Annotated in this window: 53 protein-coding genes (2 of these 53 only partly in view); 21 read left to right on the top strand and 32 right to left on the bottom strand. The window is 68.0% G+C overall.

What is annotated here, in order from left to right:
• The 6 genes from ggt to M8R19_RS13835 all read right to left on the bottom strand — a co-directional run.
• Positions 1-1,427, bottom strand: the 5' portion of a protein-coding gene (gene ggt, locus M8R19_RS13860) for a gamma-glutamyltransferase (protein ID WP_249918071.1). The gene continues 277 nt to the left of window position 1, outside the view; only the first 1,427 of its 1,704 coding nucleotides appear in the window; its start codon is at positions 1,425-1,427; its stop codon lies off the left edge, out of view.
• A gap of 144 nt (positions 1,428-1,571) precedes the next feature.
• Complete coding sequence (locus M8R19_RS13855; protein WP_009615176.1) at positions 1,572-1,823, bottom strand: YfhL family 4Fe-4S dicluster ferredoxin; 252 nt, start codon at positions 1,821-1,823, stop codon at positions 1,572-1,574.
• A gap of 123 nt (positions 1,824-1,946) precedes the next feature.
• Positions 1,947-2,426 (bottom strand): pantetheine-phosphate adenylyltransferase, encoded by a 480-nt coding sequence (coaD, locus tag M8R19_RS13850; protein ID WP_009615178.1) that lies wholly within the window; start codon positions 2,424-2,426, stop codon positions 1,947-1,949.
• A 185-nt stretch (positions 2,427-2,611) separates the two neighbouring features.
• Positions 2,612-4,207, bottom strand: a complete 1,596-nt coding sequence (locus M8R19_RS13845; RefSeq protein WP_249918070.1) for a GMC family oxidoreductase — start codon at positions 4,205-4,207, stop codon at positions 2,612-2,614.
• A 42-nt stretch (positions 4,208-4,249) separates the two neighbouring features.
• Positions 4,250-4,795, bottom strand: a complete 546-nt coding sequence (locus M8R19_RS13840) for a twin-arginine translocation pathway signal protein (RefSeq protein ID WP_249918069.1) — start codon at positions 4,793-4,795, stop codon at positions 4,250-4,252.
• Positions 4,796-4,828: 33 nt separating this feature from the next.
• Positions 4,829-6,259 (bottom strand): coniferyl aldehyde dehydrogenase, encoded by a 1,431-nt coding sequence (locus M8R19_RS13835; RefSeq protein ID WP_249918068.1) that lies wholly within the window; start codon positions 6,257-6,259, stop codon positions 4,829-4,831.
• Positions 6,260-6,501: 242 nt separating this feature from the next.
• On the opposite strand from M8R19_RS13835, the gene M8R19_RS13830 reads away from it, so the two are divergent.
• Entirely contained in the window at positions 6,502-7,164 is a 663-nt protein-coding gene (locus M8R19_RS13830; protein ID WP_249918067.1) for a TetR/AcrR family transcriptional regulator, read from the top strand.
• 382 nt (positions 7,165-7,546) lie between these two features.
• Here M8R19_RS13830 and M8R19_RS13825 read toward each other — a convergent pair whose 3' ends face one another.
• The 6 genes from M8R19_RS13825 to M8R19_RS13800 form a co-directional block, all read right to left on the bottom strand.
• The gene (locus M8R19_RS13825; protein ID WP_249918066.1) at positions 7,547-7,957 is read right to left on the bottom strand and encodes a GNAT family N-acetyltransferase; all 411 of its coding nucleotides are present in this window, start codon (positions 7,955-7,957) and stop codon (positions 7,547-7,549) included.
• A 79-nt stretch (positions 7,958-8,036) separates the two neighbouring features.
• Positions 8,037-9,032 (bottom strand): hydrolase, encoded by a 996-nt coding sequence (locus tag M8R19_RS13820; RefSeq protein ID WP_249918065.1) that lies wholly within the window; start codon positions 9,030-9,032, stop codon positions 8,037-8,039.
• Between the two features lie 11 nt (positions 9,033-9,043).
• Positions 9,044-10,048 (bottom strand): virulence RhuM family protein/type II toxin-antitoxin system death-on-curing family toxin, encoded by a 1,005-nt coding sequence (locus M8R19_RS13815; protein WP_249918064.1) that lies wholly within the window; start codon positions 10,046-10,048, stop codon positions 9,044-9,046.
• A gap of 40 nt (positions 10,049-10,088) precedes the next feature.
• On the bottom strand, positions 10,089-10,703 hold the full coding sequence (gene rsmD / locus M8R19_RS13810) for a 16S rRNA (guanine(966)-N(2))-methyltransferase RsmD (RefSeq protein WP_249918063.1): 615 nt from the start codon (positions 10,701-10,703) through the stop codon (positions 10,089-10,091).
• On the bottom strand, positions 10,703-12,196 hold the full coding sequence (locus M8R19_RS13805; RefSeq protein ID WP_074977885.1) for a M16 family metallopeptidase: 1,494 nt from the start codon (positions 12,194-12,196) through the stop codon (positions 10,703-10,705). Before M8R19_RS13805 ends, rsmD begins: the two co-directional genes overlap by 1 nt.
• Positions 12,193-13,602 (bottom strand): M16 family metallopeptidase, encoded by a 1,410-nt coding sequence (locus M8R19_RS13800; RefSeq protein WP_249918062.1) that lies wholly within the window; start codon positions 13,600-13,602, stop codon positions 12,193-12,195. The genes M8R19_RS13805 and M8R19_RS13800 overlap by 4 nt, the downstream gene beginning before the upstream one ends.
• Positions 13,603-13,709: 107 nt before the next feature.
• Here M8R19_RS13800 and ftsY point away from each other — a divergent pair, with 107 nt between their 5' ends.
• The 5 genes from ftsY (at position 13,710) to M8R19_RS13775 (ending at position 18,513) form a co-directional block, all read left to right on the top strand.
• Complete coding sequence (gene ftsY / locus M8R19_RS13795; RefSeq protein WP_249918061.1) at positions 13,710-15,188, top strand: signal recognition particle-docking protein FtsY; 1,479 nt, start codon at positions 13,710-13,712, stop codon at positions 15,186-15,188.
• On the top strand, positions 15,185-15,856 hold the full coding sequence (gene ftsE, locus M8R19_RS13790) for a cell division ATP-binding protein FtsE (protein WP_009615202.1): 672 nt from the start codon (positions 15,185-15,187) through the stop codon (positions 15,854-15,856). The genes ftsY and ftsE overlap by 4 nt, the downstream gene beginning before the upstream one ends.
• A complete protein-coding gene (gene ftsX, locus M8R19_RS13785) occupies positions 15,856-16,863 on the top strand; it encodes a permease-like cell division protein FtsX (RefSeq protein ID WP_009615204.1) in 1,008 nt (335 codons plus the stop codon). Before ftsE ends, ftsX begins: the two co-directional genes overlap by 1 nt.
• A 113-nt stretch (positions 16,864-16,976) precedes the next feature.
• Positions 16,977-17,831: an RNA polymerase sigma factor RpoH gene (gene rpoH / locus M8R19_RS13780; protein ID WP_074977877.1), complete on the top strand. Its 855-nt coding sequence runs from the start codon at positions 16,977-16,979 to the stop codon at positions 17,829-17,831.
• Positions 17,832-17,910: 79 nt separating this feature from the next.
• Complete coding sequence (locus tag M8R19_RS13775) at positions 17,911-18,513, top strand: hypothetical protein (protein WP_043313979.1); 603 nt, start codon at positions 17,911-17,913, stop codon at positions 18,511-18,513.
• A 7-nt stretch (positions 18,514-18,520) separates the two neighbouring features.
• Here M8R19_RS13775 and mtgA read toward each other — a convergent pair whose 3' ends face one another.
• On the bottom strand, positions 18,521-19,246 hold the full coding sequence (gene mtgA, locus M8R19_RS13770) for a monofunctional biosynthetic peptidoglycan transglycosylase (protein WP_061560511.1): 726 nt from the start codon (positions 19,244-19,246) through the stop codon (positions 18,521-18,523).
• A 32-nt stretch (positions 19,247-19,278) separates the two neighbouring features.
• Here mtgA and M8R19_RS13765 point away from each other — a divergent pair, with 32 nt between their 5' ends.
• The 4 genes from M8R19_RS13765 to trmB all read left to right on the top strand — a co-directional run bounded on the left by M8R19_RS13765 (position 19,279) and on the right by trmB (position 21,629).
• Positions 19,279-19,653: a DUF423 domain-containing protein gene (locus tag M8R19_RS13765; protein WP_009615211.1), complete on the top strand. Its 375-nt coding sequence runs from the start codon at positions 19,279-19,281 to the stop codon at positions 19,651-19,653.
• 101 nt (positions 19,654-19,754) lie between these two features.
• Positions 19,755-19,955 (top strand): sulfur carrier protein ThiS, encoded by a 201-nt coding sequence (gene thiS / locus M8R19_RS13760; protein ID WP_249918060.1) that lies wholly within the window; start codon positions 19,755-19,757, stop codon positions 19,953-19,955.
• Positions 19,956-20,012: 57 nt separating this feature from the next.
• Positions 20,013-20,819 (top strand): thiazole synthase, encoded by an 807-nt coding sequence (locus tag M8R19_RS13755; protein ID WP_009615215.1) that lies wholly within the window; start codon positions 20,013-20,015, stop codon positions 20,817-20,819.
• A 138-nt stretch (positions 20,820-20,957) separates the two neighbouring features.
• A complete protein-coding gene (gene trmB / locus M8R19_RS13750; RefSeq protein ID WP_218585327.1) occupies positions 20,958-21,629 on the top strand; it encodes a tRNA (guanosine(46)-N7)-methyltransferase TrmB in 672 nt (223 codons plus the stop codon).
• A 424-nt stretch (positions 21,630-22,053) separates the two neighbouring features.
• Here trmB and M8R19_RS13745 read toward each other — a convergent pair whose 3' ends face one another.
• The 12 genes from M8R19_RS13745 to M8R19_RS13690 form a co-directional block, all read right to left on the bottom strand.
• Complete coding sequence (locus M8R19_RS13745; RefSeq protein WP_074977863.1) at positions 22,054-22,308, bottom strand: hypothetical protein; 255 nt, start codon at positions 22,306-22,308, stop codon at positions 22,054-22,056.
• Positions 22,309-22,358: 50 nt separating this feature from the next.
• Complete coding sequence (locus M8R19_RS13740; RefSeq protein ID WP_009615221.1) at positions 22,359-22,682, bottom strand: DUF3392 domain-containing protein; 324 nt, start codon at positions 22,680-22,682, stop codon at positions 22,359-22,361.
• A gap of 60 nt (positions 22,683-22,742) precedes the next feature.
• Positions 22,743-23,939: a radical SAM family heme chaperone HemW gene (hemW, locus tag M8R19_RS13735; protein WP_249918059.1), complete on the bottom strand. Its 1,197-nt coding sequence runs from the start codon at positions 23,937-23,939 to the stop codon at positions 22,743-22,745.
• On the bottom strand, positions 23,936-24,529 hold the full coding sequence (gene rdgB / locus M8R19_RS13730) for an RdgB/HAM1 family non-canonical purine NTP pyrophosphatase (protein WP_249918058.1): 594 nt from the start codon (positions 24,527-24,529) through the stop codon (positions 23,936-23,938). The genes hemW and rdgB overlap by 4 nt, the downstream gene beginning before the upstream one ends.
• Positions 24,526-24,948, bottom strand: coding sequence for a DUF4426 domain-containing protein (locus M8R19_RS13725; protein WP_074977854.1), 423 nt, complete (start codon positions 24,946-24,948; stop codon positions 24,526-24,528). The genes rdgB and M8R19_RS13725 overlap by 4 nt, the downstream gene beginning before the upstream one ends.
• A gap of 35 nt (positions 24,949-24,983) precedes the next feature.
• Positions 24,984-25,604 carry a methionine biosynthesis protein MetW gene (gene metW / locus M8R19_RS13720; RefSeq protein WP_009615228.1) on the bottom strand — a complete coding sequence of 207 codons (621 nt, stop codon included), beginning with the start codon at positions 25,602-25,604 and terminating at the stop codon, positions 24,984-24,986.
• Between the two features lie 9 nt (positions 25,605-25,613).
• Entirely contained in the window at positions 25,614-26,753 is a 1,140-nt protein-coding gene (gene metX, locus M8R19_RS13715; protein WP_116424750.1) for a homoserine O-succinyltransferase MetX, read from the bottom strand.
• 81 nt (positions 26,754-26,834) lie between these two features.
• Positions 26,835-28,802 carry a dynamin family protein gene (locus M8R19_RS13710; RefSeq protein WP_249918057.1) on the bottom strand — a complete coding sequence of 656 codons (1,968 nt, stop codon included), beginning with the start codon at positions 28,800-28,802 and terminating at the stop codon, positions 26,835-26,837.
• Between the two features lie 111 nt (positions 28,803-28,913).
• Positions 28,914-29,210, bottom strand: coding sequence for a DUF167 domain-containing protein (locus M8R19_RS13705; RefSeq protein ID WP_249918056.1), 297 nt, complete (start codon positions 29,208-29,210; stop codon positions 28,914-28,916).
• 139 nt (positions 29,211-29,349) lie between these two features.
• Positions 29,350-29,943 (bottom strand): YggT family protein, encoded by a 594-nt coding sequence (locus M8R19_RS13700; RefSeq protein WP_009615234.1) that lies wholly within the window; start codon positions 29,941-29,943, stop codon positions 29,350-29,352.
• A 10-nt stretch (positions 29,944-29,953) separates the two neighbouring features.
• Complete coding sequence (gene proC, locus M8R19_RS13695) at positions 29,954-30,772, bottom strand: pyrroline-5-carboxylate reductase (protein WP_074977844.1); 819 nt, start codon at positions 30,770-30,772, stop codon at positions 29,954-29,956.
• A gap of 16 nt (positions 30,773-30,788) precedes the next feature.
• The gene (locus tag M8R19_RS13690) at positions 30,789-31,478 is read right to left on the bottom strand and encodes a YggS family pyridoxal phosphate-dependent enzyme (RefSeq protein ID WP_249918055.1); all 690 of its coding nucleotides are present in this window, start codon (positions 31,476-31,478) and stop codon (positions 30,789-30,791) included.
• Between the two features lie 73 nt (positions 31,479-31,551).
• Between M8R19_RS13690 and pilT the strand changes: the two genes are divergently transcribed.
• From pilT to M8R19_RS13665, 5 genes are all read left to right on the top strand, one after another.
• The gene (gene pilT, locus M8R19_RS13685; RefSeq protein WP_009615237.1) at positions 31,552-32,586 is read left to right on the top strand and encodes a type IV pilus twitching motility protein PilT; all 1,035 of its coding nucleotides are present in this window, start codon (positions 31,552-31,554) and stop codon (positions 32,584-32,586) included.
• Between the two features lie 104 nt (positions 32,587-32,690).
• On the top strand, positions 32,691-33,836 hold the full coding sequence (pilU, locus tag M8R19_RS13680; RefSeq protein WP_074977840.1) for a type IV pilus ATPase PilU: 1,146 nt from the start codon (positions 32,691-32,693) through the stop codon (positions 33,834-33,836).
• 769 nt (positions 33,837-34,605) lie between these two features.
• Positions 34,606-35,010, top strand: coding sequence for an NINE protein (locus tag M8R19_RS13675; RefSeq protein ID WP_074986418.1), 405 nt, complete (start codon positions 34,606-34,608; stop codon positions 35,008-35,010).
• 143 nt (positions 35,011-35,153) lie between these two features.
• Positions 35,154-36,527 (top strand): pyridoxal-phosphate dependent enzyme, encoded by a 1,374-nt coding sequence (locus M8R19_RS13670; protein ID WP_074986420.1) that lies wholly within the window; start codon positions 35,154-35,156, stop codon positions 36,525-36,527.
• A complete protein-coding gene (locus tag M8R19_RS13665) occupies positions 36,524-37,696 on the top strand; it encodes a cystathionine gamma-synthase (RefSeq protein ID WP_249918054.1) in 1,173 nt (390 codons plus the stop codon). The genes M8R19_RS13670 and M8R19_RS13665 overlap by 4 nt, the downstream gene beginning before the upstream one ends.
• A gap of 367 nt (positions 37,697-38,063) precedes the next feature.
• On the opposite strand, the gene M8R19_RS13660 is transcribed toward M8R19_RS13665, so the two are convergent.
• The 7 genes from M8R19_RS13660 to gshB form a co-directional block, all read right to left on the bottom strand.
• Positions 38,064-39,335, bottom strand: a complete 1,272-nt coding sequence (locus M8R19_RS13660; protein WP_074986424.1) for a dihydroorotase — start codon at positions 39,333-39,335, stop codon at positions 38,064-38,066.
• On the bottom strand, positions 39,332-40,336 hold the full coding sequence (locus M8R19_RS13655; protein WP_249918053.1) for an aspartate carbamoyltransferase catalytic subunit: 1,005 nt from the start codon (positions 40,334-40,336) through the stop codon (positions 39,332-39,334). Before M8R19_RS13655 ends, M8R19_RS13660 begins: the two co-directional genes overlap by 4 nt.
• Positions 40,337-40,374: 38 nt before the next feature.
• On the bottom strand, positions 40,375-40,884 hold the full coding sequence (gene pyrR, locus M8R19_RS13650) for a bifunctional pyr operon transcriptional regulator/uracil phosphoribosyltransferase PyrR (protein ID WP_009615244.1): 510 nt from the start codon (positions 40,882-40,884) through the stop codon (positions 40,375-40,377).
• Between the two features lie 120 nt (positions 40,885-41,004).
• Positions 41,005-41,433, bottom strand: coding sequence for a Holliday junction resolvase RuvX (gene ruvX, locus M8R19_RS13645; protein WP_074986425.1), 429 nt, complete (start codon positions 41,431-41,433; stop codon positions 41,005-41,007).
• Complete coding sequence (locus tag M8R19_RS13640; RefSeq protein ID WP_074986427.1) at positions 41,433-41,999, bottom strand: YqgE/AlgH family protein; 567 nt, start codon at positions 41,997-41,999, stop codon at positions 41,433-41,435. Before M8R19_RS13640 ends, ruvX begins: the two co-directional genes overlap by 1 nt.
• A 50-nt stretch (positions 42,000-42,049) precedes the next feature.
• Positions 42,050-42,943 carry an energy transducer TonB gene (locus tag M8R19_RS13635; protein WP_009615247.1) on the bottom strand — a complete coding sequence of 298 codons (894 nt, stop codon included), beginning with the start codon at positions 42,941-42,943 and terminating at the stop codon, positions 42,050-42,052.
• A gap of 84 nt (positions 42,944-43,027) precedes the next feature.
• Positions 43,028-43,999, bottom strand: coding sequence for a glutathione synthase (gshB, locus tag M8R19_RS13630; protein ID WP_043317848.1), 972 nt, complete (start codon positions 43,997-43,999; stop codon positions 43,028-43,030).
• Between the two features lie 247 nt (positions 44,000-44,246).
• Between gshB and pilG the strand changes: the two genes are divergently transcribed.
• From pilG to M8R19_RS13600, 6 genes are all read left to right on the top strand, one after another.
• On the top strand, positions 44,247-44,654 hold the full coding sequence (pilG, locus tag M8R19_RS13625; protein WP_009615249.1) for a twitching motility response regulator PilG: 408 nt from the start codon (positions 44,247-44,249) through the stop codon (positions 44,652-44,654).
• Between the two features lie 44 nt (positions 44,655-44,698).
• Positions 44,699-45,064, top strand: a complete 366-nt coding sequence (pilH, locus tag M8R19_RS13620; RefSeq protein WP_009615257.1) for a twitching motility response regulator PilH — start codon at positions 44,699-44,701, stop codon at positions 45,062-45,064.
• Positions 45,065-45,109: 45 nt separating this feature from the next.
• Complete coding sequence (locus tag M8R19_RS13615) at positions 45,110-45,646, top strand: chemotaxis protein CheW (protein ID WP_009615258.1); 537 nt, start codon at positions 45,110-45,112, stop codon at positions 45,644-45,646.
• A gap of 83 nt (positions 45,647-45,729) precedes the next feature.
• Positions 45,730-47,778 (top strand): methyl-accepting chemotaxis protein, encoded by a 2,049-nt coding sequence (locus M8R19_RS13610; RefSeq protein WP_249918052.1) that lies wholly within the window; start codon positions 45,730-45,732, stop codon positions 47,776-47,778.
• 59 nt (positions 47,779-47,837) lie between these two features.
• On the top strand, positions 47,838-48,695 hold the full coding sequence (locus M8R19_RS13605; RefSeq protein WP_074986431.1) for a protein-glutamate O-methyltransferase: 858 nt from the start codon (positions 47,838-47,840) through the stop codon (positions 48,693-48,695).
• 24 nt (positions 48,696-48,719) lie between these two features.
• Positions 48,720-55,617, top strand: partial view of an Hpt domain-containing protein gene (locus tag M8R19_RS13600; RefSeq protein WP_249918051.1) — the 5' portion only. The gene runs 992 nt beyond the window's last position; the window shows 6,898 of its 7,890 coding nt (coding positions 1-6,898); its start codon is at positions 48,720-48,722; its stop codon lies beyond the right edge, outside the window.

Here is a 55,617-nt window from a genome sequence, read left to right as displayed (position 1 = left end):
GCGAGCAGCACCATGCTGGGGATGCGGCTGCCGCCCGGGGTGCCGAAGGCCGCCAGCTCGTCGGGGCTTTCGATGAAGCTCGGGCTCATGCTCGACAGCGGACGCTTGCCGGGGGCGATGGCGTTGGCTGCGCTGCCGGCCAGGCCGTAGGCGTTGCTGCCCTGGATGTCGGCGGCGAAGTCGTCCATTTCGTCGTTGAGCAGCACGCCGGTGCCGGGCGGGGTGAAGGTGGAGCCGAACGGCAGGTTCACCGAGAGGGTGGCGGCCACCGCGTTGCCCTGTTCGTCGATCACCACGAAGTGCGTGGTGTGGTCGCCTTCGCGCCAGCTCGGCGCCGGCGGCAGGGACGCGCTGGGCGTGGCGCGGCGCGGGTCGATGCCGGCGGCCAGGCGCTTGAGGTAGTCGGGGGCGAGCAGTTGCTGCACCGGGTTGGCGATGCGGTCCGGGTCGCCGAGCATGCTGCGGTCGTGGTAGGCGCGGCGCAGGACCTCGGCCACGTAGTGCACGCTCTGGATGGGCTCGGCTTTCTGCCAGGGCAGCTGGGCCAGCATGCCCAGGCTCTGGGCGATGGCCACGCCGCCGGCCGAGGGCGGCGGGGCGCTGACCAGCTCGCGGCCGTCGCCCAGCGGGTAGCGCAGCGGCTGGCGTTCCACCACCTGGTAGCTGCGCAGGTCTTCCAGGCTCCAGACGCCGCCGGCGGCGCGCACGCCCTGCACCAGTTGCTCCGCCGTTTCGCCTTCATAGAAGCCGCTGCGACCGTAGCGCGCCAGGCGCGACAGGGTGTTGGCCAGGTCCGGCTGGCGCAGCAGGTCCCATTCCTCGGGCAGGTTGCCCTGCTGCAGGAAGATGCGCGAGGTCTCGCGGTCCTTGCGCATGGCGTCCAGGCGGCCGGCGGCGCGGGTGATGTAGATGCGGTCGACGGAGACGCCGTCGGTGGCCAGGCGGATCGCCGGCACCAGGTTGTCGGCCAGCGGCTTGCGGCCGAAGCGGCTGGTGAGTTCCACCAGGGCCGCGGGCAGGCCGGGGATGGCGGCGGCCAGCGGGCCGTTCAGCGACAGTTCCGGCTGCACCTTGCCGTTGCGCACGTACATCTGCGCGCTGGCGGCCAGAGGCGCGCGCTCGCGGGCGTCGATGAAACGGTAGCTGGGCGTCGGCCCGGCCTGGCGCAGCAGGAAGAAGCCGCCACCGCCCAGGCCCGAGCTGTAGGGTTCGGCCACCGCCAGGGCGGCGGCGATGGCCACCGCGGCGTCGAAGGCGTTGCCGCCGCCGGCGAGGGTTTCCAGGCCGGCCACGGTGGCCGCCGGGTGGGCGCTGGCCACGGTGGCCTGGGCGACCGGCTGGCTGGCGGCATGGACGCTGGCGGCGCCGAGCAGCAACAGGCCGCAGGCGAGGGCGAGGGAACGGAAACTGTGGTTCAGCAGGGACATGGCATCTCACGAATCGTCGGGTGGCCCCGGACTGGCATCCGGGAAAAACCACGGGAGCGAATTGGGAGGATAGACAATCCCGCCGCGTCGCGGTTGCCGAATGCCCCGCGGGATTTCGGCGATCCGCCTGTCAAGCCCGCGAGGTCAGGCCTTGCCGGTGATCTTGAGGTACTTCTGCATCAGCTCGTCCTTGCTCTCGACATGGGCATCGTCGAGGGGGATGCAGTCCACCGGGCAGACCTGCTGGCACTGCGGCTCGTCGTAGTGGCCGACGCACTCGGTGCACAGGTTCGGATCGATCACGTAGATCTCCTCGCCCTGGGAGATGGCGCCGTTCGGGCACTCGGGTTCGCAGACGTCGCAGTTGATGCAATCGTCGGTGATTTTCAGGGACATCGAAAAACTCCGGCCTTGGCCCATGGCCAGGCTGTCAGCAACAGGAATGCTGCAATTTTGCCGCATTGGCGTGCGCGTTGCACGCCGGCCGGATCAATTGCCGCCTTCCCTGGCGGCGCCTGGTCAGCGCTTGAAGCGCTCGGCCAGGGCGCTGGACACCGCGGGATGGACGAACTTGGTGATGTCGCCACCCAGGGCGGCGATCTCGCGCACTAGGGTCGAGGAGATGTACGAGTACTTCTCCGACGGGGTGAGGAACATGCTCTCCACGTCCGGGGCGAGCTGGCGGTTCATGTTGGCCAGCTGGAACTCGTACTCGAAGTCCGACACCGCGCGCAGGCCGCGCAGCAGGATATTGGCGTTCTGTTCCTTGACGAAGTGCGCGAGCAGGGTGGAGAAGCCGACGACTTCGACGTTGGGCAGGTGCGAGGTGACCTGGCGCGCCAGCTCGACCCGTTGCTCCAGGGGGAACAGGGGGTTCTTCTTGGGGCTGGCGGCGACGGCGATGATCACCTGGTCGAACAGCCGCGAGGCCCGCTCGACCAGGTCGGCATGGCCTTTGGTGATGGGGTCGAAGGTACCCGGGTACAGCACTCGGTTCATCGCAGCGTCCTGGTGGTTCAAGGGGCAGGCGTGGGCATTGGCGGGGCTGGATGGTAACGCAGCAGCCCGGATGGGCCAAGCGACCTTGGTAGTGCCCGCCGGCGCGGACTACCGGATTTTCCCCGGAGGAAACCGCCGGCCGGCGCGCAAGGCCCGTGGCAGAGCCTTCGCGCCGGGATCGGGGCTCAGGCCTTGCCCAGGCGCTCGGCGAGGCCGCTGGCCAGTTGCGCGGTCAGGCCGTAGACCGACAGCTGCGGGTTGGCGCCGATGCTGGTGGGGAACAGCGAGCCGTCGTGGATCGACAGGTTCTCCAGCTGGTGGTGGCGGCCGAGGCTGTCGCACACCGATTGCTGCGGGTCCTCGCCCATGGCGCAGCCGCCCATCACGTGGGCGCTGCCCAGGCGGGTGCGGTACAGCTCAAGGCTCAGACCGTCGATCAGCGCGCGGGCTTCGGCGGGCGTCTTCACGTAGCCGGCGTCGGCGTGCAGCGGCAGCACTGTCTTGGCGCCGGCGGCGAACTGCACCTCGGCCATGGTGTGGAAGGCGCGGCGGATGCCGTCCCAGGTGTAGTCGGTCATGCGGTAGTCGAGCACCGGGGTGTCGTCGCCGCGCAGGCTCACACTGCCCACTGCGCTATCCGGGTGGAAGCCGTCGCGCATCAGGGCGAGGATCATGTTGGTGTGCGGCAGCTGTTCCATGCGCAGGGCGTTGTCGATGCCGAAGCGGCCGAGCAGGGTGGCCGCCAGGGCCGGCTGCAGCGGCGGCACTTCCAGCTTGTAGGACATGTGCCCGGCGGTGCCGTCGTCCCACTGGAAGTGGTCGGAGTAGATCGACTGCGGCGCGCCGTAGAAGGGGTTGACCACCTCGTCGAACTGCGCGGCGCTGAAGTTCACCACGTGCAGGAAGGTGCGCTGGCCGACGCGGCCGTTGGGGTCCGGCGCCTTGGAGCGCAGCAGCACCGCCGGGCTGTTGATGCCGCCGCCGGCGAGCACGTAGTGGCGCGCCTTGACGGTGATCTTGCGGCCGGTGGGCGCCACGCAGCGCGCGTCCATGGCCAGGCATTCCAGGCCGCTGACCTTGCCGCCGTCGTGCAGCAGGCGGTTGGCGCGGGCCAGGAACAGCAGCTCGCCGCCCTTGTCCAGGCTGGCCGGGATGGTGGTGACCAGCATCGACTGCTTGGCGTTGGTCGGGCAGCCCATGCCGCAGTAGCCGAGGTTCCAGCAGCCGCGCACGTTGCGCGGGATGACCTTCCAGTGGTAGCCGAGCTTCTCGCAGCCGCGGCGGATCACGTCGTTGTTGAAGTTCGGCGGCATGATCCAGGGCGCCACGCCCAGGCGCTCTTCCATCTTCGCGAACCAGGGGGCCATTTCCGCGGAGCTGTGGCCCTTCACGCCGTGTTCCCTGGCCCAGTGCTCCAGGGTGGCGTCGGGGGTGCGGAAGCTGGAGGTCCAGTTGACCAGGGTGGTGCCGCCCACGGCGCGGCCCTGGAGGATGGTGATGGCGCCGTCCTTGCTCATCCGCCCGATGCCTTCCTGGTACAGGCTGGAGTAGGCCTCCGGCTCCTGCATCTTGAAGTCGGAGCTGGTCTTGAGCGGGCCTTCCTCCACCAGCAGCACCTTGTAGCCGGCGCCGCTGAGGATTTCCGCGGTGGTGCCGCCACCGGCGCCGGAGCCGATGACGACCACGTCGGCTTCCAGGGTCAGGTCGTTGTCCAGGCGCGAGCCATCGTGGACTTTCCAGCCGCGGGCCAGGCCCTCGGCGAACAGATCGGGTACGGGCATCAGGGGTACTCTCGGGAATTCTTGTTATGGGAGTGGCGGGGCTCAGACCTTCGGCGGCCCGGGGTAGCCGCAGTGCGCCCAGGATTCCGGGCGCCCGTACCAGGCCATCATCACCAGCTGCAGCAGCGAGCTGTGGCCCATCTTCAGCAGGCCGATGGAGCTGTTCTGCCAGCGTTCCAGGAAATGCTTCACGTCGTCCGCGCTGGCCTTCTCCCAGCGGCCCCAGATGCCGGTGAGCGGGCCGCGGGTGACCGGCAGGGCCAGCACGTCGAACAACTGCACGGTGAGCTTGAGCATTTCCGGCGAGAGGTGGTCGAGGGTGTGGTCGAGGCCGGCGAGGCTGGCCTGCACCGCCTCGGCCATGCGCTCGGCCGGCACGGCGCCGGCCAGCATCACCGGGATCAGGGCGCGAAGGAAGGGCAGGTCGGACTCGCGGATGACCTTCATGCCGCTGGCCGGGGTGCTGGCCGAGCAGCCGCTGAGGGTGGCGGTGACGCCGGCGGTGGCCAGGAAGGCGCCGCCGAGCAGGCCGATCTTGAGCACGCCGCGCCGGGAAAGTCCCGGCGCGCTCAGGGAGGTGTCTGTCATTGTTGTTGTTTCACCTGGGTGGAATACGCGATTTCAGCGGACGAACAGCTTATAGACCAGTTTCTGCAGCGCCTTGCCGTAGGGCGGGTAGATCACCCGGGCGGCGTTGAAGCGCGGCTTGCTGAACACCGCCTTGGCCTTGCTGAAGGTGAGGAAGCCTTCGTGGCCGTGGTAGTGGCCCATGCCGGAGGGGCCGACGCCGCCGAAGGGCATGTCGTCCTGGGCGACGTGCAGCAGGGTGTCGTTCAGGCACACGCCGCCGGAGTGGGTCTGCGCCAGCACGTGCTCCTGCTCGCGCTTGTCGTAGCCGAAGTAGTACAGGGCCAGCGGCCGCGGCCGGTCGTTGATGTAGGCCAGGGCCTCGTCCAGGCGCTGGTAGGGGATGACCGGCAGCAGCGGGCCGAAGATCTCGTCCTGCATCACCTTCATGTCGTCGTCGACGTTCAGCAGCAGCGCCTGGGGCAGGCGCCGCCCGCTGGCTTCCGGCAGCAGGCGGATGACCTGCGCGCCCTTGGCCTCGGCATCGCTCAGGTAACCGTTGAGGCGGGCCAGCTGGCGTTCGTTGACGATGGCGGTGTAGTCGGGGTTGTTCTCCACCGTCGGGAAGAAGCCCTGCACCACGTCGCGGTAGGCGCTGACGAACTCCTCGACGCGCTGCTGCGGCACCAGCACGTAGTCCGGCGCCACGCAGGTCTGCCCGGCGTTGAGCGACTTGCCGAAGGCGATGCGCTCGGCGGCGTCCTTCATCGGCACGTTCTCGGAGATCAGCGCCGGCGACTTGCCACCCAGTTCCAGGGTGACCGGGGTGAGGTTCTCCGCCGCGGCGCGCATCACGTGCTTGCCGACGCTGGTGGCGCCAGTGAACAGCAGGTGGTCGAAGGGCAGCTTGGAGAAGGCCACGCCGACGTCCACCTCGCCCTGGACCACGGCCACCAGGTCTTCGGGGAAGACCTTGGCCAGCAGTTCCTTGAGCACCTGGGCGGTGGCCGGGGTGGATTCGCTCATCTTGATCATCACCCGGTTGCCGGCGGCCAGCGCGGCGGTCAGCGGGCCGATGGCAAGGAACAGCGGGTAGTTCCACGGCACTATCACCCCGGCCACGCCCAGCGGCTGGTACACCACCTTCGCCGAGGCCGGCATGAACTGCATGCTGATGCTGCGCCGCGAGGGCTTCATCCAGCGCGCCACGCGTTTGCGCGCGTAGTGCACGCCGTGCAGGCTGGGCATGATCTCGGCGAGCAGGGTCTCGTCGGCGGAACGGTTGCTGAAGTCGCGGGAAATGGCCTCGATGATCGGCTGCTGCTCGCGCACCAGCAGGTCGGCCAGGCTCTTGAGCCATTGCTGGCGCTGGCCGGCGCTGGGCTGCGGGTTGGCGCGGTAGGCCTGGCGCTGGCGCTCGAACAGGCTCTGAAGCTGGTTGATGTCCTGCTGCGTCTGCTGCAGGTAGGCGATGTCGGCGACCATGGCGGGCTCCTCGGCGGACCGGCTGGGGGGAAGCGCTCCGGGTGGGGGCGCTTCGCGTTGTGCTTGTCGCTGGATTTTTAGAGCAATTACTCTAAAGTGTCAAATAGCATGCCGCGTCAGCGCCGCGCGGCCCACCCAACGAAAAGCTGGGCGGCCGCCCGGAGTGTTACGCCGGCTGCATCGTACGTAGCAATCCGTGTACCTTTGCCCCTTGCCGTAGAAGAGTGATTCCGAGTCCGCGCATGGCCCCACGCATCAAGACCCGCGACCGCATCGTCCAGGAGAGCCTGGCGCTGTTCAACGCCCAGGGCGAGCGCAGCGTCACCACCAACCACATCGCCGCGCACCTGGGCATGTCCCCGGGCAACCTGTACTACCACTTCCGCAACAAGCAGGCGATCATCGCCGAGCTGTTCGCCGAGTACGAGGCGCGCGTCGATGACTTCCTGCGCCTGCCCGAAGGCCGCGGGCTGACCATCGAGGACAAGACCTTCTACCTGGAGGCGCTGCTGGCGGCCATGTGGCGGTACCGCTTCCTGCACCGCGACCTGGAGCACCTGCTGGAAAGCGACGCGGAGCTGGCCGCGGCCTACCGCGCCTTCGCCCGCCGCGCGCTGGTGAACGCCAAGGCCATCTACCGCGGCTTCGTCGAGGCAGGGATATTGCGGATGGACGAAATCCAGCTGGAGGCCCTGACCCTCAACGCCTGGATCATCCTCACCTCCTGGGTGCGCTTCCTCTGCACCACCCACGAAGTCACCGGCGACCTCAGCGAGGAACTGCTGCGGCGCGGCATCTACCAGGTGCTGGCGCTGGAGAGCGGGCACATCGCCGAGGATTCGCAGGCGGCGGTGGAGCGGATCGCCGAAAGGCTGTATGTGCCGTTGACGGAAAGTCCTTCGTAGGGCGTGTGAGTTATCCACAGGGGTGATCATGGATGGCGTCCTACGTTCGGCTTTTCGTAGGAGCGAGCTTGCTCGCGAACGGGCGTCTGCCGGTTGCTTCGGTGCGAAGTTGAATTCCTTTCCCTCTCCCCAGCCCTCGGCTGCGCGCCCCGCCCTGAAGGGAGAGGGGGCTTGTCCGTGCCGAGAGGAGGAAGGTTTCAGCCAGCAATCTCTGTGCTAGCCGGCTGACACTAGAATGTCCGACCCTGCCCAACGGTCCCCTCTCCCTTCAGGGAGAGGGTTAGGGAGAGGGTGCTCTTGGGCGAACACCAAGCACTCACCGGCAAACACCGTTCGCGAGCAAGCTCGCTCCTACGAAAAGCCGAATCGGCCCCCGCCGATATCACCCTTTGCGCGGCCCAGGCACCAGCGGCTGGCGCAGTTCCAGGCCATGCCGGAGGAAGAACCCTTCCACCCCATCGGTGGCATCGGTGTACAGGCGCGCGCCGGGATGGTCGGCGATGAAGCGCTGCATCAGCGAAGTGCCTATACCTCGCCTTTGGTGGCCAGGCAGCACGGCCAACTCCGCCAGCCAGGTGGTCTGGGCGTTCTCCGGCTCGGCGCGGAGCAGGCCGACCACCTGCTCGCCCTCGCTGGCCAGCAGCACGTAGCCGGAAGATTCGCAGAGATCGCGCAATTCGTCCGCGTCGTTCGGGTGGCCCCAGCCGACGGTGCGGTAGAGCGCCGCTATGCCAACGCACTGGGCGTCGTTCAGTGAGGTGACACGGTGGATCCGGATGGTCGCTTCGCTCATGGCTTCCCCTCCTTGCCCTTTGGCGCTTCCAGCCTGGACCATCGCTGGCCGGCCGATGCTGATCCCGGTCAAGCCGGCTTCAGCCGGCGCTGCCGTGCAGGGCCAGCAGCCAGTCGGGTATGCGTCTCTCCAGATAGTAGTCCGGCCGCCCCGGCGTGCCGCCGATGAAGCCCACATGGCCGCCGTGCTCGTGCAGCTCCAGCTCGGTGCTGGCCGAGAGCTCGTCCGCCGGCGGGATGCTGCCGGCGTCGATGAAGGGATCGTCGCTGGAATGGATGATCAGCGTCGGGGTGCGGATGCCGCCCAGGTAGAAGCGGCTGGAGGCGCGCTTGTAGTAGTCGTGGGCGTCGGCGAAGCCGTGCAGCGGCGCAGTGACGCGGCCGTCGAAGTCCCAGAAGGTGCGCATGCCGTCCAGCGGTCCCAGGCGTTCCAGCGCCGCCAGGTGCTCTTGGGCGCCGCGCTGGGCGAAGCTCTGCTGCTTGTTGCGCACGTAGGCCACCAGTTCGCGCATGAAGTGCGCCTGGTAGATGCGCGAGAAGCCGATGCCGATGCGGTCGGCGCAGCGGTCCAGGCGGAACGGCACCGACACCGCTGCGGCGCCGCGCAAGGGGCAGTCCTGGCCCTGCTCGCCGAGGTACTTGAGCAGCACGTTGCCGCCCAGCGAATAGCCCACCGCGTACAGCGGTGCCAGCGGGCGCATGCGCCGCAGGTGCTCGATGACCGCCGCCAGGTCCTCGCTGATGCCCGAGTGGTAGCCGCGCGGCAGCAGGTTGGGCTCGCCCGAGCAGCCGCGCCAGTTCAGCGCCACGCTGGTCCAGCCGCGGGCCTGCACGGCGAACTGCAGGCCGCGGATGTAGTGCGAGTCGGAAGATCCGGTCAGCCCATGGATGGCCAGCACCAGCGGCGTGCGCGCGCTGTGCGGGCCGTGCCAGTCGAGGTCGAGGAAATCGCCGTCCTCCAGCCACAGCCGCTCGCGCTCGCGCTGCAACACCGGCGCCTTGCGCAGCAGCGAGCCGTAGAGCGTCTGCAGATGCGGGCCGGGGAGCCACCAGGCGGGTTGGAAGGGCGGAGTCATGCGGGCACGGCTCAGTTGCGGATGAGGTTCATGATCAGGTGGATCATCAGTTCTTTCTGTCGTGGATCGCTTTGCGCCACCAGCAGGGCGATGGCGGCCAGGGCGTTGTCGTTGATCTTCAGTTCGCCGTCGTGCTTGAGGTGATGCTGGTTGCGCTGCAGGAACCAGATGAACAGGAAGGCGCCAATACGCTTGTTGCCGTCGGTGAACGGATGGTTCTTGATGATGAAGTAAAGCAGGTGCGCAGCCTGCTCCTCGATGCTGGGGTAGAGGAACTGGCCGGCGAAGGACTGCGTGACGTTGCCGAGAATGCCGAGGAAGCTGTCGTCCTTGGGGCGGCCGAACAACTCGCTTGCCTCGCCCTTGGCCAGCAGGTCGGTCTTCAGGGCCGTGATCGCGGCGTGGGCATCGGCGGGTTCGATGGCGTAGCGGATGCTTTCATCGAAGCCTTCCGCGGGCAGGCGTTCGCTGTCGAACTGGTTGAGCAGCACGAAGGTGCGTGCATAGCCGGCGATGACACTCACCAGGCCCCGCGCCTCGGGCAGGCTGGCCTGGTCGATGAGGTTCTGCTGGAACAGCGTCAGCGTCCGCTCCAGTTCGCGAATGCGGGCTTGCTGGGTTTGAAGGCGGCGTTCGTTGAGTGCGTAACCCTGAACCAGGTAGTCCTTGAGTACCTGGTTCGCCCAGATGCGGAAGCGCGTGCCTTGCCGGGAGTTGACGCGGTAGCCTACGGAGATGATGGCGTCGAGGTTGTAGTAGTCGATCTGCCGGGTGACTTCGCGATCCCCCTCGCGTTGAACCGTTGCATTTTTTGCAACGGTTCGTTCGCGAGCCAGTTCCTTGCTGTCGAAGATGGCTTTCAGGTGCCGCGAAATGACCGACTTGTCGCGCCCGAAAAGGTCGGACAGTTGCTGCAGGCTGAGCCAGAGCGTGTCGTGCTCCAACCGAACCTCGACTGCCAGATGACCATCGTCCGCTTCGTAGATCAGAATCCCCTGCTCATCGGTGTCGCTCATCCAGAACATCCTTTTTTGTCTGACCGCCTTCCCCTGGGGATCAACTCATCCCTTCGCGCCGCCACAGCGCGTAATGCACATTCCCTGCCTGCTTCTCCCTATGCAGCCGCCAGTTGGCCGGCAGGCCGAGGCTGGAGGGGGCGCTTTCGCTCTCGGTGTAGATCCAGGCGTCGGCCGCCAGCCAGCCGTTTTCCTCCAGCAGGCGGCAGCTGTTCTGCAGCAGGTCCTGGTGGAAGGGCGGATCGAGGAATACCAGGTCCACCGGCGCCGGGGCCGGCTTGGCCAGGTAGGCGAGGGCGTCCTGCAGCTGCACTTCGCCGTTCTCGCACTTGAGCGTGGCCAGGTGGCCGCGCAGGGCGGCCACGGCTTCGCGGTTCAGGTCCAGGGCCAGGCCGCTGCTGGCGCCGCGGGACAGGGCTTCGAGGAACAGCGCGCCGCTGCCGGCGAAGGGGTCGAGTACGCGGGCGCCGGGGACGTAGGCGGCCAGCCAGTTGAACAGCGTCTCGCGCACCCGGTCGGGGGTCGGGCGCAGGCCCGGGCCGTCGGGGAAGGCGAAGCGGCGGCTGCGCCACTCCCCGCCGATGATGCGCAGCTGGCCCTGGCCGCCGTGCTGGCGGGCGTTGGCGGAGGCGGGGGCCTTGGGTCTTCTGTTCATCAGTGCTCCGGAACGCCGAGGGGCTGTTCGGCCGGTTTGTCGGTGGGCGGCGGCAGCGGTTTCTGCGGCACCGTGGGGCCGGCGGTGACGATGACGAAGGCGTCCGGGTCGACGTGGCGTTGCATGGCCGCCTTGACCTTGTCCACGTCCAGCGCCTGGACCTGGGCCAGGAAGGTCTCCAGGTAGTCCGAGGGCAGGCCGTAGAAGCCGATGGCGCCGAGCTGGCCGACGATGTCGGCGTTGCTCGCGGTGGACAGCGGGAAGCTGCCGGCCAGTTCGCGCTTGGCGTCGTCCAGTTCCTTCTGCGTCGGGCCGTTCTTCACGTAGTCGCGGACGATGTCCTGGACCAGCTTGAGGGTGCCTTCGCTGAGTTCGGCGCGGGTCTGCAGGCCGATGGTGAAAGGCCCGCGCGCCTGCATGCCGGTGAAGCCGGAGGACACGCCGTAGGTCAGCCCGCGCTTCTCGCGCACCTGGTCCATCAGGCGGGTACCGAAGCCGCCGCCGCCGAGGATCTGGTTGCCCAGATACAGTGCCGGGTAGTCCGGGTCGTTGCGGGTGATGCCCAGCTGGGCCAGCAGCAGGTGGGTCTGCTTGGAGGGGAACTCGATGTGGCTGGGGCCCGGCTTGGGCACGGCCGGCTGGGCCACCGGCGGCAGCGCCGCGCCCTTGGGCAGCGAAGCGGAGACCTTGGCGGCGATGGCCTCGGCCTCGGCGCGGCTGAGGTCGCCGACCAGCGCGATCACCGTGTTGCCGGCGGCGTAGCCCTTCTGGTGGAAGGCGCGCAGCTGGGCGACGCCGATCTTCGGCACCGACTGCTCGTTGCCGTCGCTGGAGTGGGCGTAGGGGTGGTCGCCGTAGAGGCGCCTGAACAGTTCCAGGCCGGCCTGTTTGCCGGGGTTCTGCTTCTGGTACTCGAAGCCGGCCAGCACCTGGTTCTTGATGCGCGCCAGGGCTTCTTCGGGGAAGGTCGGCTGGCCGACCACCTGGTCGAACAGGGCGACGGCGGCCTCGCGCTTGTCCTTCTCGCTCAGGCTGCGCAGGCCGGCCACCGCCATGTCGCGGTAGGAGCCGTTCATGAAGTCGGCGCCCAGGTCCTCGAAGCCGGCGGCGATGGCGCTGGTGTCCTTGCCCGGCACGCCTTCGTTGAGCATGGCGTTGGTCAGCATGGCCAGGCCCGGGGCGTCGCCGTCCTGGCTGCTGCCGGCGGCGAAGGTCAGGCGCAGGTCGAACATCGGTAGCTCATGGGCCTCGACGAAGAGCACGCGGGCGCCTTCGGCGGTGGTCCAGCGCTGGATGTCCAACTGGCGGTGGCCGGGCTTCTTGCCGGCGGCCTCGGCCAGCGACTGCAGGCCGCTGGGCGCTGCGGCGGCCGGCGCCTGCGGGGCGGGGTTGCTGCCGCCGGCGGGGCGGCTGACGCAGAACGCCAGGCCGGCGATCAGCAGGAGGACGACCAGGCCGAGCAGGCCGTAGCGCAGGCCATTTCGTTCACTCATTTGCTCGGCTCCTTGTCGGTATCGGCTTGCGGCAGCACCTGGGCGAGGGTCAGGCGGGTGCGGGTGAAGTAGGTGCGGGCGGCCTTCTGGATGTCTTCGGCAGTGACCTGGCGGATGGCTTCCAGGTCCTGGTCGGCGAGGCGCCAGGACAGGCCGACGCTCTCCAGTTGGCCGATGCTGCTGGCCTGGGCGGCGATGGAGTCGCGCTCGAAGACCAGCCCGGCGATCAGCTGGGCGCGCACGCGCTCCAGTTCTTCCTGGCTGGGCGGGGTGGTCTTGAGTTCGTCGAGCTGCTGCCAGAGGGCCTTCTCCACCTGCTCCAGGGTCTTGCCCTTCTGCACGTTGGGGGTGGCGCTCAGGGTGAACAGGGTGTCGCCGCGGGCGAAGGCGTCGTAGGAGGCGGAGGCGCCGGCCACCAGCTCCTGGCCGCGCTCCAGGCGCGAGGACAGGCGGGCGCTGTAGCCGCCGTCGAGCAGCGCGGAGATCAGCCGCAGGGCATGCGCCTCGCGGGGGTTCTCGCTGCTGCCGAGGCTGGGCACGTTGAAGCCCATGATCAGGCTGGGCAGTTGGGTGCGCACCTCAAGGGTGAGGCGGCGTTCGCCCGGGTCGGGCACTTCCAGCGGCTTGCGCGCCGGCGGCAGCTCGTGCCGCGGGATGTCGCCGAACCAGCGCTGGGCCAGGGCCTTGACCTCCTCGGGCTGGACGTCGCCGACCACCACCAGGGTGGCGTTGTTCGGCGCATACCAGGCCTTGTACCAGGCGCGCAGGTCGTCGATGGTCATGCGCTGCAGGTCGGCCATCCAGCCGATGGTCGGCGAGTGGTAGCCGCTGGACAGGTAGGCCGCGGCCTTGAAGCGTTCGTAGGCGAGGGCGTAGGGCTTGTCCTCGGTGCGCAGGCGGCGTTCTTCCTTGATCACCTCGATCTCGCTCTTGAATTGGTCGGCCGGCAGCGTCAGGTGCGCCATGCGGTCGGCTTCCAGTTCGAAGGCCACCGGCAGGCGGTCCTTGGCCAGCACCTGGTAGTAGGCGGTGTAGTCGTCGGTGGTGAAGGCGTTCTCCTCGGCGCCGAGGTCACGCAGCACGCGCGAGGCTTCGCCCGGGCCCATCTTGCTGCTGCCCTTGAACATCATGTGCTCCAGGGCGTGGGAAAGGCCGGTGAGGCCGGGCGTCTCGTAGCTGGAGCCGATCCTGTACCAGAGCTGGGAGACCACCACGGGGGCGCGGTGGTCTTCGCGAACTACCAGCTTGAGCCCGTTGTCCAGTACGTATTCGTGGGTCGGCTGGGGTTCGGCGGCGAGGGCGAACAGCGGCAGGCAGAGTACGCCGCAGAGCAGGCCGAGCGCGCGGCGGGGAGGATTCTTCATGGTCGAACAGGTCCTTGCTGGTGGCCCGAAGGGCGGTGGCATGGCTGTCGGGCAGCCGCCTAACCCCGGCAGGCGAGGAGATGCTAGGATACCCATCCGTTTTCCGGGCGGCCACGTCCCGTGCCGCTCCCTTGAGATGCAAGCCATTCATGTTTGGTTCCAACGACGACAAGAAGGCCCCGCAGGGCGGGGAGAAGAAAGGCCTGTTCAGCTGGTTCCGCAAGAAACCCCAGGCCGAAGAAACCGTAGCGCCAGCCTCCGAAGCCGAGGCGGCCCCTGCGCAGGCGGCGCAAGCCCCGGCAGCGCAGCCTGAGCAAGCCGCAGCGGTCCCGGCGGCCGAAGCGCCCCGGCCGGCGCCCGTCGACGAGCTGCGCACGCCGCTGCCCGTGGCCCCCGTCGAACCGCCGGCGCCGGCCCCGCAGGCCGAAAGCCTGCCGGCCGAGCCGCTGGAGCCGGTCCGCTCGGTCGAACCGCAAATTCCCGCCGAGCCGCAGCTCCCTGTCGAGGCAACTGCGCCCGTTGCCCCCGCCGCGCCCGTGGTCGAGCCTGTCCCGGCTCCGGCTCCGGCTCCGGCTCCGGCTCCGGCTCCGGCTCCGGCTCCGGCTCCGGCTCCGGCTCCGGTCGCGGAGCAGCCGCTGGTCGCCGAGCCCGCGCCCGCCGCCATCGAGAAGCCTGCCGTTCCATCCGAAGCGGCCAAGCTCGGTTTCTTCGCCCGCCTCAAGCAGGGCCTGTCGAAGACCAGCGCCAGCCTCGGCGAGGGCATGGCCAGCCTGTTCCTGGGCAAGAAGGCCATCGACGACGACCTGCTCGACGAGATCGAGACGCGCCTGCTGACCGCCGACGTCGGCGTCGAGGCCACCACCGCCATCGTGCAGAACCTGACCAGGCGCGTGGCGCGCAAGGAACTGGCCGACAGCGAGGCGCTGTACAAGGCCCTGCAGGAAGAATTGGCCGGCCTGCTGCGCCCGGTGGAACAGCCGCTGGCCATCGCGGCCGGCAAGCAGCCCTACGTGATCCTCGTGGTCGGGGTGAACGGCGTGGGCAAGACCACCACCATCGGCAAGCTGGCGAAGAAGCTGCAGATGGACGGCAAGAAGGTCATGCTGGCCGCCGGCGACACCTTCCGCGCCGCCGCCGTGGAGCAACTGCAAGTGTGGGGCGAGCGCAACAACATCGCGGTGATCGCCCAGCACACCGGCGCCGACTCGGCCTCGGTGATCTTCGACGCGGTGCAGGCCGCCAAGGCCCGTGGCGTCGACGTGCTGATCGCCGACACCGCCGGCCGCCTGCACACCAAGGACAACCTGATGGAAGAGCTGAAGAAGGTGCGCCGGGTCATCGGCAAGCTGGACGACACGGCTCCCCACGAAGTCCTGCTGGTGCTCGACGCCGGTACCGGGCAGAACGCCATCAACCAGGCCAAGCAGTTCAACAACGCCGTGGAACTCACCGGCCTGGCCCTGACCAAACTGGACGGCACCGCCAAGGGCGGGGTGATCTTCGCCCTGGCCAAGCAGTTCGGCCTGCCGATCCGCTACATCGGCGTCGGCGAAGGGATCGACGATCTGCGCACCTTCGAGGCCGACGCTTTCGTCCGTGCATTGTTCGAGACCCGGGAGACCGCATGATCCGCTTCGAGCAGGTCGGCAAACGCTATCCCAACGGCCACGTCGGCCTGCATGACGCCTCGTTCCGCATCCATCGCGGCGAGATTCTCTTCGTCACCGGCCACTCCGGCGCTGGCAAGAGCACGCTGCTGCGGCTGATCCTGGCGATGGAGCGGCCGACCTCCGGCAAGTTGCTGCTCGGCGGCCAGGACTTGGCGCGCATCACCACCGCGCAGATTCCCTTCCTGCGCCGACAGATCGGCGTGGTGTTCCAGAACCACCAGTTGCTCAACGACCGCACGGTGTTCGACAACGTCGCCCTGCCGCTGCAGATCCTCGGCCTGCCCAAGGCGGAGATCGCCCAGCGGGTGGAAGCGGCGCTCGACCGCGTGAGCCTCAAGGAGAAGGCCGAGGACCTGCCGTCCGACCTCTCCACCGGCCAGCAGCAGCGCGTCGGCATCGCCCGCGCGGTGGTGCACCGCCCGGCCCTGCTGCTCGCCGACGAGCCCACCGGCAACCTCGACCCGCGCCTGGCCTCGGAGATCATGGGCGTGTTCGAGGACATCAACCGCCTCGGCACCACCGTGCTGATCGCCAGCCACGACCTGGCGCTGATCGCGCGCATGCGCCATCGGATGATCACCCTGCAGCGCGGGCGGATCATCGCGGACCGCGAGGAGGAGGCCTGATGAACGATCAGCAACTGCCGCATGCCCCGGAGGAGGGCACGCAGCCGAAGAAGAGCCGCGAGCGCGTGGAGAAGGAATCCACCGACTGGGGCCAGCTGTTCAGCGCCTACGGCGAAAGCCATCGCGCCAGCCTGGTGGACAGCCTCAAGCGGATGTTCGGCCACCCCTTCGGCAGCTTCTTCACCTGCCTGGTGATGGGCATCACCCTGAGCCTGCCGATGGGCCTGTCGCTGCTGCTGGGCAACGTCGAGCGCCTGGGCGGCTCCTGGCAGCGCGCGGCGCAGATTTCCCTGTACCTGGACCTGAAGACCAGCGAGAGCCAGGGCCAGGACCTGCGTGAACAGATCGAGCGCATGCCCGACGTGATCGAGGCGCAGCTGATCAGCCGCGAGGACGCGTTGAAAGAGCTGCAGGAACAGTCCGGCCTGGGCGAGGCGCTCAAGGAGCTGCCGGAGAACCCGCTGCCGGCGGTGATCTCGGTGACGCCCAAGCAGGTCGACCGCAACCAGCTCGATGCCTTGCGTCAACGCCTGGCCGAACTGCCCGGGGTACAACAGGCGCAGCTGGACCTGGTGTGGGTCGAACGGCTGTCGGCGATCCTCAAGCTGGGTGACCGTTTCGTCTTCGGCCTGACCGTGGTGCTGGTGCTGACCCTGCTGCTGGTGATCGGCAATACCATTCGTCTGCACATCGAAAACCGCCGTAACGAAATCGAAGTGATCAAGCTGGTCGGCGGGACCGACGGCTACGTGCGTCGGCCCTTCCTTTATATGGGCGCGCTCTACGGCCTGGGCGCCGGCATCCTGTCCTGGGCCCTGCTGGAGTTCGGGCTGAACTGGCTGAACGCCTCGGTGGTCAACCTGGCCGGCCTCTACGGCAGCGATTTCACCCTGGCCGGCGTGCCCTTGAACGACGGCCTGTCGCTGACCATAGGCGCGGTGCTGCTGGGCTGGATCGGCGCCTGGCTGGCCGTGGCGCGGCACCTGCGGGAGCTGGCGCCGCGCTGACAAACGACTGATTTACCCGGTTTTCTTCAAGGCTGTAAAGGAACTTTTACACCCGCTTGCAGTCAGATCGCTCAGTGCTACACTGCGCGAGTTTCGTGAATCGGAGGATTCGCATGACCACTTCTTTGCAACCTGTCTATGCCCTGGCTCCCGGCGCGAACCTGGAAGCCTACGTGCACTCGGTGAACAGCATCCCGCTGTTGACGCCGGAGCAGGAGCGCGAACTGGCCGAACGCCTCTTCTATCAGCAAGATCTGGAAGCGGCACGGCAAATGGTGCTGGCGCACCTGCGCTTCGTCGTGCACATCGCCCGGAGTTATTCCGGGTACGGCCTGGCCCAGGCCGATTTGATCCAGGAGGGCAACGTCGGCCTGATGAAGGCCGTGAAACGCTTCAACCCGGAAATGGGTGTGCGTCTGGTGTCCTTCGCCGTGCATTGGATCAAGGCGGAAATCCACGAGTTCATCCTGCGCAACTGGCGGATCGTCAAGGTCGCCACCACCAAGGCGCAGCGCAAGCTGTTCTTCAACCTGCGCAGCCAGAAGAAGCGTCTGGCCTGGCTGAGCAACGACGAAGTCGAACGCGTCGCCGAGAGTCTGGGCGTGGAAGCCCGGGAAGTACGCGAGATGGAAAGCCGCTTGAGCGGCCAGGACATGGCCTTCGACCCGGCGGCCGACGCCGACGACGAAAGCGCCTACCAGTCGCCGGCGCACTACCTGGAAGACCATCGCTACGACCCGGCGCGCCAGCTGGAGGAAGCGGACTGGAGCGACAGCTCCACCGCCAGCCTGCACGAGGCGCTGGAAGGCCTGGACGAGCGCAGCCGCGACATCCTCCAGCAGCGCTGGCTGGCCGAGGAGAAGGCGACGCTGCACGACCTGGCGGCCAAGTACAACGTGTCCGCCGAGCGCATCCGTCAGCTGGAAAAGAACGCGATGAACAAGCTCAAGGGGCGCATCGAGGCGTAAGCGCCCGCTGCACCGCTAGACTGAAGACCGCACCCCTCGGGGTGCGGTTTTTTTCTGCCCGCGAATGCCCGGAGACCCGATGCCCCGACTACGCCCGGCCCATGGCCTGCTGATCCTCGCCTTCGCCCTGCTGGCCTTCGCCGCCGGCCTGTGGGTGGCGCGCTCCACGGCGCCGCTGCCGCCCCCGGCCTGGCTGGAGGACTGGCAGCGCGAGGTGTTCGGGCCCCTGGCCGACGGCACCCTGGACCTCGGCCAGTTGCACAGCTGGCAGGAGGGCGCGCTGTGGCTGACCCGCGACCAGCAGGGCGCCCAACTGAGCTACCGCGGCACCCTGGGCACGCCCGACGGGCCCTGGCGCATGGAGGCCGAGCTGGTGCTGAGCGACGAGGAGCGCAGCAGCCTGCAGAAGGCCACGGGCATAGCGCCGGGGGCGCCCGACCAGCCGCTCAGCGACGCCATGCTGGAACAACTGCGCCGGCAGACGGTGGCCTCGGTGCTGCTGGCGCCCAGCCAGACGCTGAGCGTCGGCCGCCTGGTGGCCAGCTTCGGCCCGCCGCGCCTGCGTTTGCAGACCGACGGCGGCGAGGCCTGGATCTATCCCGAGCGCGGCCTGACGCTGCTGCACCGCAATGGCGAGCTGGTCTGGCTGCAGGTGGTGCCGCGGGAGAGCCTGGCGCACTGAGCGAGGCTCAGCGCAGGCGTTCCAGGTAGTCGGGGCCGCCGAGCTGCCACATCTGCTGGCGGATCCAGGCGGCGCGCTGGCGCACGTAGCCGCTGGGGCGCGCAGCGCTCCACTGGCGCGGGTTGGGCAGCACCGCGGCGAGTTGCGCGGCCTGCTGCGCCGACAGGCGGCTGGCGTCGACGCCGAAGTGGTGGCGCGCGGCGGCCTGGGCGCCGAACACGCCATCGTCCCACTCGGCGCTGTTCAGGTAGACCTCGAGGATGCGCTGCTTCGGCCAAAGAGTTTCCAGCAGCACCGTGAACCAGGCTTCCAGGCCTTTGCGCAGCCAACTGCGGCCGGACCAGAGGAACAGGTTCTTGGCGGTCTGCTGGCTGATGGTGCTGGCGCCGCGGAGGCTCTTGCCACGGCCGTTGTGGGCCAGGGCCTGCTCGATGGCCGGCAGGTCGAAGCCATGGTGCTCGGCGAACTTCTGGTCCTCGCCGGCGATGACCGCCACCTTGAGGTTGTCGGAAATCGAGTCCCAGCTGCGCCAGTCGCGCTGCAGGTCGATGGGCTGGCCGTTGAACCAGGACTGCACTTTGCGCTCGACCATCAGCATGCTGCCCGGCGGCGGCACCCAGCGCAGGACGACGACCACGGCCACGCTGCCCAGGGCGAAATAGACGAGGAACTTGAACAGGCGGCGGAGTAGGTTGCGCATGCTGGGGTTTGCCCGGGCGATAGTGCGCGTCATTATAACGGCTTGACCCTCCAGGGAGTTTTCCCATGCTGCGTACCTTCCTGCTGTTCGCTGCCTTCTTCGGCTTCACCGGCGTAGCCCTCGGCGCCTTCGCCGCCCACGGCCTGAAGAGCCGCCTGAGCGCCGATTACCTGGCGATCTTCCAGACCGGCGTGCACTACCAGATGCTCCATGCCCTGGCCCTGTTCGGCGTGGCGCTGCTCTCGGCGCACCTGGGCGGCCGCCTGGTGGGCATCGCCGGCGGGTTCTTCGTCGCCGGCATCCTGATCTTCTCCGGCAGCCTCTACCTGCTGACGTTGACTTCCACCCCGGTGCTCGGCGCCATCACGCCCATCGGTGGCGTCTGCTTCCTCGCCGGCTGGCTGTGCCTGGGCCTGGCGGCCTGGAGGCTGGCGGGCTGACCCGGACGTCAGAATCGCCGGCCGATGGCCCGCTTGCGCCTTGGTCATCGCCGGCTCTCGGGCTAGAATGCCCACCCCCTCCAATCGCGACGGTGCTGCCCATGCGTATCCAGTTGAACGGCGAACCCTACGAGCTGCCCGACGGCCAGAGCGTGGCCCACCTGCTCGAACGCCTGGAACTGGGCGGGCGCCGCGTCGCGGTCGAACTGAACCTGGACATAGTGCCGCGCAGCCAGCACGCCGCCATCGCCCTCAAGGAGGGCGACCAGGTGGAGGTGGTGCACGCCATCGGCGGCGGCTAGGCCGTCGCTTCCCCGATTCAGGCCCCGCCCCACCCGCTTTTGCTGAGGAAAGATCCGATGAGCCAAGCCTCTTCCACCCTGCCGGTCGACAAGCCTTTCACCCTCGCCGGGCGCACCTATGAATCGCGCCTGCTGGTCGGCACCGGCAAGTACCAGGATCTCGACGAGACGCGCCGTGCCATCGAGGCCTCCGGCGCGCAGATCGTCACCGTGGCGGTGCGCCGCACCAACATCGGCCAGAACCCCGACGAACCCAACCTGCTCGACGTGATCCCGCCGGACCGCTACACCATCCTGCCGAACACCGCCGGCTGCTACGACGCCGTGGAAGCGGTGCGCACCTGCCGCCTGGCCCGCGAGCTGCTGGACGGCCACAACCTGGTCAAGCTGGAAGTGCTGGCCGACCAGAAGACGCTGTTCCCCAACGTCGTGGAAACCCTCAAGGCCGCCGAAGTGCTGGTCAAGGACGGCTTCGACGTGATGGTGTACACCAGCGACGATCCGATCATCGCCCGCCAACTGGCCGAGATGGGCTGCATCGCGGTGATGCCGCTGGCCGGCCTGATCGGCTCCGGCCTGGGCATCTGCAACCCCTACAACCTGCGCATCATCCTCGAGGAAGCCACCGTTCCCGTGTTGGTAGACGCCGGCGTGGGCACCGCTTCCGACGCCACCATCGCCATGGAGCTGGGCTGCGAGGCGGTGCTGATGAACACCGCCATCGCCCACGCGCAGAACCCGGTGATGATGGCCGAGGCCATGAAGCACGCCATCGTCGCCGGTCGCCTGGCCTACCTGGCCGGGCGCATGCCACGCAAACTGTACGCCAGCGCCTCCTCGCCGATGAGCGGCCTGATCGGCTGACCCCGGCGCGGCGCCCCGAGCGGGCCGGTTCGCCAAGCGCGGGCCGGCCCGTCGTCACTTTCACTGCCCCGTTTTTTCCAAGGTCCGAACATGAGCGATACCCAGCAGCCCCAGGCCGAGCAGGCCACCGACCGGCCGATGCGCACCATCAAGAGCTTCGTGATGCGCGCCGGGCGCATGACCGAAGGCCAGCAGCGCGGCCTCGACCAGGGCTGGCCGCGTTTCGGCCTGGAACTGGCCGACGGCCCGCGCGACTTCGACCAGGTGTTCGGACGCAAGGCCCCGCGCACCTTCGAGATCGGCTTCGGCATGGGCCACGCCACCCTGGAGATGGCCGCCGCGGCGCCGGACCAGGACTTCATCGGCGTCGAAGTGCACCGCCCGGGCGTGGGCGCGCTGCTCAACGGCATGCTGACGCAGAACCTCACCAACATCCGCGTCTACAGCTGCGACGCCCTGGAAGTGCTGCGCGACTGCGTGGCCGACGCCAGCCTGGACCGCGTGCTGCTGTTCTTCCCCGACCCCTGGCACAAGGCGCGCCACCACAAGCGCCGCATCGTCCAGCCGGCCTGGGCGGAGCTGGTGCGCAGCAAGCTGAAGGTCGGTGGCGTTCTGCACATGGCCACCGACTGGGAACAGTACGCCGAGCACATGCTGGAGGTGATGAACGCCGCGCCCGGCTACCGCAACCTGTCCCCGGACAACACCTACGTGCCGCGCCCGGAAGAGCGCCCGGTAACCAAGTTCGAACGCCGCGGCGAGCGCCTGGGCCATGGCGTCTGGGACCTGAAGTTCCAGCGCGTCGACTGAGCGGCCGAAACATCCTGCACGCTGTCTTATAGGTCGCGCCGGAGTGCTCTTCGTAGGAGCGAGCTTGCTCGCGAATGAGTCCCGCAGCGGGGTGTGTTCGCGAGCAAGCTCGCTCCTACGAAAAGCCATGCTCGCCTGCAATGTAGGAGCGGGCCCTGCCCGCGTTCGCGCGCAGGGCGCGCTCCTGCATGGAATGGCGTAGGTGGCGTGGCGTAGGAGCGGATCTCATCCGCGAATCGCACCGGAACCGCCGGCATCGCGGACAAGGTCCGCTCCTACAAGTGGAGCGGCGGCGTGTCGACTGCGCCGAGGTGCTCTTCGTAGGATGGGTTGAGCCTGCGAAACCCATGCGGCCGCGGTGATGGGTATCGCTTCGCTCAACCCATCCTACGTCAGTGTTTCCCCTGCCCCTGTAGGAGCGGAATCAGTCGATCAGCTCCGCGCCGACCACCGTGATGTCCGGCAGGCTCAGCGGCGCCGGGGTGATCTGCAGGTACTTGATGCTGTTGCGCGGGATCAGCAGCAGGTCGCCGTCCACCTCGATGCTCAGGCAGGGCGACTCCAGCTGCTTGCGGATGCCCTGCGCCACCTCCACCGGGTCCTCGCTCTGTTGCGGGAAGCGCAGCGCCAGGCGCTGGCCGTCGATGAAGTGCAGGTACAGGTGCTTGATCGGTTTCATGGCGTTTCCCCAGCTGCGCGTTGGCTACTGGGGAAACACTAGCAGGCCCGTCAGCTGCGGTCGGCGATCATGCCGATGATGAAGAACAGCAACAGCAGCACCGGCGCCAGGGTGTAGTTGTTGAAGTAGTTCAGGCCGTGGGCCACCCAGGGGGTGACGAAGACCATGGCCAGGCCGTAGCCCACGGCGCAGATGAGCACGAACAGCAGGGTGCGGAAGACGAAGTTGAGGCTGCCGATGCGCTGCTGCACCCAGGCGTTGATCGCCGGGCCGAACAGCACCAGCAGGGTGGCCATGATCGCCAGGGCGATATCGGACAGATGGCTGCGGCTCCAGCGGGAGGCGCTGGCGATCAGGTCGAGGGCGAAGTCCATGCAGGCTCCTTGGTCGGGGGCGGTCGACGGGGGAGTTTACACGTCCCCCGGCGGGCTTGGTTAAGGCAGGAACTGCTGCAGCAGGTCGTTGAGGAACAGCTGGCCGCGTTCGGTCGGCCGCAGGCGCTCGTCGTCCTCGGCCAGCAGGCCTTGGGCGCGGGCTTCGCGGCAGGCTTCGGCGATGGCTTGCAGCGGCAGGCCGGTGCGTTGCTCGAACAGCTCTGCCGGGACACCGTCCACCAGGCGCAGGGCGTTCATCATGAATTCGAAGGGCAGGTCGGCCGCTTCCAACACCCGTTCGCCGGCCTGGAAGGCCTTGGCCGGGTTCAGGTAGTCCTTCGGCAGGCGCGTCTTCCAGGTGCGCAGAATGCTGCCTTCGGGGCTGCTGAGCTTGGCGTGGGCGCCGGCGCCGATGCCGAGGAAGTCGCCGAAGGTCCAGTAGTTGAGGTTGTGCCGGGCGCGCAGGCCGTCGCGGGCGTAGGCCGAGGTCTCGTACTGGAGGTAGCCGGCTTGCGCCAGGCGAGCCTGGCCGGCTTCCTGGATCTCCCAGAGGGCGTCGTCTTCCGGCAGTTCCGGCGGCTGGCTCCAGAACACCGTGTTCGGCTCCATGGTCAGCTGGTACCAGGACAGGTGCGTCGGGGCCAGGGCGATGGCCTGCTCCAGGTCGGCCAGGGCGTCGGCCACGCTCTGGTCGGGCAGGCCGTGCATCAGGTCGAGGTTGAAGTTGTCGAAGCCGGCGCGGCGCGCCATGTCCGCCGCGCGCACCGCCTCGTCGCCATCGTGGATGCGCCCCAGGGCCTTGAGCTTGTCGGCCTGGAAGCTCTGCACGCCGATGGACAGACGGTTGATGCCCAGGGCCCGGTAGTCGGCGAACTTGGCCTGTTCGAAGGTGCCGGGGTTGGCCTCCAGGGTGATTTCGATGTCGTTTTCGAAACCGACTTCGCGCTCCAGGCCTTCGAGGATGCGCCCCAGGGCACTGGCGGAGAACAGGCTGGGCGTGCCGCCGCCGAAGAAGATCGAGGTCAGCCTGCGGCCGTGGACGTGCTGCCGGTCAGCCGCCAGGTCGGCCAGCAGCGCCTGGACGTAGGCGTCCTCGGGCAGCTCCGGGCCGGCGGCGTGGGAGTTGAAGTCGCAGTACGGGCATTTGCGCACGCACCAGGGGATATGGATGTAGGCCGCCAACGGCGGTAGCTGAAAGCCGGAAGCTGGAAGCTGGTGGCTTTCAGCTTCGAGCTTCGAGCTTTCAGCTGCTTTCATAACCCCAACCGCTGTTTCAGCAGGGCCATGGCGCGGGCACGGTGGCTCAGGCGGTTCTTCTGTTCGGGGGGCAGTTCGGCGCTGGAGCAGCCGCTTGCCGGCACCCAGAACAGCGGGTCGTAGCCGAAGCCGTGCTCGCCGCGGGCTTCGTGGAGGATGCTGCCTTCCCAGATGCCTTCGCAGAGGATCGGCAGCGGGTCGTCGGCATGCCGCACCAGGGCCAGGACGCTGACGAACTGCGCACCACGCTGCTCGTCCGGCACCTTGCGCAGGGCGTCCAGCAGCTTGGCGTTGTTCGCCGCGTCACCCTTGCCGTCGGCGTAGCGCGCGGAGTAGATGCCCGGCGCGCCGCCGAGGTAGTCCACCGCCAGGCCCGAGTCGTCGGCCAGCGCCGGCAGCCCGGAGATGCGCGCGGCGTTGCGCGCCTTGAGGATGGCGTTCTCGACGAAGGACAGGCCGGTTTCCTCCGGCTCCACGTCGCTGAACTCGCCGATCGAGCGCACCTTCACGTGGGCGCCCAGCATGGCCTGGAGTTCCTTGAGTTTGCCGGCGTTGTGACTGGCCAGCACCAGTTGTTCGAGCTTGATCATTCGTCTGGGTAGATTTCCTGGAGGAACTCGAAGCTTTGCGGGGCTTCGGAGCCTTTCTGTACCTGGATGTCGAAGGTCAGGGTGTCACGGCCTTCGATGGGGAACTGGGCGATGTGGTAGACCGCGCCTTCCTCGACCACGCGCTTGAAGGTCAGCGGGATCGGCTGGCCCATGAGGTTCTTGGCGGTGCCGGAGACGGTGACCTGGGCCGGCTTGCCGCTGGCGTCCAGCGGCACGATGTTGATCACGCCCTGGGCCTTGCTGCGCACCACGCCGACGGCCGCGGCGACCTTGGGCTGGAGGAAGCTGGAGTTGTAGACGCTGTAGTGGACCTTGAGGTCCCCCAGCGTGGTGGCCTGCTCGGCGAAGGCCGGCAGTGCCAGGAACAGGCAGAACAGCAGGGAGGCTAGGCGGCGCATGGTTTTCTTCTCCTGGGTTCGGGGCCCCGGGCGGTTCAGACGGCGATGCGGTGGTCCGGCAGGCTTGGACCGCTGACCCGGTAGATGCCGATTTCACCCAACAGATTAGGCCAAACTCGGCAGGACCAGCGATGACGGTGGTCACGATCCACCGCCAGGCGGTCGAGCACCCGCAGGCGCTTCTCGCGGCACAGCGCCTCGAAGTCCTTGAAGGTGCAGAAGTGGATGTTCGGCGTGTTGTACCAGGTGTAGGGAAGGAATTCCGACACCGGCATGCGGCCGTTACGCGCCAGGTACCAGCGGCAGCGCCAGTGGCCGAAGTTGGGGAAGGTGATGATGCAGGTGCGGCCGACGCGGAGCATCTCTTCGAGGATCCTGTCCGGGTAGTGCACGGCCTGCAAGGCCTGGGTCATGACCACCACGTCGAAGCTGTTGCTGGCGAAGCTGCCGAGGCCCTTGTCCAGGTCCTGCTCGATGACGTTCACGCCGCGTTCGACGCACTTGGCGATGTTTTCGCTGTCGATTTCCAGGCCGTAGCCGGTGACCTGCTTGTGTTCGGCCAGCCAGGCGAGCAGTTCGCCGTCGCCGCAGCCGAGGTCGAGCACCCGGCTGCCGGCGGGGATCCAGTCTTGGATGATGTCCAGGTCGGCGCGCATGGGGCTTCCTTATACGCTGATGCGGTTCATGTAGGCGCTGAAGGCCTGGAGGTAGCGGGGGATCGGCATGAGGAAGGCGTCGTGGCCCTGGGGTGCGTCGATCTCCAGGTAGCAGACGTTCTTCTTCGCCGCGATCAGGGCGTCGACGATCTCCCGCGAGCGCGCCGGGGAGAAGCGCCAGTCGGTGGTGAAGGACATCAGGCAGAAGTCCGCCTTGACCCCGGCCAGGGTGCGTACCAGGTCGCCATCGTGGGCGGAAGCCGGGTCGAAGTAGTCCAGCGCCTTGGTCATCAGCAGGTAGGTGTTGGCGTCGAAGCGGGTGGAGAATTCCTCGCCCTGATAGCGCAGATAGCTCTCGACCTGGAATTCGACGTTGTAGAGGTCGTAGTTGAGCTTCTCGGCCTTGCGGTCGCGGCCGAACTTCTCGCCCATGGCGTCATCGGACAGGTAGGTGATGTGCCCGACCATGCGCGCCAGGCGCAGGCCGTGGCGCGGGATCACGCCCTGTTCCTGGAAGTGGCCGCCGAGGAACTCCGGGTCCGAGAGAATGGCCTGGCGCGCCACTTCGTTGAAGGCGATGTTCTGCGCCGAGAGCTTGGGCGCGCTGGCGATGCACAGGCAGTGGCGTACGCGCTCGGGGTAGCTGATGGTCCACTGCAGCGCCTGCATGCCGCCCAGGCTGCCGCCGACCACCGCGGCCCACTGGGTGATGCCCAGGCGGTCGGCCAGGCGCGCCTGGCTGTTGACCCAGTCTTCCACGGTGACCACCGGGAAATCGGAGCCGTAGATGCGCCCGGTCGACGGGTCGAGGCTGGTGGGGCCGGTGGAGCCGTTGCAGCCGCCGAGGTTGTTCAGCGCGACCACGAAGAACTTGCGGGTGTCGATGGCCTTGCCCGGGCCGATGCAGCTGTCCCACCAGCCCGGCTTGCGCTCGTCGGGGCTGTTGTAGCCGGCGGCGTGGTGGTGGCCGGAAAGCGCATGGCAGATCAGCACGGCGTTGCTCGCCGTGGCGTTCAGCTCGCCGTAGGTCTCGATCACCAGCTGGTATTCGGGCAGCGTCCTGCCGCTGACCAGGGCCAGGGGTTCGCTGAAGTGCAGCGTCTGGGGAGAGACCAGACCGACGGAATCTTCGGGGAAGACTGTTGGCATCGACCCAGCTCATGAATAAAAGGAGGGCGCCAGTCTAAAGAGCACCGCCCCCTGCGGCAAGGCCGGGCCTGCCGCGGGCGTTCAGGCGCGCTGCGAGCCGGGCAGGGCGACCACGCGGGCCTGGCGTTGCAGCGGCGAGGGGCGGCGCAGCAGGCGGAGGATTTCCGAGGCTTCGGCCAGCTGTTTTTCCAGCTCTTCCTGGTAGCGCGCCATGAGCAGGGCGCGCTGGCGTACCTGCTGGGTTTCCTGGGCCAGGGCCTTCAGGCGCAGCATGTGGGTTTCCAGCAGCTGCTTGTTCTCCAGGGTGTACTGCATCAGCGGCATCAGGGCGTCGGTGGCCCAGCGCTCCACTTCTTCGCGCACGCGCTGGTGCAGGAGGATGACTTCCTGGGCCAGGGTGGCGATGAAGCGCCGCGTCAGCAGGCGCTGTTCGGTGAGCAGGGTCTTGAGCTGCAGGCGGAAGCGGTCGGCTTGCTCGCGCAGCCGGGCCAGTTCGCGCTGGTAGCCGGCGACGTCGAAGCGCGGGGCGTCCAGGGCGTTCAGCGGGTTTTCCTGGTTGTGCCGCTGGTAGATGGCCTCGACCATGCGGTTACCCAGTTCGGCCTCGTGCTGCAGGCTGTGCAGGTCGCCCTCCACGGCCTGAAAGAAGTTCAGGATGGCCTGGTTGATGCCCAGGGTGGTCCAGCTGCCGCGCAGCTTCTCGTGGACCTTGGCCAGGTGCCGCTCCAGGCGTTCGGCGCGCACGGTCTGGCCGAGCAGCTCGCCCTGGCGGCGCAGCAGGCGCTGGTTGGTCTTCAGGTTGAGCAGGCGGCGGTGGTGCAGGCCGTGGTCTTCCTTGGTCCGCGCGGTCAGCTCGAAAAGCAGCTGGCCGCTGTCCTGCTGCTGGCCTTCGAGCTGCGCCTGCTGTTCGCGCAGGCGTTCCAGGCGGGCGCGCAGGCTGTGCTGGCTGTTGTTCAGCAGGGCCAGCACCTGGCTGAGCACCGCGCCTTCCAGCAAGCGCTCCTTGTCCGCCACTATGCGCTCGCAGAGCAGGGTTTCCAGGCTTTCCAGCTGGCTGCGGGCGAGCAGTTCGGCGTCGTTGCGCACCTTGGCCAGCAGCGCCTGCTTGGCCGACAGCGGCAGCACGCTGTCGCGGGGGATGCCCAGCTGCCGCGCGGTGGCGTCGCGGATGCGCTGGATGGCGTTGTGCACGAAGGCGTCGCCGGCCAGGTCGTCCCAGAGCACATCGACCTTGTTCAGCACCGCGTACAGGGTGCACTGGCCGTCTTCCACCAGGTGCCGCACGTGGTCCTGCCAGACTGCCAGGTCCGAGGCGGTGACGCCGGTGTCGGCGGCCAGCAGGAAGACCACCGCCTGGGTGCTGGGCAGCATCGACAGGGTCAGTTCCGGCTCGCTGCCCAGGGCGTTCAGCCCGGGGGTGTCGAGGATGCGCAGGCCCTGGCGCAGCAGCGGGTGGTCGAAGTTGACCAGGGCGTGGCGCCAGGCCGGCACGCGCACGTGGCCGGGGCGTTCGGCGGCTTCCAGCATGTCCGGGAGGAAGCCCAGCTGGATCGCCTGTTCCACCGGCAGGCTCTTGGTCCGGGCGGTCTGCGCGAAGGCCTGGGCCATGTTGGCCGGGTCGGAGGTGTCCAGGGGGATGTTCACCCAGTGCCGCGGCACCTGCTTGAAGCGGGCGATGCTGGCGTCGGCCACCCGCGTCTCGACGGGCAGCAGGCGGATGTAGGGGCGTTCGGAGCGCGGGTCGAAGAAGATCTCGGTAGGGCACATGGTGGTGCGCCCGGCCTGGGAGGGCAGCATGCGCTGGCCGTACTCGGAGAAGAACAGGCTGTTGATCAGCTCGGTCTTGCCGCGGGAGAACTCGCCGACGAAGGCCAGAGTGATGTGGTCCAGGCGCAGAAGGCGCAGGGCGCGCTCCAGGCGCGCGTCTATGTCCGCGCTGTTCAGCCGGCTCTGCTCCAGCCAGCTGCGATAGCGGATGATGTCCCGGACCAGTTCCCGCTTCCAGGTGACGTAGGCGTCGATCTGCTGACTGAGTCGCTCCATGCTCATCCAGGCGGTCCTATGGCTTGCGCTTCCTGCGCGAGAGATGAATGCCTGGATTATGAAGCGCGGCGAGGTGGCGTCAATTGGCCTTCATCACATTCCTATATGTAAGGTCGGTCAAGGCGACCGAGCGGTTATCCCCAGCTCGGCCGGCAGCCGTGTCGGCCGGGGGATGCGCACGCGTTTCTGGCGGTTCAGCTCGCCGCTCTCGAGTATTACCGCGCTTTTCGGCACGCCGAAGGCCTTGCCGAGGAACGCCAGCAGGTGGGCGTTGGCCTTGCCTTCCACCGGCGGGGCGGTGAGGCGGATCTTCAGGCGTTCGCCGTGCAGCCCGGCGAACTCGTCGCGGCTCGCCTTGGGCTGCAGGTGGCAATCGAGGATCAGGTCCTCGCCGTCCCAGCGGTAGAAGCTCATTGGCGTGTCGAACTCCCGGAGCGCGCGAGCTAGAGCGAGACGAGGCGGAAACAGCCGGGGATGCGCAGTTTACGTTCTGTAAATGAGCAATCACCGGCTGTTTCCAACGCTGTATCGCCGACGCGCAGCCGCTCCCTGTTTACATGAACGGGCTCAGGATTTGCGGCATGCCGGTCATGGCTGCCAGGTTGCCTATTACCAGCATGTCGAGCAGCTTCAGTGCGATGAAGGCGAAGATCGGCGAGATGTCCAGCCCGCCGAGGTTCGGCAGCAGCTTGCGGAAGGGCGCCAGCAGCGGCTCGCAGATCTGGTTCACCAGCTGCGCGCCGGGGTTGTAGCTGCCCGGGGCGACCCAGGAGAGGATCACGCTGATGATCAGGGCGAAGAAGAACACCTTGAGGAACAGCGAGGTCACCGCGATCACCGACCACACCAGCAGTTGCAGGACGTAGCCGCCGACGCCGTAGCCCATCAGCGTCAGGGTGACGATCATCAGCACCAGCTGGACCAGGATGGCCAGCACCAGCGACGCCAGGTCGATGCCGCCGAAGCCGGGGATCACCCGGCGCAGCGGGTTCAGCAGCGGCTTGGTGGCGCGCACGATGAACTGGCTCAGCGGGTTGTAGAAGTCGGCGCGCACCAGCTGCAGGATGAAGCGCAGCAGGACGATCAGCAGGTAGAGGCTGCCGAGTGTCTGGATGACATAGATGGCAGCGGTGGAAAGTCCGGTCATGTAAGGCTCCTCATTGCCCCAGTTGTTCGGCCAGTTCGGCGGAACGGTGGTCGGCGGCGGCCAGGGCGCGCTCGACCAGTGCTTCGAATCCATTCGCCTGGAAGGAGGTGATGGCGGCTTCGGTGGTGCCCTTGGGCGATGTCACGCGGCGGCGCAGTTCGGCCGGGCCGACGTCGCTGGCCACCGCCATGCGCGCGGCGCCCAGGGCGGTCTGCAGGGTCAGGCGGGCGGCGACCTCGGGGCTCAGGCCGAGCTTCTCGCCGGCGGCGGTCATGGCTTCCATCAGCAGGAAGAAGTAGGCCGGGCCGCTGCCGGAGACGGCGGTGACGGCGTCGATCTGCTTCTCTCCGTCCAGCCACAGGGCGATGCCCACGGCGCCCAGCAGCTGTTCGGCCTGCTGGCGCTGGGCCGGGCTGACCTGGGCGGTGGCGTACAGGCCGCTGGCGCCTTCGCCCAGCAGCGCCGGGGTGTTGGGCATGCAGCGTACCAGCAGCTCGGTGCCCAGCCAGCGCGACAGGCTGGCGCAGGGAATGCCGGCGGCGATGGAGACGATCAGCTGGCCCGGTTCGAGCAGCGCGGCCAGGGGCTCGCAGACCTGCTTCATGACCTGCGGCTTGACCGCCAGGACCACCACGTCGGCGCCGGCGATGGCGCTGGCGTTGTCCTCGAACACCTCGATGCCGTGCTCGGCGGCGATCTTCGCGCGCTGTTCGGCGCCCGGGTCGCTGGCGCGGATGTGGCTGGCGGGCACGCCCTGGGCGCGCAGGCCACCGATCAGGCTGGCGGCCATGTTGCCGGCGCCGATGAAAGCGATGCGGGTGCTGCTCATGGGTTGTGTTCCTTGATCAAGAATGGGGACCGTAGTCGCGCGCGCCGAACAGCGCGGTGCCGATGCGCACCCAGGTGGCGCCTTCGGCGATGGCGGCTTCGAGGTCGTGGCTCATGCCCATGGACAGGGTGTCCAGGCCGAGGTTCAGGGCAGTCAGGAGTTCCCGCAGGCGGGCGAAGGCGGCGCGCTGGGCGGCGACGTCCTCGGTGGGCTCGGGGATGGCCATCAGCCCGCGCAGCTTCAGGTTGGGCAGGGCGGCCACGGCGCGGGCCAGGGCCGGCAGCTCCTCGGGGGCGCAGCCGGACTTGCTGGCCTCGCCGCTGACGTTCACCTGCAGGCAGACGTTGAGCGGCGGCAGGTGCGCCGGGCGCTGTGCGGACAGGCGCTCGGCGACCTTCAGGCGGTCCACCGAGTGCACCCAGTGGAAGTGCTCGGCGATGGGCCGCGTCTTGTTCGACTGGATGGGGCCGATGAAATGCCAGGTGAGCGCCAGGTCGGCCAGTTCCACCTGCTTGCCGAGGGCTTCCTGCAGGTAGTTCTCGCCGAAATCGTCGAGGCCGGCGGCATGGGCTTCGCGGATGTCGGCGGCGGGCTTGGTCTTGCTCACCGCCAGCAGCGCAACGCTGCCCGAAGCCCGCCCGCAAGCTTGCTCCGCCTCACGGATACGCTCGCGAACCTTTGCAATATTCTCTGCTATCGTGGACATTACCTGCGCTCTGAGGCCCGGCTGCTGCAAGTTCAGCGGCATTCTACCTGCTTGCATTGGATTGGGGAGTCCCATGGATATTACCGAGTTGCTCGCCTTCAGCGCCAAGCAAGGCGCTTCGGACCTGCACCTCTCGGCCGGCCTGCCGCCGATGATCCGCGTCGACGGCGACGTGCGCCGCATCAACCTGCCGCCGCTGGAGCACAAGCAGGTGCACGCGCTGATCTACGACATCATGAACGACAAGCAGCGCAAGGATTTCGAGGAATTCCTGGAAACCGACTTCTCCTTCGAAGTGCCGGGTGTGGCGCGTTTCCGCGTCAACGCCTTCAACCAGAACCGCGGCGCCGGCGCCGTGTTCCGGACCATTCCCTCCAAGGTGCTGACCATGGAGGACCTGGGCATGGGCGAAGTGTTCAAGCGGGTTTCCGACGTGCCGCGCGGGCTGGTGCTGGTGACCGGGCCGACCGGTTCGGGCAAGTCCACCTCGCTCGCGGCGATGCTCGACTACCTGAACAACACCAAGTACAGCCACATCCTCACCGTCGAGGACCCGATCGAGTTCGTCCACGAATCGAAGAAGTGCCTGGTCAACCAGCGCGAGGTGCACCGCGACACCCTCGGCTTCAACGAGGCGCTGCGCTCGGCCCTGCGTGAGGACCCGGACATCATCCTGGTCGGCGAGATGCGCGACCTGGAGACCATCCGCCTGGCGCTGACCGCCGCGGAAACCGGCCACTTGGTGTTCGGCACCCTGCACACCACCTCCGCGGCCAAGACCATCGACCGTATCGTCGACGTGTTCCCCGCCGAGGAGAAGGCCATGGTCCGTTCCATGCTCTCCGAATCGCTGCAGGCGGTGATCTCGCAGACGCTGCTGAAGAAGATCGGCGGCGGCCGGGTGGCGGCCCACGAGATCATGATCGGCACCCCGGCGATCCGCAACCTGATCCGCGAGGACAAGGTGGCGCAGATGTACTCGGCCATCCAGACCGGCGGCGCGCTGGGCATGCAGACCCTCGACATGTGCCTCAAGGGCCTGGTCGCCAAGGGCCTGGTGACCCGCGACGCGGCGAAGGAAAAGGCGAAGATCCCGGAAAACTTCTGATTCTCCCCGGGCCTGGTGCCCGGCCAGGCGGCGCGGCACACGCACGGGCGGCCTGGATGACAGTCGAATCGCACAGTGCGTGAACGAATCAGGTTGGATCGATCATGGAATTCGAGAAGCTTCTGCGGCTGATGGTGGAGAAGGGTGCCTCGGACCTCTTCGTCACCGCCGGCGTGCCCCCGTCGATGAAGGTCAACGGCAAGGTGCTGCCGGTGACCAAGACCCCGCTGTCGCCCGAGCAGACCCGCGAGACGGTGCTGGCGGTGATGAACGAGCAGCAGCGCCGCGACTTCGCCGAGCACCACGAGTGCAACTTCGCCATCAGCGCCCGCGGCATCGGCCGTTTCCGCGTCAGCGCCTTCTACCAGCGCAACCTGGTGGGCATGGTGCTGCGCCGCATCGAGACCAACATCCCGACCATCGAGGACCTCAAGCTGCCGGAGATCCTCAAGAAACTGGCCATGACCAAGCGCGGGCTGGTGATCTTCGTCGGCGCCACCGGCACCGGCAAGTCTACTTCGCTGGCGGCGATGATCGGCTACCGCAACAAGAACTCCACCGGGCACATCATCTCCATCGAGGACCCGATCGAGTACATCCACCAGCACCAGGGCTGCATCGTCACCCAGCGCGAGGTGGGGCTGGACACCGACACCTTCGAGGTGGCGCTGAAGAACACCCTGCGCCAGGCGCCGGACGTGATCATGATCGGCGAGGTGCGCTCGCGCGAGACCATGGAGCACGCCGTGGCCTTCGCCGAGACCGGCCACCTGTGCCTGGCCACCCTGCACGCCAACAACGCCAACCAGGCGCTGGAGCGGATCATCCACTTCTTCCCGGCCGACCGGCACCAGCAGATCTGGATGGACCTGTCGCTGAACCTCAAGGCCATCGTCGCCCAGCAGCTGGTGCCGACCCCGGATGGCAAGGGCCGCCGCGCGGTGATCGAGGTGCTGTTGAATACCCCGCTGGCCGCTGACCTGATCCGCAAGGGTGAGGTGCATGAGCTGAAGCCGTTGATGAAGCGTTCCACCGAGCAGGGTATGCAGACCTTCGATCAGGCGCTGTATCAGCTCTATTCCCAGGGGGAGATCACCTATGAGGATGCGCTGGCCTATGCTGATTCGGCCAACGATCTGCGGTTGATGATCAAGCTTGGGTCGGAGACCGATGCTGATCATCTGTCGAGCATGACTCAGGGGTTGACCCTGGAGCTGAGTGACGACGATCCGAACCGTCGTTTCCGCTGAGCCGCTCCCCCTAGCTTTCTCCCGGAGGGCGAGGGGGCTGTTCTGAGCAGCTTGTAGGCCAGGCACTGTCCTCCCACCTCCGTCATTCCCGCGAACGCGGGAACCCAGAGACTTTTGGGTTGGGTTCGGTGTAGCGCGCCGCTCCGAGTCTGCGGAGATTTTTTGTTTCGCCCCCTCGGGCGAGTCCCTTTTGTCAAACGCCACAAAAGGAACCAAAAAGGCTTGCCCCAACATACGGGCCCGATGGAGCCGGGCTACCCTCACGAACTCCCCCGCCACGGAGGCCCGCCCCGAGGGTACGTCCCTGTAGCCCGCGGGGCTCTCGCGACATCCATGTCGCATGACCTCCTGAGCGCGGGTTTCGCTCGGCCTTCTGAAGGGGCGTTTCGGAGTGCGCGGATGTTTCTCTGGAAATCCCAAAGCCGCTTTTGCTTTTCGTAGGAGCGAGCTTGCTCGCGAACCCCGCATTCACTGGGTTCCCGCGTTCGCGGGAATGACGGGGGTGGGTGAGGAGTTTCAGGATGACTCCAAACTCCCCTCCCACTCTGAACGGCCCCCTCTCCCTCTGGGAGAGGGCTGGGGTGAGGGTGCGGAGCCAGCCCTGGGCACCTTCGCCGACCCACCGCATCGCTTGAATGAACAGTATTACGTTCTCAGATGGGCTTTTGCCGCCCGCGGCTTTGTATTCCCCACAACTTTTCTTACAGTGGTGGCAAACCCGCCGCGACCGCGTCGGTCGAATCCAGGAATCCCCGCCAAGGAGCGCTCCATGCCCAATACCCCCGACACCCACAGCAAGGTCATCGGCTACCTGCTGTGGATCTTCGGCTTCACCGGTTCGCACCGCTTCTACTATGGCAAGCCGGTGAGCGGGACCATCTGGTTCTTCACCCTCGGGCTGTTCTTCATCGGCTGGATCATCGACCTGTTCCTGATCCCCTCGATGGATGACGAGGCCGACCTGCGCTACCGCAGCGGCGCCCTGGACTACAACGTGGCCTGGATACTGCTGACCTTCCTCGGCGTGTTCGGCGTGCACCGCATGTACATGGGCAAGTGGCTGACCGGCATCCTCTACCTGTTCACCGGCGGCCTGTTCTTCATCGGCGTGCTCTACGACTTCTGGACGCTCAACGCCCAGGTCTCCGAGCGCAACGGCCCGCAGCGGCTGTAAGCGTTCCTTGCCAGAAAGCCCGCCTTCCGGCGGGCTTTTTCGTCAGCCGGCATGGCGACGGGCGCGTCGCCGGCCTATGGTCAGGAAGACCATAAAGGCGCGCCGCCGGGCGATCCCCGCGGCGCCGACAAGGAGTGGATGCCATGAGCAACGAACTTCGTCCTGCCGTACTCGACCTGATCGGCAACACGCCGCTGGTGCAGGTCAGCCGCTTCGATACCGGCCCCTGCACCCTGTTCCTCAAGCTGGAATCGCAGAACCCCGGCGGCTCGATCAAGGACCGCATCGGCGTGGCCATGATCGAGACCGCCGAGCGCGACGGCCGCCTGCAGCCCGGCGGGACCATAGTCGAGGCCACCGCCGGCAACACCGGCCTGGGCCTGGCCCTGGTGGGCCGCGCCAAAGGCTACCGGGTAGTGCTGGTGGTGCCGGACAAGATGTCCAGCGAGAAGGTCCTGCACCTCAAGGCCATGGGCGCCGAGGTGCACATCACCCGCTCCGACGTCGGCAAGGGCCACCCGGAGTACTACCAGGACGTGGCCGCGCGCCTGGCCGCGGAAATCCCCGGGGCCTTCTTCGCCGACCAGTTCAACAACCCGGCCAACCCCCTGGCCCACGAAACCAGCACCGCCCCGGAAATCTGGCAGCAGACCGGCCATGACCTGGACGCCATCGTCGTTGGCGTCGGTTCCGCCGGCACCCTCACCGGGCTGACGCGCTTCTTCCGCCAGGTGCAGCCGAACCTGGAGATGGTCCTGGCCGACCCGGTGGGCTCGGTGATGGCCGGCTACGTGCGCGACGGCACCCTGGGCGAGGTCGGTTCCTGGGCGGTGGAAGGCATAGGCGAGGACTTCATTCCCTCCATCGCCGACCTCTCCAGCGTGCGCCACGCCTATTCCATCAGCGACGAGGAAAGCTTCGCCCACGCCCGCGAACTGCTGCGCGCCGAGGGCATTCCCGGCGGTTCCTCCACCGGCACCCTGCTGGCCGCCGCCTTGCGCTACTGCCGCGAGCAGACGCAGCCCAAGCGCGTGCTCAGCTTCGTCTGCGATACCGGCACGCGCTACCTGTCCAAGGTCTACAACGACCAGTGGATGACCGACCAGGGGTTGCTGCAACGCAAGCGCTACGGCGACCTGCGCGACATCATCGCGCGGCGCTTCGAGGAGGGCCGGGTGATCAGCGTGGGGCCGGACGACACCCTGCTCACCGCCTTCCAGCGCATGCGCCTGGCCGACGTCTCGCAACTGCCGGTGCTGGCCAACGGCAGGCTGGTCGGGGTCATCGACGAATCCGATATCCTGCTGGGCGTGCACACCGACGCCAGCCATTTTCGCCAGCCGGTGGCCAGCGCCATGACCACCCGCCTGGAAACCCTGGCCCCGGACGCCAGCCTGGCCGAACTGCAGGCCGAGCTGGACCGCGGCCTGGTTGCCATCATCGCCGACGCCTCGGGCTTCCATGGCCTGATCACCCGTTTCGACTTGCTCAACCACCTCCGGAGAACGCTCCCATGAGCCAGGATTCCCAAGCGCCCCGCGGTTTCGCCACGCGGGTCATCCACGCCGGCCAGGCGCCCGACCCTTCCACCGGCGCGCTGATGCCGCCGATCTACGCCAACTCCACCTACCTGCAGGACAGCCCCGGGGTGCACAAGGGCCTGGACTACGGGCGCTCGCACAACCCCACGCGCTGGGCCCTGGAGCGCTGCGTGGCGGACCTGGAGGGCGGCAGCAAGGCGTTCGCCTTCGCCTCTGGGCTGGCGGCCATCTCGGCGACCCTGGAATTGCTCGATGCCGGCTCGCACATCGTGTCCGGCAACGATATCTACGGCGGCACCTTCCGCCTGTTCGAGCGCGTGCGCCGGCGCAGCGCCGGGCACGAATTCAGCTTCGTCGACCTCACCGACATCGGCGCCATCGAAGCCGCACTGCGCCCCGAGACGCGCATGGTGTGGATCGAGACGCCGAGCAACCCGCTGCTGCGCCTGGCCGACCTGGAGGCCATCGCCCGCCTGTGCCGCAGCCGCGGCATCCTCTGCGTGGCCGACAACACCTTCGCCAGCCCGCGAATCCAGCGCCCGCTGGAACTGGGCTTCGACGTGGTGGTGCACTCGACGACCAAATACCTGAACGGCCACTCCGACGTCATCGGCGGCATCGCCGTGGTCGGCGACAACCCGGAGCTGGCCGAGCGTCTGGGCTTCCTGCAGAACGCCGTGGGCGCCATCGCCGGCCCCTTCGACGCCTTTCTCACCCTGCGCGGAGTGAAAACCCTGGCCCTGCGCATGGAACGGCACTGCGCCAACGCCCTGGAGCTGGCCCAGTGGCTGGAACGCCAGCCACAGGTGGCGCGGGTGCACTACCCGGGCCTGCCCTCGCACCCGCAGCACGAGCTGGCTAGGCGGCAGATGAACGGTTTCGGCGGGATGATCTCCATGGACCTGGCTACTGACCTGGCCGGCTCGAAACGCTTCCTGGAGAACGTGCGCATCTTCGCCCTGGCCGAGAGCCTGGGCGGGGTGGAGAGCCTGATCGAGCATCCGGCGATCATGACCCACGCCACCATTCCGCCGGCTACCCGGGCCGAGCTGGGGATAGGCGATGCGCTGGTGCGGTTGTCGGTGGGGGTGGAGGATGTCGAGGATCTGCGTGCGGATTTGGCGCAGGCGTTGGCGAAGATCTAGAGGCCGACGCTTTTCGTAGGAGCGAGCTTGCTCGCGAACGGTGCCTCTCGGCGATGCTGTGCATGAGGTCACCTCCGTTCCCTCTCCCCAGCCCTCGGCTGCGCGCCCCGCCCTGAAGGGAGAGGGGGCTTGTCCGTGCCGAGAGGAGGAATGGTTTCAACTGGAAACCGCCGAGACAGCCGGCTAACTGCAGCACATCCAACTCTGCCCAACGGTCCCCTCTCCCTTCAGGGAGAGGGTTAGGGAGAGGGCGCTCTATAGCCCAGTACCGAAAGCTCCCGGCAAGCACCCTTCGCGAGCAAGCTCGCTCCTACAGGAAAAGAAAAAGCCCGCCGGATGGCGGGCTTCTTCTTCATGCCTGGGCAACTCAGATGGCATGCACGATATGCCCATCCACCAGCGTACAGCGCACCGCGCCCGGCAGGCAGTGGCCCATGAACGGGCTGTTCTGTCCGCGGGAGTACCAGGTCTCGCCGGCCAGGGTCTGGCCCTCGGCTTCGAACAGCACCAGGTCTGCCGCCTCGCCCACGGCTATGCGGCCGGCCGGCAGGCGCAGCGCGGCGGCCGGGCCGCTGGTCAGGCGCGCCAGCAGGGTCGGCAGGTCGAGCAGGCCGTCCTGCACCAGAGTCATGCCCAGCGGCAGCAGCAGTTCGACGCTGCTGATGCCCGGCTCGGTGTCGGCGAAGGGGGCGTTCTTGGCGTCCGCCTCGTGGGGCTGATGGTGACTGGCGATGGCTTGTATCACGCCGCTCTTCACCGCCTCGCGCAGGGCGTCGCGATCCTTGCGCGAGCGCAGCGGCGGTTGCACGTGGTAGAGGCTGGAGAAGTCGGCCAGGGCCTCGTCGGTGAGGATCAGCTGGTACAGCGCCACGTCGGCGGTCACCGGCAGGCCGCGGGCCTGGGCCTGGGCGATCATCTCCACGCCGCGGGCGCTGGTCAGCTGGCTGAAGTGCGCGCGCACGCCGCTCTGCTCCACCAGCAGCAGGTTGCGGGCCAGGGCCACGGTCTCGGCGCTCTCGGGGATGCCGGCCAGGCCGCGGAAGCTGGCGGTGGGGCCGTCGTGGGCCAGGCCGCCCTGGGCCAGTTCGGCATCCTGGGAGGTGAAGATCACCGTCAGGTCGAAGGTTGCCGCGTACTCCAGAGAGCGCAGCAGCACGCGGTTGCTGGCCAGCGGCGCCAGGCCGTTGCTGAAGGCCACGCAGCCAGCGTCGCGCAGGGCGGCCAGTTCGGACAGCTGCTCGCCGGCCAGGCCGCGGGTCAGCGCGCCTATGGGGAAGACCTTGGCATTGCCGGCCTCGCGGGCGCGGTCGAGGATCAGTTCGGCCACCGCCGGGGTGTCCAGCACCGGCTTGGTCTGCGGCGGGCAGCACAGGCTGGTGACGCCGCCGGCGCTGGCGGCGCGGGTTTCGCTCTCGATGTTGCCCTTGCGGCTGTAGCCCGGCTCACGCAGGGCCACGTTCAGGTCCACCAGGCCGGGCGCGGCGATCAGGCCGGCGGCGTCCAGCTCCTGGGCGGCGTGGAAATCGGCCGGGGCCTGGCCCAGGGCGATGATCCTGCCGGCTTCTATATGGACGTCGCAGACCTGATCAAGGCCGCTGGCCGGGTCGATGACGCGGGCGCCGTGAATGCTGACGGTCATTGCGCGTCCTCCTGTTCCAGCTGGCGTTGGGCGTTCTGCCCGCTCATGGCCATGGACAGCACGGCCATGCGGATGGCGATCCCGTAGGTCACCTGGTTGAGGATCACCGACTGCTCGCCGTCGGCCACCGCGGATTCGATCTCCACGCCGCGGTTGATCGGCCCCGGGTGCATGACGATGGCATCGGGCTTGGCCAGCCTCAGGCGCTTCTGGGTCAGGCCGTAGAGCTTGAAGAACTCGCCTTCGCTGGGCAGCAGGCCGCCCTGCATGCGCTCGCGCTGCAGGCGCAGCATGATGACCACGTCGACGTCCTTGAGGCCTTCGTTGGCGTCGGTGAACACCTTCACCCCGTAGACCTCCTCCAGGCCGATCGGCAGCAGGGTGCGCGGGGCGATGACGCGGATGTCCGGGCAGCCGAGGATCTTCAGCGCCAGCATGTTCGAGCGCGCCACCCGCGAGTGCAGGACGTCGCCGACGATGGCCACCGAGAGGTTCTCGAAGCTGCCCTTGTGGCGGCGGATGGTGAGCATGTCGAGCATGCCCTGGGTCGGGTGCCCGTGGCGGCCGTCACCGCCGTTGATCACAGCCACCCTGGGGCTGACGTGCTCGGCGATGAAGTGCGCCGCGCCCGAGTCGCTGTGGCGCACGACGAACATGTCGGCGGCCATGGCCTCGAGGTTGCGCAGGGTGTCGGTGAGGGTCTCGCCCTTGCTGGTCGAGGAGGTCGACACGTTCAGCGTGATGACGTCGGCGGACAGGCGCTGGGCGGCCAGTTCGAAGGTGGTGCGGGTGCGCGTGGAGTTCTCGAAGAACACGTTGCACACGGTCTTGCCGCGCAGCAGCGGGACCTTCTTCACCGCGCGCGCGCCGACTTCGAGGAAGGAGTCGGCGGTGTCGAGGATTTCGGTCAGCAGCTCGCGGGGCAATCCGTCGAGCGAGAGGAAGTGGCGCAGCTGGCCCTGGTCGTTGAGCTGCAGCGGGCGCTTGGCGTCTGTCGGCATGGGGCAGGCCCTGAAATGTGGAGAGGTGGCGCGCGCGTTCAGAGCGCGCTGATAAGGGTGCGCTCGAGGACGAGTGGTGCGGGACCGCGCAATTTTACCCTTTCATTGGGGGCCAGCGACAGGGTCTGACCGACCACGTCGGGACGGATCGGCAGTTCCCGGGCGTTCAGGTCCAGCAGGCAGACCAGGGTCACGCTGGCCGGGCGGCCGTAGTCGAACAGCTCATTGAGCGCGGCACGGATGGTGCGGCCGCTCATCAGCACGTCGTCGACCAGGACCAGGTGCTGGCCGTCGATCTCGAACGGCAGTTCCGACGGACGGACCTGCGGGTGCAGGCCGCTGCGGGTGAAGTCGTCGCGGTAGAAGGAGACGTCGAGGATGCCGAGAATCTCCTCGCTGTGCAGTTCCTTGAGCAGGGCCTGGGCGACCCAGATGCCGCCGGTGTGGATGCCGACGAAGCGCGGCGTGTCTATGCCGCGCTCGGCGAGGTGGTTGCGCAGGTCGGTGGCCATGCGCGGCAGGAGTTCGGCGGGACTGGGCAGGTTCATGACATCTCCTGGATGACTCGTGGCGGTCCAGGCTGGGCCGCCGTGGATTCCTCGGGCGCCCGTGTGCGGCGGGTACCCGCTCAAGATTAGCGCGTGTGCCGCGGCCGGCACTGCCGCAGGTCAAGCGCCGCCGTGGGCCTCCAGCCAGCCCTCGAGCAGCAGGGCCGCGGCCAGGGCGTCCACCGGGCGTTCGCGGTAGCCGTCGCGCTGGCCCTGGGCCAGGCGCTCGCCCTTGGCGGCGTAGGTGGTCAGGCGCTCGTCGTGGGTGTGCACCGGCAGGTTGTAGCGGCCGTGCAGGCGGCGGGCGAACTTCTCGGCGCGCTCGCTCATCTCGCTGGGCGTGCCGTCCATGTTCAGCGGCAGGCCGACGACGATGGCGTCCGGCTGCCATTCCTTGATCAGCGCCTCGACGCGGTTCCAGTCCGGCACGCCGTTCTGCGCCTTGAGCACGCAGAGTTCGCGGGCCTGGCCGGTGACCGCCTGGCCGACGGCGACGCCGATCTGCTTGGTGCCGTAGTCGAAGCCCAGCAGCAGGCGCGGCGCGGCCATCAGGCGTGCCCGGCCTGGGCGGTGAGCAGGCTGAGATTGATCCCCAGGCGCTGCGCGGCGGCGGCCAGGCGCTGCTCGGCGGGCACGTCGAAGAGCACCTCCAGGTCGGCCGGGCAGGTCAGCCAGGCGTTGTCGGCCAGCTCGGCTTCCAGCTGGCCGGCTTCCCAGCCGGCGTAGCCGAGGGCGATGACGCTCTGCGCGGGGCCGCTGCCGTCGGCGATGGCGAAGAGCACGTCCTGGGAGGTGGAGAGGTTCAGCTCGCCCAGCTCCAGGGTGGCCTGGAACAGTTGCCCGGCCGGGTGCAGGACGAAGCCGCGGTCGGTCTGCACCGGGCCGCCGCTGTAGACGGTGATGCCCTGGCAGCGCGCCGGCGGCAGGGGCTCGGGGCGCAGTTGCTCGAGCACGTCGCTGAGGTTCAGGCCGCTGGGGCGGTTGATCACCAGGCCCATGGCGCCCTGCTCGTTGTGCTCGACCAGGTAGGTCAGGGTCTGGGCGAAATTGGGATCGGCCATGTGCGGCATGGCGATCAGGAAATGGTGCTTGAGGTAGGTGGGCGCTGTGTTCATGGCGCTAGTTTCAGGCTTGGGCGCGCGGCCTGCAAGCCGCCCGGAAGGGGCTATCGACTCGACAGGCGGTCGCCGCGCTCGAAGCGCCAGGTGCGGATGATTTCCAGGCGGTCGATGTCCGCCAGGTCGCCGCTGAACGGGGCGAAGGGCGCGGCCAGGCGGACGATGCGCTGGGCGGCCTGGTCGAGCAGAGGCTGCCCGGAGGATTCCAGCACCTGCACCTCGTACAGCGAGCCGTCGCGGTTGATCGACACCAGCAGCCGCAGGCTGCCGTAGATGCGCTGGCGGCGGGCCTCGTCGGGGTAGTTGAGGTTGCCGATGCGCTCGATCTTCTTGCGCCACTCCTCCTTGTACCAGGCGCCTTTGTCGCGCATGGTCGAGGCGGCGGTCAGGCGGTGGATGCGCGGGCGCTTGGCGTAGGCCTGGCGCTCCTTGGCCAGGTCCGCCTCGAGGCTGGAGATTTCCGCCGACAGCTGGCTGGAGTCGAACTGCGGCGCCGGCTGGGCGACCTGCTCGGCCTTGGGCTTCTGCGGCTTGGCCTGGACCTTCTGCGGCTTCGGCGCCTTGGTGGCCACGGCGGTCTTCGGCGATTCCGCCTCCTTGGCCTGCTTCGGCGTCGGCGGCGGGGCGACCTTCTTCGCCTCGCTGTCCTGGAACGGCGCCTGCTCGGTGGTCTTGGGGATGGCCTTGTGCTCGAGGGTGCCGCTGCCTTCCTGGTTCATCTGCGCCAGGTAGTCGGCCTTCTCCGGCTTCTTCTCGCTCTTGAAGGTGGCCAGGGTGATTTCCAGCGTCTTGCTCAGCTGGCTCGGGTGGGGCATGGAGAAGCCCACGCCGAGGATCAGCGCCACATGCAGCACCGCCGCCACGAACAGGGTGAAGCCCAGGCGGTCCGCCGGGCGGACGCCGGAGGACGGGAAGGCTTGGGGGGAGGTTGCAGCGTTCATTGCATATAGGGTTGGCCGGGGTGGGCGAAGTCTGCTTTCCCCGGCCGCCGCCTGCAAGCGGCAAGCGTCAAGTTGTCGGCTGCGTCAAACTTGCGCCGCCGCCGCGCGGGCCTTGAGCTTGCCCTCGATGGCGTCCATCAGGCGCTCGCCGATGCGGGTGTCGTAGGCCTTGTCGATCTCGCGGATGCAGGTCGGGCTGGTGACGTTGATCTCGGTGAGGTAGTCGCCGATCACGTCCAGGCCGACGAACAGCAGGCCGCGCTCGCGCAACTGCGGGCCGACCTGCTGGGCGATCCAGCGGTCGCGCTCGGTCAGCGGCTGGGCCACGCCGCGGCCGCCGGCGGCGAGGTTGCCGCGCGTCTCGCCCTGGGCCGGGATGCGCGCCAGGCAGTATTCCACCGGCTCGCCGTCGATCATCAGGATGCGCTTGTCGCCGTCCTTGATCTCCGGGATGTAGCGCTGTGCCATGATCTGCTGGTGGCCGTGCAGGGTCAGGGTCTCGAGGATCACCGAGAGGTTCGGGTCGCCCTCGCGGTGGCGGAAGATCATGGTGCCGCCCATGCCTTCGAGGGGTTTGAGAATGATGTCACGATGTTCGGCGGCGAACTCGCGCAGAATGTCGGCGCGCCGTGTGACCAGTGTCGGCGGCGTGCACTGCGGGAACAGCGTGGCGAAGAACTTCTCGTTGCAGTCGCGCAGGCTCTGCGGGCGGTTCACCACCAGGGTGCCGGCGCGCTCGGCCTGTTCCAGCAGGTAGGTGGAATAGATGTACTCGTTGTTGAAGGGCGGGTCCTTGCGCATCAGGATCACGTCCAGCTCGGCGAGCGGCAGGTCGATCTCCTGGTCCAGCTCGTACCAGCGCTCGGCGTCGTCGAAGACCTTCAGGGGGCGGATCTTGGCCCGTGCGGCGTTCGCTTTCTGGTAAAGATCCTGTTGTTCCATGTAGAACAGCGTCCAGCCACGGGCCTGGGCCGCCAGCAGCATCGCCAGGGAGCTGTCCTTCTTGAAGTTGATGCTCGCGATGGGGTCCATCACGATGCCCAGGCGTACGCTCATGGGGAGTCCTCCGAAAGGGGGTGGTGCGGCGACGAACCGCGCCGAAAAGGGCGGAAAAGGATGCTCAGGGTGGCGCCGGATATGTGCCCGGTCAAGGAAAAAGCCAGCGCATCCGGGGTGTTATGGATGGATGCGGGAGAGTGTGCTAAAAGACTCCGACGATTGGGTCGCAGCCCGAACGGTGGCAGGGCGTCAGCGCACTGAATATAAGACAGTAACGATTCACCGAGATGGTAAAAGGGCGAACATGGAACAGCATTCCGATGGTTTGAAGGTGATGGTCATCGACGATTCCAAGACGATCCGTCGTACCGCCGAAACCCTGCTCAAGAAAGTCGGCTGCGATGTCATCACGGCCATCGATGGCTTCGACGCGCTGGCGAAGATCGCCGACACCCATCCGAACATCATCTTCGTCGACATCATGATGCCTCGGCTCGACGGCTATCAGACCTGCGCCCTGATCAAGAACAACAGCGCCTTCAAATCCACCCCGGTGATCATGCTGTCCTCCAAGGACGGCCTGTTCGACAAGGCCAAGGGTCGTATCGTCGGCTCCGACCAGTACCTCACCAAGCCCTTCAGCAAGGAAGAGCTGCTCGGCGCCATCAAGACCCACGTGCCCGACTTCACCCCGGTGGAGCAAGCTTCCTGATGTCCGGCCCTGCGTGCCGGTGATGCCTTTTCCTGGGGGACCCCATGGCTCGAATCCTCATTGTTGATGACTCTCCGACCGAGATGTACAAGCTGACCGCGATGCTGGAGAAGCATTCGCACCAGGTGCTCAAGGCCGAGAACGGCGCCGACGGCGTCGCCCTGGCCCGGCAGGAGAAGCCGGACGTGGTCCTGATGGACATCGTCATGCCCGGGCTGAACGGCTTCCAGGCCACCCGGCAGTTGTCCAAGGACCCGGAGACCAGCGCCATCCCGGTCATCATCGTCACCACCAAGGACCAGGAGACCGACAAGGTCTGGGGCAAGCGCCAGGGCGCTCGCGACTACCTGACCAAGCCGGTCGACGAAGAAACGCTGCTCAAGACCATCAATGCGGTACTCGCCGGCTGACGCCGGGCGGGGCCCGAATAACTATTAGAAAAGGCCAGGGCCGGCATGTCTGAAGTCCAGAGTCCCTTCCAGCTTCTCGTCGAGATCGATCAGCGCTGCCGTCGCCTGGCTGCCGGCCTGCCGGCGCAGCGCGAGGTCGTGCAGAGCTGGAACGGCATCGGCTTCCGCATGGCCGGCCGCCTGTTCGTGGCGCCCATGGGGGAGGTCGGCGAAGTGCTCCACGAGCCGCGCTACACCCTGTTGCCCGGCGTGCGCGAGTGGGTCCGGGGCGTGGCCAACGTCCGCGGTCGGCTGCTGCCGATCATGGACCTGTGCGGATTTCTCGGCGCGGAGCTGTCGCCGTTGCGCAAGCAGCGCCGCGTGCTGGTGGTAGAACACGGGGAGGTGTTCGCCGGGCTCATCGTCGATGAGGTCCTGGGCATGCAGCACTTCCCGGTGGATGCCTTCAGCGAGCAGTTGCCGCCCCTGGAGGCGGCCCTGCAACCCTTTGTTCATGGCGTATTCCATCGAGAGCAGCCCTGGCTGGTATTCAGCCCGCATGCCCTGGCGCAGCACCCGGGCTTCCTCGACGTCGCCAGCTAGTTGAAACCGGTTGGGTCGGGAACTTCCGGCCCGTGTCGTGACATGGAAACCGAAATCGTGGTGGGTCCAGGCGGGGGCCGTATATGAAGAAAATCAAGACAGGCAATCTCTTTTCGGGGGCGCGCAGCAGTTCACTGATCGCAGGGCTGTTCATCGTCCTGATCGTCTCGATCGTGCTGCTGTTCGCCAACTTCGCCTACCTCAACACCCAGTCGAACCACGACAAGCAGTACATCGGCCACGCCGGCGAACTGCGCGTGCTGTCGCAGCGGATCGCCAAGAACGCCACCGAAGCGGCGGCGGGCAAGAGCGAGGCGTTCAAGTCGCTGAAGGACGCCCGCAACGACTTCGAGAAGCGCTGGAACGTGCTGCTCAAGGGTGACGAGAGCACCGGCCTGCCGCCGAGCCCGGCCGACGTCCAGGTGCCGATGGCCGACGTGCAGAAGGACTGGGACCTGCTGCGCAAGAACACCGACTCCATCCTCGCCAGCGAGCAGACCGTGCTCTCGCTGCACCAGGTGGCCGCGACCCTCGCCGAGACCATCCCGCAGCTGCAGGTGACCTACGAGGAAGTGGTGGACATCCTTCTGGAAAGCGGTGCGCCGGCCGACCAGGTCGCCGTGGCTCAGCGCCAGTCGCTGCTCGCCGAACGTATCCTCGGCTCGGTGAACAAGGTGCTCGCCGGCGACGAGAACTCGGTGCAGGCCGCCGACAGCTTCGGCCGCGACGCCAGCCTGTTCGGCCGCGTGCTCAAGGGCATGAAGGAAGGCAACGCGGCGATGAGCATCTCCAAGGTGACCAACGCCGAGGCGGTGGATCGCCTCAACGAGGTTTCCGAGCTGTTCGAGTTCGTTTCCGGCTCGGTGGACGAGATCCTCGAGACCTCGCCGGAACTGTTCCAGGTCCGCGAGTCCGCCAACACCATCTTCAGCAGCTCGCAGACCCTGCTGGACAAGGCCTCCAAGCTGGCCGACGGCTTCGAGAACCTGGCCGGCGGCCGGCACCTGAACCAGGTGGCGAGCGTCGCGCTGGGCATCCTCGCCCTCGGCTCGATCATCCTCATCGGCCTGGTGATGGTGCGCGAGACCAACCGCCGGCTGGCCGAAACCGCCGAGAAGAACGAACGCAACCAGGCGGCGATCCTGCGGCTGCTCGACGAGATCGCCGACCTCGCCGACGGTGACCTGACCGTGGCCGCGACCGTGACCGAGGACTTCACCGGCGCCATCGCGGACTCCATCAACTACTCCATCGACCAGCTCCGCGAGCTGGTGGAAACCATCAACCTCACCGCCGTGCAGGTGGCCGCCGCCGCCCAGGAAACCCAGGCCACGGCGATGCACCTGGCCGAGGCCTCCGAGCACCAGGCCCAGGAAATCGCCGGCGCCTCCGCGGCGATCAACGAAATGGCCGTGTCCATTGACCAGGTATCGGCGAACGCCAGCGAATCCTCCGCGGTGGCGGAACGTTCCGTAGCCATCGCCAACAAGGGCAACGAGGTGGTGCACAACACCATCACCGGCATGGACAACATCCGCGAACAGATCCAGGACACCTCCAAGCGGATCAAGCGCCTGGGTGAGTCGTCCCAGGAGATCGGCGACATCGTCAGCCTGATCAACGACATCGCCGACCAGACCAACATCCTCGCCCTGAACGCCGCGATCCAGGCGTCCATGGCCGGTGACGCGGGCCGCGGCTTCGCCGTGGTGGCGGACGAGGTACAGCGCCTGGCGGAACGTTCCTCCGCCGCGACCAAGCAGATCGAGGCGCTGGTGAAGACCATTCAGACCGACACCAACGAAGCGGTGATCTCCATGGAGCAGACCACCTCCGAAGTGGTCCGCGGCGCCCGCCTGGCGCAGGATGCCGGTGTGGCCCTGGAAGAGATCGAGAAGGTATCCAAGACCCTGGCGGCGCTGATCCAGAACATCTCCAACGCCGCCCGTCAGCAGGCGTCGTCCGCCGGCCACATTTCCAACACCATGAACGTGATCCAGGAGATCACCTCGCAGACTTCCGCCGGTACCACCGCCACTGCGCGCAGCATCGGCAACCTGGCGAAGATGGCGAGCGAGATGCGCAACTCGGTATCCGGCTTCAAACTGCCGGACCTGGCAGAACAGGCCTGAGCGGAGGTGCGCGGGGCTGAAGGGCACCGCGCACGACAGTCTTGAGCGAGAGGCGCGACATGCAGGCAACTGGCGTCTGGTCGTTGCAGCCGTTGGCCGACATGTCGGCGGCGGAGTTCCGCGACTGGCAGGCTCTGCTGGAAGAACGCACCGGCGTTGTAGTCAACGAACAGCGCCGGACCTTCCTGCAGACCAGCCTGGGCGCGCGCATGCGCGAACTGGGCATCGGCGACTACGCCAGCTACTACCGCCAGGTCACCGACGGCCCGCGGGGCGCGGTGGAGTGGTCGAACCTGCTGGACCGCCTGACCGTCCAGGAAACCCGTTTCTTCCGCCACCTTCCGTCCTTCGAGCTGCTCGCCGGCTACGTCCGCGAGCGCCTGCCGGCGCTGGGGCGGCCGCTGGCGCTGTGGAGCGTGGGCTGTTCCAGCGGCGAGGAGCCGTACTCGCTGGCCATGGTGGTCGCCGAGGCGCTGCGCGAGCTGGAACTGCCGTCGCTGTACGGGGTGAGCGGCACCGATATCAGCCTCAGCGCCCTGGGCAAGGCCCGCGAGGCGCTGTACCCGGCGCGCAAGCTGGCGGATGTCGAGGACGAACTGCGGCAACGCTATTTCCGGGAAGAGGCCGACGGCCGCTACCGGGTTCGACCCGAGCTGGCCGAGCGGGTGTGCTGTACGCGATTGAACGTGCTGGACCTGGGGCAGGCGCCCATGTCCGGCCTGGACGTGATCTTCTGTCAGAACCTGTTGATCTACTTCCGCCGCTGGCGGCGCCGGGACATCCTCAACCGCCTGGCCGAGCGCCTGGCGCCGGGTGGGCTGCTGGTGATAGGCGTTGGCGAGGTTGCCGAATGGCAGCACCCGGACCTGGTGCCGGTGGCCGACGAACGGGTTCTGGCCTTTACCCGGAAGGGATGACACAGACACATGAGTGGAGTGGCTATGGGTGATCGGCACGATTATGTCGCCCTGGAATGGGTGAAAGGCGAGATCGCCGAAACCCTCAAGCAGGCGCGGCAGGCCCTGGAGGCGTTCGTCGAGAATCCGCAGGACCCCACGCGCATGGGTTTCTGCCTGGCCCACGTCCACCAGGTGCGGGGCACCCTGCAGATGGTGGAGTTCTATGGCGCCGCCCTGCTCGCCGAGGAAATGGAGCAGCTCACCCAGGCGCTGATCGACCAGCGCGTGCCCAGCCAGGGCGAGGCCCTGGAAGTGCTGATGCAGGCCATCCTGCAGCTGCCGGTGTACCTGGACCGTATCCAGAGCGCGCGCCGCGACCTGCCGATGGTGGTGCTGCCGCTGCTCAACGACCTGCGCGCCGCCCGCGGCGAGAAACTGCTCTCGGAAACCAGCCTGTTCGCCCCCGACCTGTCCGGCGGCAAGCCGCTGCTGCCCCTCGACGCCCTGGCGCGCCTGCGCACCTCCGAGCTGCCGACGCTGCTGCGCAAGCTGCGGCAGATGCTGCAGGTGGCGCTGGTCGGGGTGATCCGCAACCAGGACCTGCCGACCAACCTGGGCTACATGGCGCGGGTCTTCGCCCGCCTCGAATCGCTGTGCAAGGAGGCCCCGCTGGGCCGCCTGTGGACCATCGCCTCGGCCATGGTCGAGGGCCTGGCCAACGGCAGCATCGCCAATGGCACCACGGTGCGCAACCTGCTGCGCCAGGTCGACCGCGAGTTCAAGCGCCTGGTCGAGGAGGGCGCCGACGGGATGAACCAGGCGGCGCCCGACGAGTTGGTGAAGAACCTGCTGTTCTATGTGGCCAAGGCGTCCGACCAGTCGCCCAAGGTGCGCGAGGTCAAGGACGAGTACCGCCTCGACGAGGCGCTGCCCGGCGCCGCCGTGGTGGACGAGGAACGCGCCCGCCTGGCCGGTCCGGACCGCGACGCCATGCGCTCGGTGGTCGGCGCCCTGTGCGAGGAACTGGTGCGGGTCAAGGACAGCCTCGACCTCTTCGTGCGCAGCGACCGCTCCGCGGTGGCGGACCTCCAGGCCCTGGTGACGCCGCTCAAGCAGATCGCCGACACCCTGGCGGTGCTCGGCTTCGGCCAGCCACGCCGGGTGATCCTCGACCAGCTCGAAGTGGTCGGCGCCCTGGCCGACGGGCGCCGCGAGCCCAGCGACGCCACCCTGATGGACGTCGCCGGCGCGCTGCTCTACGTCGAGGCCACCCTGGCCGGCATGGCCGGGCCCAGCGAGGAACACGGCGACGAGGAGAGCCGCCTGCCGACCACCGACGTGGCGCAGATCCACCAGGTGGTGATCAAGGAGGCGCGCAACGGCCTGGAGCTGGCCAAGGACGCCATTATCGAGTTCATCGCCTCGCAGTGGAACCACGAGCACCTGGCGCGGGTGCCGGAACTGCTGACCCAGGTCCGCGGCGGCCTGGAAATGATCGACCAGGGGCGTGCGGCCCGGCTGCTGGAGGCCTGCAACCGCTACATCCAGGAACAGCTGCTGGCGCGCCAGGCGGTGCCGGACTGGCACAGCCTGGACACCCTGGCCGACGCCATCACCGGCGTCGAGTACTACCTCGAACGCCTCTCCGAGGACCAGGGCAGCTCCGGCGAGCTGATCCTCGACGTCGCCGAGGAGAGCCTGGAGCAGTTGGGCTATCCGCTCAAGCCGCGGCCTTCCATCCTCGACATGCCGACGCCCGACGCCCCGGCGGACGAGGCGTTGGCGGAAATCGACCTGCTGGCGACCAGCGCCGCCGCCGACGTGCTGGCGGAACAGGGCGTCGTCGACGAGCTGCAGGCGCCGGACGACATAGTGCCCGAGGCCGCCCAGGCCTTCGCCGCCGAGCCCGGCTGGGAACCGGCCAATGCCGGCGATCTCGCCCAGCCCGGCGACGAGCTGGCCTGGGACCTGCCGGCCACCGAGGAAGCGGCGCCGATCCGCGAAGACGTCGAGGCGCCGTTGCTGGTCTCCGACGACAACTGGACCCTGGCCGAGCCCGAGACACCGGCGCTCGACGATGCCGGCGTCGACTTCAGCCTGGACGCGCCGCTGGAATCGCCCGCCGATCCGGTGGAGCCGAGCTGGTCGCTGGACGAGAGCCTGTCCCTGGACAGCCTGGAGCCGCTGCCCGGCTCCGAAGTGGCGCCCGCAGCCCCGGGCCTGGCGGCCGCAGGCGATTCCTGGACCCTCGACGACCTGCCGGCCCTGGATGCCGCCGCGAGCCCCGCAGCCGCGGAAGGCGAAATCCAGTGGACGCTGGACGAAGAAACCCCCTCCACCTCCGACACCTCGTGGAGCCTGGAGGACCTGCCGTCACTGGATGCCGGTGCCGAGCCGGAAGCCACTCCGTCGGCGCCGGCCAGCGAACTCGAATGGGACCTGGCGTTCGACGCGCCGCAACCCGGTGATAGCGCACCGGGCCTGGGCGAGTGGAGCCTGGAACCCCTCGCCGACGAGCCGCCGGCGAGCGACGAACTGTCCGCGCTGGAGCTGGATGCCCCGTTCGATGCGCCTGAGTCATCTCTGGAAGAGCTGCCCGAGCTAGCGGCCCTGGACCTCGACGAGGCTCCGGCCAGCGAGCAGCCCAGCGCCGCGGACCAGGCCTGGGAAGACCTGGACATGGCCGCGCTGGACCTGCCCGAGGTCGAGCTGCCGTCACCGCCGATCGAGCCCGAGGCCGAGCCGGAGGAGGCGAAGCCTCTGTCCCTGGCCGAGGTGATGGCCACCCCGGCCCAGGCGATCAACCCGCCGGCCCGCGAGGTGCCGCCCAGCCTGCTGCCGCCGCCGGCCGACGAGGAACCGGTGGACGAGGAGCTGCGCGAGGTCTTCATCGAAGAGGCCGGCGAGGTCCTGGAAACCATCAACGAATACCTGCCGCGCTGGCAGGCCGACGTCGACGATCGCGAAGCGCTGACCGAGATCCGCCGCGCCTTCCACACCCTCAAGGGCAGCGGGCGCATGGTCCGGGCGCTGGTGGTCGGCGAACTGGCCTGGTCCATCGAGAACCTGCTCAACCGCGTGCTCGACCGCAGCATCGCGGCCAGCGCGCCGGTGCTGCAGGTGATCGGCGACGTGGTGGCCCTGATGCCGTCGCTGGTGGACGAGTTCGCCGCCAGCGCGCAGCGTCAGCGCGACGACGTCGACCAACTCGCCGCCACCGCCCACGCCCTGGCCAAGGGCGAACCGGTGCCGCCGCCGGAAGGCGGGGAAACACCGGCGATCGAAGAAGTGGCACTGGAGCCGGCGGTCGAAGCCGCGGCCCTGGACGAAGGCCTCGACCCGCAGCTGCTGGAAATCTTCCGCAACGAGGCCGAGACCCACCTGGAAACCCTCGGCGGCTTCCTCGCCGACTGTGACCGCGAGCTGCCCCAGCCGGTCACCGACGACCTGCAGCGTGCCCTGCATACCCTCAAGGGCAGCGCGCACATGGCCGGCATCCTGCCGATCGCGGAAATCGCCACGCCGCTGGAGCGGCTGGTGAAGGAGTTCAAGACCAACCTGCTGCAGGTCGACCTGCGCGAGGCCGAGCTGCTGCGCGAGGCCGAGCGCCTGCTCAGGGTGGGTCTGCAACAACTGGACGCCGGCCGTCCGCTGGCGCACATCGACGGCGGCGACGAGTTGCTGCAGCGCATCGCCCAGGTCCAGCAGGAGCGCCTGGAGGCCGCGGAGGCCAAGCGTCGCGGCGAAAGCGGCGAGAGTGGCGGCGATCCGCAGATGCTCAGCCTGTTCCTCGCCGAGGGCATGAACATCCTGCTGGACGCCGAGGACCTGCTCGGCCGCTGGCGCGAACATCCCCATGAAGGCCAGGAACTGGGCGCCCTGCACGAGGAGCTGGCGACACTGGCCAAGGGCGCGCAGCACGCTGAGCTGCCGCAGATGGCCGAACTCTGCGAGGCGCTGCTGGCCGTCTACGGCGCGGTGCAACAGGGCCGGCTGGCGGTGAGCGACGACTTCTTCGGCGCCGCCGAAGATGCCCACGAGGCGCTGATCGGCATGATGGACCAGGTGGCCGCGGCGTTGCAGGTCAGCGCCTGCCCGCAACAGGTCGAGGCCCTGCAGCGCCTGCTCCAGGCGCCCGCCGTGGAGGCCGATGAGGCACCCGAGCCGGTGCAGGCGGAGGCCGACGGCGAGAGCGATTTCATCGACCTCGACCAGCTCACCGCCGACGACTTCCCGCTGGAGGACGAAGAGCTGCTGCTCGACCGCCCCACCGCGCCGGAAGACCTGCCCGAAGGCCTGAAATGGCCGGCGGCGCCGCCCGCCGAGGCGCAGGAGCCCACGCCGGTCGAGCCGGAGAACGTTCGCGCGGCCGTCCCCGCGCAGACGCTGGACGAGGAAATGGTGGCGATCTTCCTCGAAGAGGCCGTGGACATCCTCGACAGCGCCGGCCAGGCCCTGACGCAGTGGGCCCAGGCCCCGGACGTGCCGGCCCCGCTGTCCACCCTGCAGCGCGACCTGCACACCCTCAAGGGTGGCGCGCGCATGGCCGAGATCCGCGAGATCGGTGACCTCTCCCATGAACTGGAATCGCTCTACGAGGGCCTGCTCGATGGCCGCTTCCAGGCCAACCCGGGCCTTGTCGGGCTGCTCCAGGCCTGCCACGACTGCCTGGCGCAGCAGCTCGACCAGCTGCAGGCCGGGCAGCCGCTGACCGATCCGGACGCCCTGATCCAACGTATCCGCGCCTTCCGCCAGAACCCCGAGTCGGCCTTGACCGCCGCGCCGGCCGAGCAGCAGCCTGAAGCCGAAGCCGAAGCCGAAGCCGAAGCCGAAGCCGAAGCCGAAGCCGAAGCCGAAGCCGAAGCCGCGCCGCTGCCGGACGAGCCGCCGCTGCCGATCGTCGACGAGAGCGAGGCCGAATCCGAGCCTGAGCCCGAGCCGGAGAGCGAAAGCACGGCACCCGAGGCGGTCGATCCGGTGTTGGAAGAGATCGACCTCGCCACCTTCCTCCATGAGGCGGAAAGCGACCCGAGCGCCCAGGCCCTGGAGCAGACCGACGACGTCGAGCCCGCGCCTGCGCCGGCGTTCGAGCCATTGGAAGTGCACGACCAGGAACTGGTGGACATCTTCCTCGAAGAAGGCTTCGACATCCTGGAAAGCGCAGCCGGTGCGCTGCAGCGCTGGATGGGCAACGTCGACAACGGCGTCGAGCTCGAAGCCCTGCAGCGTGACCTGCATACCCTCAAGGGCGGCGCGCGCATGGCCGAGATCCGCCCCATCGGCGACCTCGCCCACGAGCTGGAATACCTCTACGAAGGCCTCTGCGGCGGGCGCCTGCGCGCCAGCGACGGGCTCTTCGCCCTGCTCCAGCGCTGCCACGACCGCCTGGCGGAAATGCTTGAGGCGGTGCAGGGCCGGCAGCCGGTTCCCGAGGGCGAGTCGCTGATCGCGGCGATCCGCGACTTCCGCGCCAACCCCGACGAACAGCTGAGCATGCCCAGCAGCGTCAGCCTGCAGCCGCTGGTGCCGTCGCTGCTGGCCGGCGACGAGCCGGCGGCGGACATCATCGACATCTTCCTGGAAGAGGCCGACGACCTGCTCGAAGGCATGGAGCACGCCCTGGGCCGCTGGGACGCCGATGGCGACCACGGCGCCCTCGACGAGCTGCTGCGCATCCTCCACACCCTCAAGGGCGGTGCGCGGCTGGCCGGGCAGAACGCCCTCGGCGACCTCGCCCACGACCTCGAGGAACACCTCACCGAAGCCCAGCGCCAGGGCGCGCCCTGGCCGGACAGCCTGCTGCTCGACGTGCAGTCCGGCTTCGACGGCCTGCAGAACGAAGTGGACCACCTGCGCCAGCAGGTCGGCGAGGCCGATGCCGCCGCCGAAAGCGCCGCGGCCGTCACGCCGCCGCCCGCCAGCGAGCCGGAGCCGGTCGAGCCGCTGCCGGTCCTGGCCGCCGGCGCCATCATGGCCGTCGCCGAGCCGCAGCGCAGCGAAGCGCCCAAGGTGCTGCCCTTCGTCCAGCGCGCCCAGGAGGCCGCACAGCAGGCCGCCGCGCGGCGCGCCCCGCAGGAACTGGTGAAGGTCCCGGCGCCGCTGCTGGAGAACCTGGTCAACCTGGCCGGTGAAACCTCCATCTTCCGGGGCCGCGTCGAGCAGCAGGTGAGCGACGTCGGCTCCACCCTGACGGAGATGGACGCCACCATCGAGCGGGTGCGCGACCAGTTGCGCCGCCTCGACACCGAGACCCAGGCGCAGATCCTCTCGCGCCACCAGGCCGATGCGGAGCGGGCCGGCTACGAAGACTTCGACCCGCTGGAGATGGACCGCTACTCGCAGCTGCAGCAGCTGTCCCGCGCGCTGTTCGAGTCCGCCTCCGACCTGTTCGACCTCAAGGAAACCCTGGCCGCGAAGAACCGCGACGCCGAGACCCTGTTGCTGCAGCAGGCGCGCGTCAACACCGAGCTGCAGGAAGGCCTGATGCGCACCCGCATGGTGCCCTTCGACCGCCTGGTGCCGCGCCTGCGGCGCATCGTCCGGCAGGTCGCCGGCGAGCTGGGCAAGCAGGTGGAGTTCATCGTCGGCAACGCCGAAGGGGAAATGGACCGTACCGTGCTGGAGCGCATAGTCGCGCCCCTGGAGCACATGCTGCGCAACGCCGTCGACCACGGCATCGAATCCGCCGATGCGCGCCGCGCTGCCGGCAAGCCGGAGGCCGGCAGCATCCGCCTGGAACTGGGCCGCGAGGGCGGCGACATCCTCCTCAGCCTGGCCGACGACGGCGGCGGCATCCGCCTCGACGCGGTGCGCCGCAAGGCTGTCGAACGCGGCCTGATGGCGGCCGACGCCGAGCTTTCCGACCACGAGGTGCTGCAGTTCATCCTCGAGGCCGGCTTCAGCACCGCCGAGAAGCTCACGCAGATTTCCGGGCGCGGCG

Origin of the sequence: Pseudomonas sp. R3.Fl, assembly GCF_023516765.1 — a bacterium.
In the GTDB taxonomy this organism is placed as follows: domain Bacteria; phylum Pseudomonadota; class Gammaproteobacteria; order Pseudomonadales; family Pseudomonadaceae; genus Pseudomonas; species Pseudomonas citronellolis.
The sequence above is the reverse complement of the archived record's forward strand: the minus strand, read 5'-3'. Positions and strand labels throughout refer to the sequence as shown.

Coding starts and splice junctions, on each gene's coding strand:
- M8R19_RS13855 (WP_009615176.1), bottom strand. CDS start 1,823: ATGTCCCTGAAAATCACCGACGATTGCATCAACTGCGACGTCTGCGAA.
- coaD (WP_009615178.1), bottom strand. CDS start 2,426: ATGAACCGAGTGCTGTACCCGGGTACCTTCGACCCCATCACCAAAGGC.
- M8R19_RS13845 (WP_249918070.1), bottom strand. CDS start 4,207: ATGCCCGTACCCGATCTGTTCGCCGAGGGCCTGGCCCGCGGCTGGAAA.
- M8R19_RS13840 (WP_249918069.1), bottom strand. CDS start 4,795: ATGACAGACACCTCCCTGAGCGCGCCGGGACTTTCCCGGCGCGGCGTG.
- M8R19_RS13835 (WP_249918068.1), bottom strand. CDS start 6,259: ATGGTCGCCGACATCGCCTACCTGCAGCAGACGCAGCAGGACATCAAC.
- M8R19_RS13830 (WP_249918067.1), top strand. CDS start 6,502: ATGGCCCCACGCATCAAGACCCGCGACCGCATCGTCCAGGAGAGCCTG.
- M8R19_RS13825 (WP_249918066.1), bottom strand. CDS start 7,957: ATGAGCGAAGCGACCATCCGGATCCACCGTGTCACCTCACTGAACGAC.
- M8R19_RS13820 (WP_249918065.1), bottom strand. CDS start 9,032: ATGACTCCGCCCTTCCAACCCGCCTGGTGGCTCCCCGGCCCGCATCTG.
- M8R19_RS13815 (WP_249918064.1), bottom strand. CDS start 10,048: ATGAGCGACACCGATGAGCAGGGGATTCTGATCTACGAAGCGGACGAT.
- rsmD (WP_249918063.1), bottom strand. CDS start 10,703: ATGAACAGAAGACCCAAGGCCCCCGCCTCCGCCAACGCCCGCCAGCAC.
- M8R19_RS13805 (WP_074977885.1), bottom strand. CDS start 12,196: ATGAGTGAACGAAATGGCCTGCGCTACGGCCTGCTCGGCCTGGTCGTC.
- M8R19_RS13800 (WP_249918062.1), bottom strand. CDS start 13,602: ATGCCACCGCCCTTCGGGCCACCAGCAAGGACCTGTTCGACCATGAAG.
- ftsY (WP_249918061.1), top strand. CDS start 13,710: ATGTTTGGTTCCAACGACGACAAGAAGGCCCCGCAGGGCGGGGAGAAG.
- ftsE (WP_009615202.1), top strand. CDS start 15,185: ATGATCCGCTTCGAGCAGGTCGGCAAACGCTATCCCAACGGCCACGTC.
- ftsX (WP_009615204.1), top strand. CDS start 15,856: ATGAACGATCAGCAACTGCCGCATGCCCCGGAGGAGGGCACGCAGCCG.
- rpoH (WP_074977877.1), top strand. CDS start 16,977: ATGACCACTTCTTTGCAACCTGTCTATGCCCTGGCTCCCGGCGCGAAC.
- M8R19_RS13775 (WP_043313979.1), top strand. CDS start 17,911: ATGCCCCGACTACGCCCGGCCCATGGCCTGCTGATCCTCGCCTTCGCC.
- mtgA (WP_061560511.1), bottom strand. CDS start 19,246: ATGACGCGCACTATCGCCCGGGCAAACCCCAGCATGCGCAACCTACTC.
- M8R19_RS13765 (WP_009615211.1), top strand. CDS start 19,279: ATGCTGCGTACCTTCCTGCTGTTCGCTGCCTTCTTCGGCTTCACCGGC.
- thiS (WP_249918060.1), top strand. CDS start 19,755: ATGCGTATCCAGTTGAACGGCGAACCCTACGAGCTGCCCGACGGCCAG.
- M8R19_RS13755 (WP_009615215.1), top strand. CDS start 20,013: ATGAGCCAAGCCTCTTCCACCCTGCCGGTCGACAAGCCTTTCACCCTC.
- trmB (WP_218585327.1), top strand. CDS start 20,958: ATGCGCACCATCAAGAGCTTCGTGATGCGCGCCGGGCGCATGACCGAA.
- M8R19_RS13745 (WP_074977863.1), bottom strand. CDS start 22,308: ATGAAACCGATCAAGCACCTGTACCTGCACTTCATCGACGGCCAGCGC.
- M8R19_RS13740 (WP_009615221.1), bottom strand. CDS start 22,682: ATGGACTTCGCCCTCGACCTGATCGCCAGCGCCTCCCGCTGGAGCCGC.
- hemW (WP_249918059.1), bottom strand. CDS start 23,939: ATGAAAGCAGCTGAAAGCTCGAAGCTCGAAGCTGAAAGCCACCAGCTT.
- rdgB (WP_249918058.1), bottom strand. CDS start 24,529: ATGATCAAGCTCGAACAACTGGTGCTGGCCAGTCACAACGCCGGCAAA.
- M8R19_RS13725 (WP_074977854.1), bottom strand. CDS start 24,948: ATGCGCCGCCTAGCCTCCCTGCTGTTCTGCCTGTTCCTGGCACTGCCG.
- metW (WP_009615228.1), bottom strand. CDS start 25,604: ATGCGCGCCGACCTGGACATCATCCAAGACTGGATCCCCGCCGGCAGC.
- metX (WP_116424750.1), bottom strand. CDS start 26,753: ATGCCAACAGTCTTCCCCGAAGATTCCGTCGGTCTGGTCTCTCCCCAG.
- M8R19_RS13710 (WP_249918057.1), bottom strand. CDS start 28,802: ATGAGCATGGAGCGACTCAGTCAGCAGATCGACGCCTACGTCACCTGG.
- M8R19_RS13705 (WP_249918056.1), bottom strand. CDS start 29,210: ATGAGCTTCTACCGCTGGGACGGCGAGGACCTGATCCTCGATTGCCAC.
- M8R19_RS13700 (WP_009615234.1), bottom strand. CDS start 29,943: ATGACCGGACTTTCCACCGCTGCCATCTATGTCATCCAGACACTCGGC.
- proC (WP_074977844.1), bottom strand. CDS start 30,772: ATGAGCAGCACCCGCATCGCTTTCATCGGCGCCGGCAACATGGCCGCC.
- M8R19_RS13690 (WP_249918055.1), bottom strand. CDS start 31,478: ATGTCCACGATAGCAGAGAATATTGCAAAGGTTCGCGAGCGTATCCGT.
- pilT (WP_009615237.1), top strand. CDS start 31,552: ATGGATATTACCGAGTTGCTCGCCTTCAGCGCCAAGCAAGGCGCTTCG.
- pilU (WP_074977840.1), top strand. CDS start 32,691: ATGGAATTCGAGAAGCTTCTGCGGCTGATGGTGGAGAAGGGTGCCTCG.
- M8R19_RS13675 (WP_074986418.1), top strand. CDS start 34,606: ATGCCCAATACCCCCGACACCCACAGCAAGGTCATCGGCTACCTGCTG.
- M8R19_RS13670 (WP_074986420.1), top strand. CDS start 35,154: ATGAGCAACGAACTTCGTCCTGCCGTACTCGACCTGATCGGCAACACG.
- M8R19_RS13665 (WP_249918054.1), top strand. CDS start 36,524: ATGAGCCAGGATTCCCAAGCGCCCCGCGGTTTCGCCACGCGGGTCATC.
- M8R19_RS13660 (WP_074986424.1), bottom strand. CDS start 39,335: ATGACCGTCAGCATTCACGGCGCCCGCGTCATCGACCCGGCCAGCGGC.
- M8R19_RS13655 (WP_249918053.1), bottom strand. CDS start 40,336: ATGCCGACAGACGCCAAGCGCCCGCTGCAGCTCAACGACCAGGGCCAG.
- pyrR (WP_009615244.1), bottom strand. CDS start 40,884: ATGAACCTGCCCAGTCCCGCCGAACTCCTGCCGCGCATGGCCACCGAC.
- ruvX (WP_074986425.1), bottom strand. CDS start 41,433: ATGGCCGCGCCGCGCCTGCTGCTGGGCTTCGACTACGGCACCAAGCAG.
- M8R19_RS13640 (WP_074986427.1), bottom strand. CDS start 41,999: ATGAACACAGCGCCCACCTACCTCAAGCACCATTTCCTGATCGCCATG.
- M8R19_RS13635 (WP_009615247.1), bottom strand. CDS start 42,943: ATGAACGCTGCAACCTCCCCCCAAGCCTTCCCGTCCTCCGGCGTCCGC.
- gshB (WP_043317848.1), bottom strand. CDS start 43,999: ATGAGCGTACGCCTGGGCATCGTGATGGACCCCATCGCGAGCATCAAC.
- pilG (WP_009615249.1), top strand. CDS start 44,247: ATGGAACAGCATTCCGATGGTTTGAAGGTGATGGTCATCGACGATTCC.
- pilH (WP_009615257.1), top strand. CDS start 44,699: ATGGCTCGAATCCTCATTGTTGATGACTCTCCGACCGAGATGTACAAG.
- M8R19_RS13615 (WP_009615258.1), top strand. CDS start 45,110: ATGTCTGAAGTCCAGAGTCCCTTCCAGCTTCTCGTCGAGATCGATCAG.
- M8R19_RS13610 (WP_249918052.1), top strand. CDS start 45,730: ATGAAGAAAATCAAGACAGGCAATCTCTTTTCGGGGGCGCGCAGCAGT.
- M8R19_RS13605 (WP_074986431.1), top strand. CDS start 47,838: ATGCAGGCAACTGGCGTCTGGTCGTTGCAGCCGTTGGCCGACATGTCG.